General features: G+C 58.1%; 60 protein-coding genes and 4 pseudogenes (1 of these 64 running past the window's edge). 39 read left to right on the plus strand and 25 right to left on the minus strand.

Annotated features, from left to right (window positions below):
* Positions 1–432: 432 nt before the first annotated feature.
* The 3 genes from BLU48_RS31615 to BLU48_RS04800 all read right to left on the minus strand — a co-directional run bounded on the left by BLU48_RS31615 (position 433) and on the right by BLU48_RS04800 (position 2,265).
* Positions 433–783, minus strand: a complete 351-nt coding sequence (locus tag BLU48_RS31615; protein WP_124356220.1) for a hypothetical protein — start codon at positions 781–783, stop codon at positions 433–435.
* A 239-nt stretch (positions 784–1,022) separates the two neighbouring features.
* The gene (locus BLU48_RS32610) at positions 1,023–1,190 is read right to left on the minus strand and encodes a hypothetical protein (RefSeq protein ID WP_169718282.1); all 168 of its coding nucleotides are present in this window, start codon (positions 1,188–1,190) and stop codon (positions 1,023–1,025) included.
* Positions 1,191–1,752: 562 nt separating this feature from the next.
* Positions 1,753–2,265: a DUF6932 family protein gene (locus tag BLU48_RS04800; RefSeq protein WP_057024556.1), complete on the minus strand. Its 513-nt coding sequence runs from the start codon at positions 2,263–2,265 to the stop codon at positions 1,753–1,755.
* Positions 2,266–2,532: 267 nt separating this feature from the next.
* On the opposite strand from BLU48_RS04800, the gene BLU48_RS04805 reads away from it, so the two are divergent.
* The 7 genes and pseudogenes from BLU48_RS04805 to BLU48_RS32180 form a co-directional block, all read left to right on the plus strand.
* Complete coding sequence (locus BLU48_RS04805) at positions 2,533–3,315, plus strand: Fic family protein (RefSeq protein ID WP_057024557.1); 783 nt, start codon at positions 2,533–2,535, stop codon at positions 3,313–3,315.
* Between the two features lie 359 nt (positions 3,316–3,674).
* Entirely contained in the window at positions 3,675–4,067 is a 393-nt protein-coding gene (locus BLU48_RS04810) for a hypothetical protein (RefSeq protein ID WP_057024558.1), read from the plus strand.
* Positions 4,054–5,283 (plus strand): retropepsin-like aspartic protease, encoded by a 1,230-nt coding sequence (locus tag BLU48_RS04815; RefSeq protein WP_057024559.1) that lies wholly within the window; start codon positions 4,054–4,056, stop codon positions 5,281–5,283. The genes BLU48_RS04810 and BLU48_RS04815 overlap by 14 nt, the downstream gene beginning before the upstream one ends.
* Complete coding sequence (locus BLU48_RS04820; RefSeq protein ID WP_124356219.1) at positions 5,240–5,662, plus strand: SEL1-like repeat protein; 423 nt, start codon at positions 5,240–5,242, stop codon at positions 5,660–5,662. Before BLU48_RS04815 ends, BLU48_RS04820 begins: the two co-directional genes overlap by 44 nt.
* Positions 5,641–6,515, plus strand: a pseudogene (locus BLU48_RS04825) (ATP-binding cassette domain-containing protein); the annotation flags it as partial. The gene BLU48_RS04820 and the pseudogene BLU48_RS04825, both read left to right, overlap by 22 nt.
* Entirely contained in the window at positions 6,512–7,927 is a 1,416-nt protein-coding gene (locus BLU48_RS04830; RefSeq protein ID WP_057024561.1) for a TolC family protein, read from the plus strand. The pseudogene BLU48_RS04825 and the gene BLU48_RS04830, both read left to right, overlap by 4 nt.
* Positions 7,928–8,833: 906 nt before the next feature.
* Positions 8,834–9,006: pseudogene (locus BLU48_RS32180) on the plus strand (ParA family protein); the annotation flags it as partial.
* A gap of 13 nt (positions 9,007–9,019) precedes the next feature.
* Here the strand turns inward: BLU48_RS32180 and BLU48_RS04845 are convergent.
* A complete protein-coding gene (locus BLU48_RS04845) occupies positions 9,020–9,571 on the minus strand; it encodes a hypothetical protein (RefSeq protein WP_057024562.1) in 552 nt (183 codons plus the stop codon).
* Between the two features lie 90 nt (positions 9,572–9,661).
* Entirely contained in the window at positions 9,662–9,964 is a 303-nt protein-coding gene (locus BLU48_RS04850; protein ID WP_082636708.1) for a hypothetical protein, read from the minus strand.
* Positions 9,965–10,254: 290 nt separating this feature from the next.
* Here BLU48_RS04850 and BLU48_RS04855 point away from each other — a divergent pair, with 290 nt between their 5' ends.
* Positions 10,255–10,929: a response regulator transcription factor gene (locus BLU48_RS04855; protein WP_057024564.1), complete on the plus strand. Its 675-nt coding sequence runs from the start codon at positions 10,255–10,257 to the stop codon at positions 10,927–10,929.
* Positions 10,922–12,232 (plus strand): sensor histidine kinase, encoded by a 1,311-nt coding sequence (locus BLU48_RS04860; protein ID WP_057024565.1) that lies wholly within the window; start codon positions 10,922–10,924, stop codon positions 12,230–12,232. Before BLU48_RS04855 ends, BLU48_RS04860 begins: the two co-directional genes overlap by 8 nt.
* A gap of 17 nt (positions 12,233–12,249) precedes the next feature.
* Here BLU48_RS04860 and BLU48_RS04865 read toward each other — a convergent pair whose 3' ends face one another.
* Complete coding sequence (locus BLU48_RS04865; RefSeq protein ID WP_057024566.1) at positions 12,250–12,915, minus strand: TetR/AcrR family transcriptional regulator; 666 nt, start codon at positions 12,913–12,915, stop codon at positions 12,250–12,252.
* Between the two features lie 121 nt (positions 12,916–13,036).
* On the opposite strand from BLU48_RS04865, the gene BLU48_RS04870 reads away from it, so the two are divergent.
* Entirely contained in the window at positions 13,037–14,254 is a 1,218-nt protein-coding gene (locus BLU48_RS04870) for an MFS transporter (RefSeq protein ID WP_057024567.1), read from the plus strand.
* Between the two features lie 12 nt (positions 14,255–14,266).
* On the opposite strand, the gene BLU48_RS04875 is transcribed toward BLU48_RS04870, so the two are convergent.
* Positions 14,267–14,707 carry a hotdog fold domain-containing protein gene (locus tag BLU48_RS04875; RefSeq protein ID WP_057024568.1) on the minus strand — a complete coding sequence of 147 codons (441 nt, stop codon included), beginning with the start codon at positions 14,705–14,707 and terminating at the stop codon, positions 14,267–14,269.
* Between the two features lie 133 nt (positions 14,708–14,840).
* Here BLU48_RS04875 and BLU48_RS04880 point away from each other — a divergent pair, with 133 nt between their 5' ends.
* The 5 genes from BLU48_RS04880 to BLU48_RS04900 all read left to right on the plus strand — a co-directional run bounded on the left by BLU48_RS04880 (position 14,841) and on the right by BLU48_RS04900 (position 18,878).
* Positions 14,841–15,458 (plus strand): TetR/AcrR family transcriptional regulator, encoded by a 618-nt coding sequence (locus tag BLU48_RS04880; protein WP_057024569.1) that lies wholly within the window; start codon positions 14,841–14,843, stop codon positions 15,456–15,458.
* A 52-nt stretch (positions 15,459–15,510) separates the two neighbouring features.
* Complete coding sequence (locus tag BLU48_RS04885; RefSeq protein ID WP_057024570.1) at positions 15,511–16,722, plus strand: YeeE/YedE family protein; 1,212 nt, start codon at positions 15,511–15,513, stop codon at positions 16,720–16,722.
* A gap of 28 nt (positions 16,723–16,750) precedes the next feature.
* On the plus strand, positions 16,751–17,245 hold the full coding sequence (locus BLU48_RS04890; protein ID WP_057024681.1) for a GNAT family N-acetyltransferase: 495 nt from the start codon (positions 16,751–16,753) through the stop codon (positions 17,243–17,245).
* A gap of 90 nt (positions 17,246–17,335) precedes the next feature.
* Positions 17,336–17,878, plus strand: a complete 543-nt coding sequence (locus BLU48_RS04895; protein WP_057024571.1) for a cysteine hydrolase family protein — start codon at positions 17,336–17,338, stop codon at positions 17,876–17,878.
* Positions 17,879–17,882: 4 nt separating this feature from the next.
* Positions 17,883–18,878, plus strand: a complete 996-nt coding sequence (locus tag BLU48_RS04900) for a GlxA family transcriptional regulator (protein WP_057024572.1) — start codon at positions 17,883–17,885, stop codon at positions 18,876–18,878.
* Here the strand turns inward: BLU48_RS04900 and BLU48_RS04905 are convergent.
* Positions 18,850–19,020 carry a DUF2986 domain-containing protein gene (locus BLU48_RS04905; protein WP_068967515.1) on the minus strand — a complete coding sequence of 57 codons (171 nt, stop codon included), beginning with the start codon at positions 19,018–19,020 and terminating at the stop codon, positions 18,850–18,852. The genes BLU48_RS04900 and BLU48_RS04905 overlap by 29 nt on opposite strands.
* 153 nt (positions 19,021–19,173) lie before the next feature.
* Between BLU48_RS04905 and panB the strand changes: the two genes are divergently transcribed.
* Positions 19,174–19,989: a 3-methyl-2-oxobutanoate hydroxymethyltransferase gene (gene panB / locus BLU48_RS04910; protein WP_057024573.1), complete on the plus strand. Its 816-nt coding sequence runs from the start codon at positions 19,174–19,176 to the stop codon at positions 19,987–19,989.
* On the opposite strand, the gene BLU48_RS04915 is transcribed toward panB, so the two are convergent.
* The gene (locus BLU48_RS04915) at positions 19,977–21,371 is read right to left on the minus strand and encodes an aminotransferase-like domain-containing protein (RefSeq protein ID WP_057024574.1); all 1,395 of its coding nucleotides are present in this window, start codon (positions 21,369–21,371) and stop codon (positions 19,977–19,979) included. The genes panB and BLU48_RS04915 overlap by 13 nt on opposite strands.
* A 23-nt stretch (positions 21,372–21,394) precedes the next feature.
* Positions 21,395–22,423 (minus strand): alpha/beta hydrolase family protein, encoded by a 1,029-nt coding sequence (locus BLU48_RS04920; RefSeq protein WP_057024575.1) that lies wholly within the window; start codon positions 22,421–22,423, stop codon positions 21,395–21,397.
* Positions 22,424–22,655: 232 nt separating this feature from the next.
* On the opposite strand from BLU48_RS04920, the gene BLU48_RS04925 reads away from it, so the two are divergent.
* From BLU48_RS04925 to BLU48_RS32185, 3 genes and pseudogenes are all read left to right on the plus strand, one after another.
* Positions 22,656–23,168: a hypothetical protein gene (locus BLU48_RS04925; protein ID WP_124356216.1), complete on the plus strand. Its 513-nt coding sequence runs from the start codon at positions 22,656–22,658 to the stop codon at positions 23,166–23,168.
* Positions 23,169–23,247: 79 nt separating this feature from the next.
* A complete protein-coding gene (locus tag BLU48_RS04930) occupies positions 23,248–24,606 on the plus strand; it encodes a hypothetical protein (RefSeq protein WP_124356215.1) in 1,359 nt (452 codons plus the stop codon).
* A gap of 73 nt (positions 24,607–24,679) precedes the next feature.
* Positions 24,680–24,803: pseudogene (locus BLU48_RS32185) on the plus strand (MerR family transcriptional regulator); the annotation flags it as partial.
* Positions 24,804–24,877: 74 nt separating this feature from the next.
* Here the strand turns inward: BLU48_RS32185 and BLU48_RS04935 are convergent.
* From BLU48_RS04935 to BLU48_RS04945, 3 genes are all read right to left on the minus strand, one after another.
* Positions 24,878–25,183, minus strand: coding sequence for a DUF6124 family protein (locus BLU48_RS04935; RefSeq protein ID WP_057024577.1), 306 nt, complete (start codon positions 25,181–25,183; stop codon positions 24,878–24,880).
* Positions 25,184–25,521: 338 nt separating this feature from the next.
* On the minus strand, positions 25,522–26,133 hold the full coding sequence (locus BLU48_RS04940) for a DapH/DapD/GlmU-related protein (protein ID WP_057024578.1): 612 nt from the start codon (positions 26,131–26,133) through the stop codon (positions 25,522–25,524).
* 76 nt (positions 26,134–26,209) lie between these two features.
* The gene (locus BLU48_RS04945) at positions 26,210–27,220 is read right to left on the minus strand and encodes a GlxA family transcriptional regulator (RefSeq protein ID WP_057024579.1); all 1,011 of its coding nucleotides are present in this window, start codon (positions 27,218–27,220) and stop codon (positions 26,210–26,212) included.
* A gap of 122 nt (positions 27,221–27,342) precedes the next feature.
* Between BLU48_RS04945 and BLU48_RS04950 the strand changes: the two genes are divergently transcribed.
* The 5 genes and pseudogenes from BLU48_RS04950 to BLU48_RS04970 form a co-directional block, all read left to right on the plus strand.
* Positions 27,343–28,224 carry an MBL fold metallo-hydrolase gene (locus tag BLU48_RS04950; RefSeq protein ID WP_057024580.1) on the plus strand — a complete coding sequence of 294 codons (882 nt, stop codon included), beginning with the start codon at positions 27,343–27,345 and terminating at the stop codon, positions 28,222–28,224.
* 320 nt (positions 28,225–28,544) lie between these two features.
* On the plus strand, positions 28,545–28,847 hold the full coding sequence (locus tag BLU48_RS04955) for a type II toxin-antitoxin system RelE/ParE family toxin (protein WP_032896084.1): 303 nt from the start codon (positions 28,545–28,547) through the stop codon (positions 28,845–28,847).
* Between the two features lies 1 nt (position 28,848).
* Positions 28,849–29,223: an addiction module antidote protein gene (locus tag BLU48_RS04960; protein ID WP_057024581.1), complete on the plus strand. Its 375-nt coding sequence runs from the start codon at positions 28,849–28,851 to the stop codon at positions 29,221–29,223.
* 323 nt (positions 29,224–29,546) lie between these two features.
* Positions 29,547–30,182 carry a lytic polysaccharide monooxygenase auxiliary activity family 9 protein gene (locus tag BLU48_RS04965; RefSeq protein WP_057024582.1) on the plus strand — a complete coding sequence of 212 codons (636 nt, stop codon included), beginning with the start codon at positions 29,547–29,549 and terminating at the stop codon, positions 30,180–30,182.
* A gap of 40 nt (positions 30,183–30,222) precedes the next feature.
* A pseudogene (locus tag BLU48_RS04970) lies at positions 30,223–31,224 on the plus strand (chitinase); the annotation flags it as partial.
* Between the two features lie 196 nt (positions 31,225–31,420).
* On the opposite strand, the gene gudD reads toward BLU48_RS04970, so the two are convergent.
* From gudD to BLU48_RS31625, 3 genes are all read right to left on the minus strand, one after another.
* The gene (gudD, locus tag BLU48_RS04975; RefSeq protein ID WP_057024584.1) at positions 31,421–32,746 is read right to left on the minus strand and encodes a glucarate dehydratase; all 1,326 of its coding nucleotides are present in this window, start codon (positions 32,744–32,746) and stop codon (positions 31,421–31,423) included.
* 20 nt (positions 32,747–32,766) lie between these two features.
* Positions 32,767–34,125 (minus strand): MFS transporter, encoded by a 1,359-nt coding sequence (locus BLU48_RS04980; RefSeq protein WP_057024682.1) that lies wholly within the window; start codon positions 34,123–34,125, stop codon positions 32,767–32,769.
* A gap of 89 nt (positions 34,126–34,214) precedes the next feature.
* Positions 34,215–34,469 (minus strand): hypothetical protein, encoded by a 255-nt coding sequence (locus tag BLU48_RS31625; RefSeq protein WP_124356214.1) that lies wholly within the window; start codon positions 34,467–34,469, stop codon positions 34,215–34,217.
* Between BLU48_RS31625 and BLU48_RS04985 the strand changes: the two genes are divergently transcribed.
* The 7 genes from BLU48_RS04985 to gbdR all read left to right on the plus strand — a co-directional run bounded on the left by BLU48_RS04985 (position 34,462) and on the right by gbdR (position 42,003).
* The gene (locus BLU48_RS04985; RefSeq protein ID WP_057024585.1) at positions 34,462–35,175 is read left to right on the plus strand and encodes a FadR/GntR family transcriptional regulator; all 714 of its coding nucleotides are present in this window, start codon (positions 34,462–34,464) and stop codon (positions 35,173–35,175) included. The two genes, BLU48_RS31625 and BLU48_RS04985, sit on opposite strands and share 8 nt — an antisense overlap.
* Positions 35,176–35,185: 10 nt before the next feature.
* Positions 35,186–35,881, plus strand: a complete 696-nt coding sequence (locus BLU48_RS04990; protein ID WP_057024586.1) for a tRNA (adenine(22)-N(1))-methyltransferase — start codon at positions 35,186–35,188, stop codon at positions 35,879–35,881.
* A 67-nt stretch (positions 35,882–35,948) separates the two neighbouring features.
* Complete coding sequence (locus tag BLU48_RS04995) at positions 35,949–36,575, plus strand: glutathione S-transferase family protein (RefSeq protein WP_057024587.1); 627 nt, start codon at positions 35,949–35,951, stop codon at positions 36,573–36,575.
* Between the two features lie 186 nt (positions 36,576–36,761).
* Complete coding sequence (locus tag BLU48_RS05000) at positions 36,762–38,492, plus strand: OPT family oligopeptide transporter (RefSeq protein ID WP_057024588.1); 1,731 nt, start codon at positions 36,762–36,764, stop codon at positions 38,490–38,492.
* Between the two features lie 117 nt (positions 38,493–38,609).
* A complete protein-coding gene (locus tag BLU48_RS05005; protein WP_057024589.1) occupies positions 38,610–39,350 on the plus strand; it encodes a BPL-N domain-containing protein in 741 nt (246 codons plus the stop codon).
* A 138-nt stretch (positions 39,351–39,488) separates the two neighbouring features.
* On the plus strand, positions 39,489–40,895 hold the full coding sequence (locus tag BLU48_RS05010; RefSeq protein ID WP_057024590.1) for an amino acid permease: 1,407 nt from the start codon (positions 39,489–39,491) through the stop codon (positions 40,893–40,895).
* Between the two features lie 22 nt (positions 40,896–40,917).
* Positions 40,918–42,003, plus strand: a complete 1,086-nt coding sequence (gene gbdR, locus BLU48_RS05015; RefSeq protein ID WP_057024591.1) for a choline metabolism transcriptional regulator GbdR — start codon at positions 40,918–40,920, stop codon at positions 42,001–42,003.
* Between the two features lie 177 nt (positions 42,004–42,180).
* On the opposite strand, the gene BLU48_RS05020 is transcribed toward gbdR, so the two are convergent.
* A complete protein-coding gene (locus BLU48_RS05020) occupies positions 42,181–42,561 on the minus strand; it encodes a cupin domain-containing protein (protein ID WP_057024592.1) in 381 nt (126 codons plus the stop codon).
* A gap of 134 nt (positions 42,562–42,695) precedes the next feature.
* On the opposite strand from BLU48_RS05020, the gene BLU48_RS05025 reads away from it, so the two are divergent.
* Positions 42,696–43,178 carry a GNAT family N-acetyltransferase gene (locus BLU48_RS05025; protein WP_057024593.1) on the plus strand — a complete coding sequence of 161 codons (483 nt, stop codon included), beginning with the start codon at positions 42,696–42,698 and terminating at the stop codon, positions 43,176–43,178.
* A 19-nt stretch (positions 43,179–43,197) separates the two neighbouring features.
* Here the strand turns inward: BLU48_RS05025 and BLU48_RS05030 are convergent, their stop codons facing one another.
* Positions 43,198–44,958: a S8/S53 family peptidase gene (locus tag BLU48_RS05030; protein ID WP_057024594.1), complete on the minus strand. Its 1,761-nt coding sequence runs from the start codon at positions 44,956–44,958 to the stop codon at positions 43,198–43,200.
* Between the two features lie 134 nt (positions 44,959–45,092).
* Between BLU48_RS05030 and BLU48_RS05035 the strand changes: the two genes are divergently transcribed.
* Positions 45,093–46,553, plus strand: a complete 1,461-nt coding sequence (locus BLU48_RS05035; protein ID WP_057024683.1) for an MFS transporter — start codon at positions 45,093–45,095, stop codon at positions 46,551–46,553.
* 57 nt (positions 46,554–46,610) lie between these two features.
* Here the strand turns inward: BLU48_RS05035 and BLU48_RS05040 are convergent, their stop codons facing one another.
* The gene (locus BLU48_RS05040) at positions 46,611–47,096 is read right to left on the minus strand and encodes a hypothetical protein (protein ID WP_169718283.1); all 486 of its coding nucleotides are present in this window, start codon (positions 47,094–47,096) and stop codon (positions 46,611–46,613) included.
* Between the two features lie 163 nt (positions 47,097–47,259).
* Here BLU48_RS05040 and BLU48_RS05045 point away from each other — a divergent pair, with 163 nt between their 5' ends.
* Positions 47,260–47,979: a class I SAM-dependent methyltransferase gene (locus tag BLU48_RS05045; protein ID WP_057024596.1), complete on the plus strand. Its 720-nt coding sequence runs from the start codon at positions 47,260–47,262 to the stop codon at positions 47,977–47,979.
* 10 nt (positions 47,980–47,989) lie between these two features.
* On the opposite strand, the gene BLU48_RS05050 is transcribed toward BLU48_RS05045, so the two are convergent.
* The 4 genes from BLU48_RS05050 to BLU48_RS05065 are packed head-to-tail and all read right to left on the minus strand — an operon-like array spanning position 47,990 to position 49,550.
* A complete protein-coding gene (locus tag BLU48_RS05050; RefSeq protein ID WP_057024597.1) occupies positions 47,990–48,355 on the minus strand; it encodes a hypothetical protein in 366 nt (121 codons plus the stop codon).
* An 18-nt stretch (positions 48,356–48,373) separates the two neighbouring features.
* Complete coding sequence (locus tag BLU48_RS05055; RefSeq protein ID WP_043047549.1) at positions 48,374–48,673, minus strand: META domain-containing protein; 300 nt, start codon at positions 48,671–48,673, stop codon at positions 48,374–48,376.
* Positions 48,674–48,731: 58 nt separating this feature from the next.
* Complete coding sequence (locus BLU48_RS05060) at positions 48,732–48,974, minus strand: hypothetical protein (RefSeq protein WP_057024598.1); 243 nt, start codon at positions 48,972–48,974, stop codon at positions 48,732–48,734.
* A gap of 33 nt (positions 48,975–49,007) precedes the next feature.
* A complete protein-coding gene (locus BLU48_RS05065) occupies positions 49,008–49,550 on the minus strand; it encodes a GNAT family N-acetyltransferase (protein ID WP_057024599.1) in 543 nt (180 codons plus the stop codon).
* Between the two features lie 161 nt (positions 49,551–49,711).
* On the opposite strand from BLU48_RS05065, the gene BLU48_RS05070 reads away from it, so the two are divergent.
* From BLU48_RS05070 to BLU48_RS05085, 4 genes are all read left to right on the plus strand, one after another.
* Positions 49,712–49,945 (plus strand): hypothetical protein, encoded by a 234-nt coding sequence (locus BLU48_RS05070; RefSeq protein WP_020302473.1) that lies wholly within the window; start codon positions 49,712–49,714, stop codon positions 49,943–49,945.
* A 66-nt stretch (positions 49,946–50,011) separates the two neighbouring features.
* On the plus strand, positions 50,012–50,455 hold the full coding sequence (locus tag BLU48_RS05075) for a GNAT family N-acetyltransferase (protein ID WP_057024600.1): 444 nt from the start codon (positions 50,012–50,014) through the stop codon (positions 50,453–50,455).
* 336 nt (positions 50,456–50,791) lie between these two features.
* Positions 50,792–51,421, plus strand: coding sequence for a DUF3885 domain-containing protein (locus BLU48_RS05080; protein ID WP_057024601.1), 630 nt, complete (start codon positions 50,792–50,794; stop codon positions 51,419–51,421).
* Between the two features lie 183 nt (positions 51,422–51,604).
* Positions 51,605–52,213 carry a hypothetical protein gene (locus BLU48_RS05085; protein ID WP_231989012.1) on the plus strand — a complete coding sequence of 203 codons (609 nt, stop codon included), beginning with the start codon at positions 51,605–51,607 and terminating at the stop codon, positions 52,211–52,213.
* Positions 52,214–52,525: 312 nt separating this feature from the next.
* On the opposite strand, the gene BLU48_RS05090 is transcribed toward BLU48_RS05085, so the two are convergent.
* On the minus strand, positions 52,526–53,407 hold the full coding sequence (locus tag BLU48_RS05090) for a LysR family transcriptional regulator (RefSeq protein WP_082636710.1): 882 nt from the start codon (positions 53,405–53,407) through the stop codon (positions 52,526–52,528).
* 109 nt (positions 53,408–53,516) lie between these two features.
* Here BLU48_RS05090 and BLU48_RS05095 point away from each other — a divergent pair, with 109 nt between their 5' ends.
* Complete coding sequence (locus BLU48_RS05095) at positions 53,517–53,936, plus strand: tautomerase family protein (protein ID WP_046071936.1); 420 nt, start codon at positions 53,517–53,519, stop codon at positions 53,934–53,936.
* 170 nt (positions 53,937–54,106) lie between these two features.
* Here the strand turns inward: BLU48_RS05095 and BLU48_RS05100 are convergent, their stop codons facing one another.
* Positions 54,107–54,506 carry the 3' portion of a helix-turn-helix transcriptional regulator gene (locus BLU48_RS05100; RefSeq protein WP_057024603.1) on the minus strand. 548 nt of this gene lie beyond the right edge of the window, so the window shows 400 of its 948 coding nt (coding positions 549–948); its start codon lies off the right edge, out of view — the gene reads right to left on this strand; it ends in the stop codon at positions 54,107–54,109.

Raw genomic sequence — 54,506 nt, forward strand, 5'->3', positions numbered from 1 at the left:
TAACTGTTTTGACATGCTTGCATGGCTTAGATACTTCGGCATCTACGCACTTCGTTATTTGAAGTATCGAGAAATATTTTGCGGGCGACATCTCAGGCGCAAGGTATGCACACTTTAAAGATGTCACCAGAGGGGGGATGTGCAAAGAGGCTTAAACATTATCCATTATTAAATCAGGTGATTAAAGATGAGTACGTTAAGGGAATTGACCGCTGAAGAGCTGCTACTTGTTGCAGGTGGGGGGGATACATCACAGGATCCGATTTCCCATGATCCTGGGCCAGGTCTGGATGATGATATGAGTCATGACCCAGGGGACGTATCTCCTCCAGATACTATTTCAATGTGATTGGAAAGGACATGACTCACAGTGTGAGTCATGTCATTTATAGGGGTTGTGTATATCGATACATGTAGCCAATTTTTATTCATTTAGAGATTGCTAGGAGGTCTTATATAAGTGGGGAGACCTTTTGATCTTGCCAAAGCATCCCAATTGGCAAGGCGTGCCGTTTTTTCGTGTAAAGAATATAGGCATAATTCAGCACCTACTTGATTTTTCATGGACGGTGGAGGCTTTATACCCTGTATTAAAACGGCAACGATTCCATCTGGCTCAGGGAAAAACGCCGACGACCTCAGGACTGAAGGGTTTATCAAGCTGGTCAAGCCTTTACATTCCTTTATGGCCGCTTCAATAATCTGGGTTTTTCCTACAGGCGCTGCGTTTACGAAGTTGCAAGAAACCCCCAGCACTAAAAAAACAAATAACAGAGATTTCAATTTCAAGCTCCTCGTGCAGTAGTTAAAGCAAGCCTACTGTTGAATTTGTGCGATATCGTGACTGAACCGAAGGTATTTATTTAGCCGCCCGTGTGAATCGTAGATGGCAAATGGTCAGGCATCAATAGCAGCCCAGCGAATCGTGCTATGCGTTTGGAACGCCTGGGGCAAATGTTAGGCAAAAAACCTCTATCTGGACACCTTGTATCGAGGGTGACTTTCACAGACTGTCTATAATCTCATTTCAGCGTCCAGAATCCCAGGCGACCCAGATTGGCAGCCAGCCTCACGCGCGACCTGTTTTCGACCTCAGCCAACTGCGCTTGGATCGCCTCGACAAGGGTCTGTGCATTACGGATCTGGCAGGTACGCCCAAAACCTTCAAAGATCGGAATGCTCAATTGCAAGCCAACGCCGCGGTCGCGGCCGCGCTCACTGCCATTGAATATCTTTGATTGCAGGCTTTGCGCATAGGCCGGTCCGCCGTCAGTGCCAAGGTTGGATGGTCAGCAGCACGTTTCTCATCGACAGCGGTCTGTGCGGCGTTAAGTCTAGCGTGCTAAGGCCATCTGGCAAGGAGTTTTGAAGCGGGTAGCGGATCGAGCAATTCAGAAGTGGTTCAGTAAACGTTGTAGCCTGGCTCGCAACGTGAGCCAGGCTGCTTCAGTTAAAACGACATGCCTGTATCAAGGGCGCCATCGTCAGGATCAGGAGTCGTCGAATCAGTGGTGGTGCCACCGGAAACTAGCAATAGTTCTTCTGCCGTTAACGCTCTCATTATCAGTTCTCTTGTGTGGGTTCTATAATTGCCGAGTGAAGTTGGTTTTTTGTGTCAAGATCATTAAAGGGTATGTCACATCGAGTCAATTAATCCGCAGGGTCGTGCGGGCAGCTCATAGTTAAATATAAGAATGTTTCTGAATGACGCCGTATTCGTGACGGTTTCTTTGAGATGGCTCGAGTGCGCGTTCAGCGTTTGCAGTCAATTAATATCAAGCCGGTAGGGACACCCTCGGCGTTTTTTCTTTGCGTGTACAGTACGGCAAAAAATAACGCGGCTTTCCACATGATGAGCGGATTGGAGTCCATAGGAATTAGTCGGGCATCCAGGTCTTGCTTTTTCATCTGATATTGCCATTGCTGAAAGTCCAGTGTGCTCGTTTCGGTGCTCAATGAGTAGAAGAGCACGCAATCCAGATCGCCTGGGATGACCGTTGAGTCCAGAAAACTTCCACCTATCAGTATGATTTCAACGCCAATATCAGCCATCGCCAACTCTGCTATAGCGGTTTTAAGTCGTGCGCAGAGCAAGCTCCTTTTTGGATCTTTAGGTTCTTCAAAAAAGCTTGAAAGGGACGTTATATAAGGTGCTGAATTGATTGGGTTGCAAGTTGACTTGTTGTCAATGAAGGCTGGGAATTCCATGGTCTTGGCGTTGGAGTAATGCTGTGAAAAAAGCGAGTCTAAGTCGGTATTGGCCATTGTGAATTATCCAATTGTGTGAGGAGAGAGCTGGTTTATTATAATTTGGTGGGGCGGCGGGAGTAGACAATGTATTACGTGTCTGCTGAGGGGTGCAACTTGTTAAGTAGGGAGGGCTAATAAAATAACAAATCAATAAAAGTTTCACACGAATTTTGGAAAAGTGTCATGTTTCGTTGGTAGAGTGCTTTTTCTTGAGGGAATAGCTATTTTCAAATGTTGTCGTCGCAAGATTTATTTGTGCACGAGGCATAGGACCGGAATGAAATGGATTTTGTCGTGGCAAAAGTAAAAGCGCATTTTAGAAAATCCCTAACGTACCCGGTTGGATTGGTGCTGGCTGAGGGAACGGTTAAATCAGTGCTTAGCGCTCAGGCAAGACTTGAGACGTATAAAAATAAGCCGTGGCCTATTTCGCCCGAATCGGTATCGGCAGTGTTGGCGTGCGATGGCAAATCGCGGTGCTTCCGACATCCGCTGTTCGAGCATTATGCGACGAATAATGCGTTGGAGCCCTTGAAGAATAGAACGCCTACTGAACAACAGTATGTTGAGGTGTTTTCATCAGCACTTGAACAGTCTCTGTTCACCTTGAACTACTCGACGATTTGTGAACTGTTGGAAGCCGCCGCCTGCGCGCTCACAGGCACCGCTGTAACAATCAGGACGACGCGAGTAGGTGTCAGGCCTGATAAGCGTGGTTGCACAGTAGAGTTTGTTCAGGCGGCTGATATACCATCGGCACTTATGGCCCTTTGGAAGTATGTGGCCGATTTGCCGAGCAGTCGCCAAGACTTATTGGGTGCATCCGTTGCTTCCGTAGGGCTAATGAATTGTCATCCGTTCGTAGATGGTAATGGGCGATTGGCACGTGTGTTGTTCAATGCCCTGATGGGGCGTACATCGCAAAACTACATTCCCTTATATGACTTTTATAACTGTTCGCCCGGCGCTCATGTATTGCGCATCCGGCAGGCTGAGCTATTTGGTGAGTGGGATGATTGGGTGCGTTTCCATTGCGACATCATTGGCTTTATGGCCGGTCACTAGGTTTATTTTCTCAGAGGGAATTGAGGCGCCCATCAGGGCAAATAACCAACGGGCGGGCCATGGAAGGCTCTATCCGTCGCCAAGGAGTTATCAAATGCGTGTACTGACGGAAAGAGTTGGCGCTTGTTTCGGGCGGCCAGACGACGGTTGAGCCTGTCACTGATTGGGAACCCGGAGAGTTTGAGTGGTTGGGATCAAATGGCGGTTACACAGGACCGACCTGGACTTCGGGTAATACCAGCGTCACCGTAGGCGGCTCTGCTTCGGGAGGCGAGCTGTCGGGGGGAGTCGGTTTAACTATTACGTACTAAGTGAAAAAAGTGTGCCTTGATTGGCACACTTTCTATGAGTGACCGAATATGAGAAATACATTACTCGCCTTGGCGCCGGCGCTGTTTTACACCGTCGCTCATGCTGCTGACCCGGCCAGTGTGCTAGGCCACGCATTCGGTTCTTTGAGCTGTGTAGAGCAGGAGGATCCTGATGGTCGCAGTACCTGTGAAGCCAGGGCGCTGTCAAATGGAAAGGGTTGCTATGGCTTGTCCAGCCAAACAATGCGGGATAAGTGTTTGGATGAGGCCTTGTACCCCATGAGCAGCGGAGAAATTGCAACAAAAGTAAAAAAGACCACTATCGCCAATCCGCTGCCGTCGCCGGAAAAGGCGTTCACCGTGCCACCGAAGTCGCTGCTGTCGGAAGACGAAATTAAAAGGCTCGAGCGATCATTTGGACTAAATAATGGGCCGCAATAGCCTCACTCTATACGTGGTCGCATTCTTGCTGTCGAACCCAGTGAGTGCTGTCGAGTTGCAGGACATACAAGCTAAACTGTATGCCCCGAGTTCTATTCCATTACGCGGTTTGGAAGCATCAAGAATAGACGCTAATACGCTGCTTTCCGCCGTTCTGGCCAGGGCCCAGTCCAAGAAGCCCGCGACGCAAATCAACCTTAGTGATTGCGCAGTCCTCAATGTGGAAAACACGGCGACCGCCTGCAAACTCATACTGCTCGGTAATCACCTGAATGATGGGCACTTCGCGGCTTATGCGCAGGTCCTGGCGTCCATGACTGCAGAACAGCTTCGTCGAGCCGAACAGTTTATTGCTCAGTTGGATGTCGATACGCTCAAACGTGTGGGCGATCGGCAAACCGGCTTATTGAAGCGCACTCAAATAGTGTTAAGTAGTGAAGAAAATGATTATCTAAAAAGCGCCACAGAACCTTTGCTTGAAGTTGAAATAAATGGGCATGCGGCAAAGCTCTTGTTTGATACGGGCGCGAGCGTGACAGTTATCGGCGAGTCTGATGCCCTCCGATATGGCGTTGAATTGATTAAGTTGCCGGTGGGAATCAATAGTTATTACAGTCGGCAATCGGTGAATGCCCAGTACGGCTTGATCAGGGAGATGAACCTTTCGGGCATTGAACTCAGAAACGTTCTGGTTGTAGTGGGCGGGGCGCTCAGTTTGTTTGGTCTGGACCTGATGTCTAGTTTCGACAGTGTCATTGTTGGAAGTGAGCATATTGCACTGAACGTAACCTCCGCGGAAATAGAGGCGCTTGAACAGCAGTGCGTGGGCAGCGTCTTTCTAGGCAGCTCTTATTCACGACAAACTCAGTTTTTATATGTGCTCGCTAATGTGGATGGCCAACAAACCGCTGCTTCCCTTGATACCGGTAATCTTTACTACTTAAGTGGCGGCGAAACCAAGGTCGGTTCAGCGAGGAGTGATCAGCGAAGCAAAATAGTGACCGATGCGAATGGTACATTTCCCCGAGCAATTACCCATACCACCACCAATCTGAACATAGGGGGGAGTGCGAAAGATGTTTCCTATACGACACTGGCCGAACAAAAGTACCTGACGCCCTATGTCTTGGGATGGCCAGCGTTTCAAGACTATGAATTGATATGGAACACACATGAATCAAGAGCCTGCTACAAACAAAAAATTCCAGTTCAGTAAGGGGCTGATGGCTGCCTGCTATGCCCTATTTTTCTCGGTCGCGCACGCGGCAAACATAAACGACGCGCGGACGGCCTACAACCGAGATGACTATTCAAGTGCCTATTCCCTGGCTTCTACGCTAGCCAAGCAAGCTAACGATCCTGATGCCAGAAATATGCTAGCGGGATTGCTATTCACGGGAAAGGGGCACACCCGGGATGTCAACGCCGCACTAAACCTATGGACCGACTTGGCCCAACAAAACTATGCCGCTGCACAAGCGACCTTGGGTGCCTTGTATCTGGACGGACAGGCGATTGGCGCAGCTGACTATGTTAAGGCCAAACATTATCTGGAGCTTTCAGCAGCACATGAACGCAGTTTGATACCCGAGTAGGTAACTTGATAGACAAGTTTTTCGAGCTGCGTATGTTGCAACTGCAGGGCGAACGGCTGGCAGATATTGTTCTGCACCCACCGGAAACAACCGTTTCCAGTGTCGACCTGCAGACACTCATGGATTGTGATGCGAGCATTGAAATCCAGGGACTGCACTACCGCTATGCCGAGCAGGAGCCCTGGGTGCTGGACAACCTCGACCTGCACATTGCTGCGGGTGAGTCGGTGGCTATCGTTGGGCCGTCCGGTTGTGGCAAAAGCACGCTGATGAACGTCATGCTCGGTATCCTGCCGGCCACTCGGGGGCAGATTCGTATCGCCGGTATCGAAATGGCGCAACTGGGCCTGGATGGTTTGCGGCAACTGGTAGGTACTGTGACTCAGGACGATGTGCTGTTTGCGGGATCTTTGCGCGATAACATCAGTTTCTTCGACCTCAACGTGGATCAGTCCTGGTTGATCGAATGTGCCCGGATCGCGTCGATTCACAGTGATATCCAAGCCATGCCGATGGGTTACAACACTTTGGTGGGAACATGGGCACGGTGCTTTCCGGGGGGCAAAAGCAACGCGTGCTGCTGGCCAGGGCACTGTATAAGAAACCACGAATACTCTTCCTGGACGAGGCCACTAGTCACTTGGATGTCGCATGTGAACAGCGCGTGAATCAGGCCATTCAAGGGTTGCGAATTACGCGCATCATGGTTGCCCACCGCCCTGAAACCATTGCCTCTGCGGACCGTGTCATCCGGATTCTGGCCGGTAGGGTGGTGCATGACGATGCTGATGGACCAACGAATAGCGCACATACCGCGAACACTTCGCCAGAGATGAAACAGAGCCAGGTATGAAGCGATTATCCTCGGTTTTGATGATGGTTTTGCTGTGTTGTTCACGTTCTGCATGGGCCTTTGAGCCAGACGTTTTTGACACTGCACGCAACGTTTCCCTGCAAGCGGTGTATGACGATGCACGTGGCGAGCTGCCGTGTAGTTTTGGCCGGCTGCCTGAACGTTTGCCGTTAGCGCTAGTGGTCGAACTGATTCTGTGCCACGACCCACAGACGCGTCTCAGTTGGGCCAACGCCAAGGCTCAGGCTGCCCAGGTTGGGCTCAGCCAGGCGGCGTATCTGCCGCGCCTGGATGGGCGCGTTAGCAGTAGTCGCGGCAATGGTCGGGTTGACTACGATGAGCCGGCCTTGCGTTCTGGTGAAGGGCACCGGCGGCACGACAGCGCCAGTCTTGAGCTCAGTTGGGTGTTGGTGGACTTCGGTCGACGCGGGGCCGCCTTGCGCAATGCCCGCCAGTTGCTGGTGGCTGCCAACGCTACCCAGGACGCCATGTTGCAGCGTACTTTTGTTGAGGCAGCGCAGGCTTATTACGATGCCTTGTCAGCTCAGCGCAGCTTGGCCGCCTCGGTGCAGATCACCGAACTGGCGGCTCGCAATCTGGAAGCAGCGGATGCCAAATACAAAGCCGGTGCGGCCGCACTTTCTGATCGCTTACAGGCGCAAACAGCGTTTTCCCAGGCTAATTTGCGCCAGATCCGCGACCGTGGAGCATTGCATAACGCTTTGGGCGTGATTGCCTTGCGCATGGGGCTATCACCCCAAACGACTCTGCAGTTGGCGGGTGACCTCACTCCACTGCCGAACACTCAGTTCCTGCAGGCGGCCGATGAGTTGTTGACCCAGGCGCGTCAGGATCACCCGGCAGTACTCGCCGCACACGCTAGGCTCAGAGCCGCTCAGGCGGCCGTTGATGAGCGACGCGCTGCCAACCTTCCGAGCCTGGCACTGACCGCCGACCTGACGTACGCCCGTAGCCAGCAATCGAAGATATTCAATGGCGATGAGCGTGAGCGGGACCGCAGTATTGGTTTGCAGTTGAGCATCCCGATCTTTGACGGTTTTGGCCGGACCTACCAGATCCGCCAAGCACAAGCCCGTGTAGACGCGGGCCGAGCAGAACTGGCTGAGGTCGAGCAAGAGGTCGCGCTAGACCTGTGGGCCAGCTACCAGACGTTGAATGTTGAGACCCAAAGTCTGCAGCGCACCAGCGAGTTGGTCGATCAATCGCGCCAGTCGCTGGAGGTTGTCCAGGGCCGTTATCACTCCGGGGTGGGCAGCATGATCGAGTTGCTCAATGCCTTGACCGCGTATTCCGGTGCTGAGCAAGAGCATATTCAAACCCTCAGCCGCTGGCAGACATCACGCCTCAGGCTGGCGGCCAGCTTTGGTCGACTGGGATTCTGGGCGTTGTAATGCTCGCTGCCTGGGTCACTTCGGTGTTGGCGCCCACAACGAGTCGCACGCATCAAAGAGGGGATTGCCATCAAGAGGTAAGCGTCTGTGCAATACACCTTGCGGAATGAAACTGACCTTCACTGGGTTGAAATCGCAATCGCAATCGCAACGTCGGGGTTGCTGGAAGCGATGTTATCGCCAGCGCAGGATTGACCCAGTTACCGAAATTTTACTGACCTAGGCTCCTACGTTGTGAACCATTATCAGTGCTGGATTTTTGCCGATTGGGGTTAGGTCAGTGTGGCATCGGCCATTGGGTCGATTCGACATCAACGCCAAAAATTTGGGGCTTGGTCGTCCCCATATTTTTCTACATATCCATGAATGGGCTTATCGTCGCCAATTCCGTGGCGGGCGCGTTGGCCTTCTTTCCCCACAGAGCGGGTTCTGCTTCGTCACCCGTCGGGGCCATACACTATGGCAGCGGCATTTTCAGCTCAGCATTGTGGTCGAAGGGAACCCGCGGAAAGAGGTCCTGACCCAGTCGCCATGTCCGTCGATGCTGAAACCGAGCACAAATTGAACAATTGTTCTTATGGGGGTAAATCTCAACTGTTCTTCTGGCCGATTGGTTTCCTGTCACAACTCATCAGTTCGGATTGCCGTGCTCAGGGGGATCCAAAGAGGTTGTATAAAATCCGGGCTTAATTAGGATAATAGTAGGGATAAGTATTTTTGAGGTCAGCACAATGTCTTTATAAAACAGGTGCTTATTTGTCTATTCGAGTCCAGGTCGTGAGCCAGATAGAGAAAAGCCTGTAGAGATACAGGCTTTTTTTTGCCTGGGATTTGACTCAGCAATCCAAACGCTTAGCGCGATTCCCATGACGCCATCTCTAATCCTTCGATTCAGAGGTAAGGCCAATGAAAGTCGCTGCAGTCGTTTCAACCAAACGCGGGCCGGGTAAAACCACGGTTGGCGTTAATCCAGGCGCGTTCTGCGCCGACGCGGGTCTTCGTACTCGTTGATCTCGATACCCAGCCGTCACTGTCCTCGTTCTATACGCTAACGCATGAGGCTCCGGGAGGGACCTACCAACCTTTTTGGTTTCAAAGCGTACAAGGATTAACCAGATTTACGATAGCGGTCATCGTCATGCTTGCTCTCCCATGCCCCGTGGCCTTTACATAATCCTTTTCAGTGCCCACTAAGGTTCGCTTTCCTGGTTGGAGCATGGTGTCCACGATGAGTTTTTTCTTCGCTATATCCGGTTTAAAACTCGGCTCTACTGGCCAAATCTGCACGGCGTAGTGTTGCGCGAACAAAAACAGATTTGGAGTGGTGTCTACCGGCGTTTGTAGGTGCGCGCACATGACATCGCTGGCTTGTACTTCAACAATTTTTTTGTAGTGGGGCTTGTCGTAACTGGCCAATATCAATTTTGTCCGAGTCTGAACCCCCAGCGCTTCCTGAGGATGGCAAGGCGTCAGTTCACCATAGGCGTAGGCGCACCAATTCACCTGGGTCATTGTGACAATTTCTTCAGGTTTTAATGACAAGTCTTTCTGGATGCTCAACTGGTCTTGCGGCTTTTCGTAAGGGATTGCTGCACAACCAGTGAGCAATGTGAGCGTGAGCAGAGTGATGAAATTGAAATACATTGCTTTCCTATCCTTGGTGGAGCTCGATTCGCAGCGATTCTACCGTCAAAAGCCTGCGCGGATTCAACGCAGGGTCAGATGAATTCAACGCTATTGAGCCCCAAGCAAGCCAGGAAGATCCTGTGGCTCGTCGGCATCCGTCGATTTACCCCCTGTGGCGGTGTAGCAGTCGTCTGCGCTGCGCCTGCCATCAGGGTAGACGATAAAGCCCCCGCGCCCATTGTGACATTCGTGCAGGTATACCGACGCCAGCTCGCGTTGCTTATCAACATGGGCATTCAAGCGCGCGATATAGATACCCACCGCAACCGACACACAAACAATCAGCACTACACAGGCGACTAACTGGTTGGTATAGCTGGCACCGACGTCATCAGCATGCACGGGTGACATACCACGACCCTGAGTGCTCGATGTTGTGGCCAATCGGAAACCAGCTGCTGCCTCCCATACGCACCCGCTGAGCTTGCGGTGGCAGGCAACCGACCAGCAGTGTGAGGAAAATCAAGGCTAGCAGGACGCCTTTGATCATCGAAGACAGGTTCATGGCGATGACGAGCTCTGGACGAGAGGAACCTCAGCTTAATCAGCGCTGGGTTAACGTCAGGTAAACACCCGCAGGGAACCGCTCGACTTCCGTTATCCTTCAAACCTCTGCGCACTCCCTGTCCGAGGTTTTTTCCGTGCATATCCACTTGCTGTTGGTCGAGGACAACCTGGATCTGGCCACCACCGTCATCGAGTACCTGGAGATCAGCGGCATCGTCTGCGACCACGTCACTAATGGCCAGACCGGGCTCAACCTGGCGCTTAACCAGCATTACGACGTGATTCTCCTGGATATCATGCTGCCGCGACTGGACGGCCAGCAATTATGCGAGCGGTTGCGTCAGCAAGGCATTCAGACCCCCATCCTGATGCTGACCTCGCTGGACGCCTTGTCGGACAAGCTCGCCAGTTTTGCTGCGGGCGCCGACGACTACCTGGTCAAGCCGTTCGAACTGGCTGAACTGCTGGCCAGGATCCGCGCACTGAGCCTGCGCCGCAGCGGTCAGACCAGTCGCCTGCAAGTAGATGATCTGGTGATGGAACTAACTACCCGCAAAGTCAGCCGCGCGGGCCAGGAGCTGCATTTGTCACCCATTTGCTGGACCTTGTTGGAAAGCCTGATGCGCGCAAGTCCCCAACCCGTTTCCCGAGAACGCCTGGAAGCGAAGATCTGGGGCGATGAGCCACCCGACAGCAATACGCTCAAAGTACATATGCATCGGCTGCGCAAGGCGGTAGACAAACCCTTCGGCCGGCCGTTGATCCATACCCTGCCGGGTGTCGGCATTCAGGTGAAAGCCCATGCGTAACGGCCTGAGCTTGAAATGGGTGATCAGCGGGAGTTTCCTGTGTCTGATTGCGGTGGTGCTGGTGATCTACAGCAGGCTGCTGCCTGAATTCACCGTGCGCGGCTTGTTCTATACCGCCAGCGCGATGATGGAAGAGGAAGCCCAGTATTTTGTCAGGCACTACAAGCAGGACCCGACCACACCGACTCCGCACAATTATTTCTATACCAGCGTCATCGGCAAGGAGGCGTTGCCGCAGGACGTCCGTGAGTTGCTCAATACACCGCCGAATCTGTCCTTCGGTGCGGTGAATATCTTCGGCGATCTCTATTCCGATGACGACGACGAGCCATTCCAGATCATCCTTGAACAGCCTCTGGGTGACGGCAAAACTCTCTACATGTACGACATCGACCACGATAAAGAGGCCGGGGGGGAGGTCGAGACGCCATTGTCTGACGCCTATTTTGATCAGGTCATAGAGAGCGTTAAGTTCATCAGCCTGGCGGTATTCGTGCCGGCGCTGATCATCATCGCTTTGCTCGTGTGGTGGTTGGTCCGTCCGCTGGGACGTTTGGTCCAATGGTCCGGCACCTTGAAAAACCCTGATGCCCTGGCCAGCAGGCGGCCTGGTTTCAACTTCAAGGAGTTCAATATGTTGGCCGATGCCCTGGCCAAAAGTGTCGAGCAAGTGCAGGCCGCCAGCCAGCGTGAAGGCCGCCTGTTGCGCTACACCAGCCATGAACTGCGAACGCCATTGGCGGTGCTCAAGGCCAATATCGAACTGCTGGCCCTGCAATCCGGCGGTGTGCTGCCTCCCTCCTTGCAGCGTATAGAACGCTCCGTGCTGAATATGCAGCTTATCGCCGAGACCTTACTGTGGATGAGTCGCGAGCACGCCGAATCGCTGCCGGAGGAAGACGTTAACTTGAGCGAAGTGGTCGGCGAACTGATTGAGAAGCACCGCTACCTGATCGGTAACCGGGATATCGAGCTGAGCATCGACATCCACGACGAACCTTGCCGACTGCCCCCTACCGCGTGCCGCATCGTGATCGGCAACTTCCTGCGCAATGCACTGCAATACGCCGAAGAGGGCGCAGTAGATATCAGCTTCAAATACCCTCGGCTGGTGATTGCCAATCACATCAGGGAGGTCAAGCCGCGCCAGGAATCCGACGACTATGGCTATGGCCTTGGGTTGCAGTTGATGCGGCAATTGTGCGCAAAACTGAACTGGCAGATTGACGTGATCCGCGAGCAACAACGCTTCACGGTCATCCTCGATTTCACCAGCGTGATGCCGAGCGCTGCACATAGATAGTGCGACCGTGTTCTTCCTTACGACTGTGATGTTTTCAACAGCGCTGGCGTGCCGTGACGAATAGGCGCTGCCGTAGAGGCCGCGATGTCCCAGGTCAACAGCAGATGGTTGATCGCCGCATCGATCTGCTCATGGGGTGTGTTATCCCGTGCCTGGATCGACACGCCCTGCAAGAAGCAATCGAACAGGGTCGCCATCGCCTCAACATTCAGCGTGTCCGGCAACTGGCCGGCCTGGATCGCCCGCTGTACACACGCGACAATTCCCGCCCGGGTTCGCGCCCGGGATTGGGTCAGCGCGTTCACCACCCGCGCATGCTCCGGGCTCGGCGCGCTCATCACCCCCAGTGTCACCATGCAGCCCTTGGGGTGGGCGTCGTCGCATTGCATGCGCGCTGACTGGCGCAATGCGGTTTCGACGGCCCGGCGTGGCGGCAGACTTTCATCCCACAAGCATTCGGTGACCTGGGCGTAGGTTGCCAGGTAGCGCTGCACGCACTCATCGAACAGTGCTTCCTTGGAGCCGAACGCGGCGTAGAAACTCGGTGCGGAAATGCCGCCACCCAGGCCCGTCTTGAGTTGAGCAAGGGAGGTGGCGTCGTAGCCGTGCTGCCAGAACAGGTGCATGGCCTGTTCAACGGCCTCTTCTCGGTCGAAGCTGCGGGGGCGGCCCATTTGCGCCATGACGGCAATCCTCTTGGGGAGATGAGATAAATACTAGTCGATACATAAGTCGTTGACAATGCGACGCCAGGTCGCGCAACATTTGTATCGATCAGTACTTAAATCCGCCAAGGAGTTTCCCATGACACCCTCACTCAGCCTATCGGCGTCGTCTGAACGCTTGCCCATCGGCGCGCTGCTCGCTCTGGCCATGACCGGTTTCATCTGCATCGTCACCGAAACCCTGCCCGCCGGGCTGTTGCCGTTGATCAGCGCAGGCCTAGGCATTTCGCCGTCCATGGCCGGGCAGATGGTCACCGCGTATGCGCTGGGCTCGGTGCTGGCGGTGATCCCCATGACCATCGCTACTCGTGGCTGGCGCCGGCGTAATGTGCTGCTGCTGACCATCGTTGGTTTTTTGTTGTTTAACTCCATCACCGCGTGGTCGTCTCACTATGGCGTGACCCTGGTGGCGCGCTTCTTTGCCGGCGTTTCGGCAGGGTTGGCCTGGAGCCTGCTGGCCGGTTATGCGCGGCGCATGGTAGCGCCACAGCAACAAGGCAAGGCCCTGGCCTTGGCGATGGTCGGCACGCCGATTGCGCTGTCACTGGGTGTGCCGCTGGGCACCTGGCTCGGTGGCCTGGTGGGTTGGCGTACCACATTCGGCCTGATGTCGGTGCTGACGCTAGGGCTGATCGTGTGGGTGCTGGTGAAGGTCCCTGACTATCCGCCACAGCCTGCGCATCAGCGCGTGTCCCTTGGCAAAATGCTGACTACGCCCGGCGTACGCCCGGTGCTGGCGGTCGTCATCAGTTGGATGCTGGCCCACAACATTCTGTACACCTACATCGCGCCATTCGTGGCGCGGGCTGGCTTGGCGAGCAGGGTCGACCTGGTGCTGCTGGTGTTCGGTGTTGCCGCATTGGCGGGTATATGGCTGACGGCGCGTTTGGTCGAGCCGATGCTGCGCAAAACCGTGCTGGCGAGCCTGGGAGTATTCGCGGCGATCTGTGTGGCGTTCGGCCTGCTGGGCAGCCAGCCGGCAGTGGTCTACCTCGGCGTGGCGATATGGGGCCTGAGCTTTGGCGGCGCCGCCACCTTGCTGCAAACCGCCCTGGCCGATGCCGCCGGTGACGGCGCGGATGTAGCGCTGTCACTGAACGTAGTAGCGTGGAACAGTGCGATTGCCGGCAGTGGCGTGATCGGCGGGGTGCTGCTGGAACGCTGGGGCGTGGCCGCGTTTCCCTGGGCGATGCTGGTATTGATCATCCTCGCACTGCTGATCGCCTGGACGGCGCATGCCCATGGTTTCAAGCCGGGACGGCGGTCTGCCAATGGGCCTGCGGCGGCGGGGCACTGAATGGCCGAGTGCCTAAGCGAGTTTCACATTCATGGTGATGTGGGCGGTGAACACCTTGATGTCGCTCGCATCGAAGATCTCTACCGGCACGATCTTGTCCCCCGCGGTTTGCCAATCGATAGCGCTGCCGTCGGCGACGGCGCGGATATCGGTTTTTGCCTTGGCCAAGTATTCCACGCTCATGCCCTTGGGGATCCAGCGCGCGCCAGGGGGGATCGACGCGTCCGTCATCATGCCGCCGGCCAGTTCAGCGGCGTTGCACAGCGCGATGGCGTGCACCGAAGCCAGGTGATTGGTGATTTCCTTGCGAAACGGCACGGTGACCACCGCGTGGTTGGGCTTCAGCTCGGCGATTTGCGGCGTGATCGTGCTGAAGTAAGGGGCCATTTGGCAGGCCAGGTTGCTGAATGCGGCGGGGCCGACGCTATTGAACATGCTCAGGGCTTGGCTCATAGGAATATCCTCAGAAGTGGTTTACAGAATAATATTCTGTAACAGAACAATATTCCGTTATTTCCCTGTCTGTCAACCAAGCTTTCTCTGGCGGTCGCTCAACCTATAAACTGTTTTTATTTGGCGTCCCCCCATGCACTCCATCGATCTTATCGAGCGCACCTTTCCCGGTCGGCGCAGCGACCTCAAGCGCACCATCCTGCGTGAAGCGCTGGCGTGCTTTAACGAGGCGGGTATCGAAGCGACCAATATCGAAACCATCCGTGCGCGCTGTGATACCAGCGTCGGCGCTATCTATCACCACTTCGGCAATAAAGAGGGCTTGGTGGCGGCGCTGTTCTTCGCTGCGCTGCAAGACCAGGCCAGTTTGCGTGATCGCTACCTGCAAACGGCGGACACCGCCCACGCCGGCGTGGTCGGCCTGGTGTACAGCTACGTTGAATGGGTCAGCGCACAGCCGGAGTGGGCGCGGTTTGTGTTCCAAAGCCGTTTTGCCGTGTCCAACGGCCCGTTCAAGGACGAGCTGATTGCACGCAACCAGCAGCGCAACCAGCAGTTGAAAGCCTGGATGAGTGGGGAAGGGCGCAAGGAGCACTTCAACCATTTGCCGGCAGAACTTATCCCTTCCTTGATCATTGGCGCGGCGGAAAGCTACTCCCGCGCGTGGTTGTCGGCGAAGGTCAAGAAGAGCCCCTTCGAGTACCGTGAGCTGCTGGCCGAAGCAGCGTGGAATTCCTTGAGTCTCAAATAGGACCGCACCTGAAGGGTCTATACTGGCCTTCTTCAAATACATCGAGATCCCCATGAGCACCTCTGTTTCCCTGACGCCTGCGCGCAAGCCTGCCGCGCCACTGATCGCCTTTATCATCCTGGTGGCGGGCGCCCTGTTCCTGCAAAACACGGTGGGTGCGCGCCAAGTGCTGTTGCTGGTGGTCGGTGCCGCCCTGGGCCTGACCCTCTACCACGCCGCCTTCGGTTTCACCTCGGCCTGGCGCGTGTTTATCAATGATCGGCGTGGCGCCGGCTTGCGTGCGCAGATGGTGATGCTGGCGGTAGCGGTGCTGCTGTTTTTCCCGGCGCTGGGCGCGGGCAGCCTGTTCGGTCAGCCGGTGGCCGGGTTGGTGGCGCCGGCCGGGGTGTCGGTGGTGTTCGGCGCGTTTATCTTCGGGATCGGTATGCAACTGGGCGGCGGCTGTGCATCGGGTACCTTGTTTACCGTGGGCGGCGGTAATGCGCGCATGCTGGTGACGCTGTTGTTCTTTATCTGTGGTTCGTTGATCGCCACCCATCATGTCGATTGGTGGTTTGCGTTGCCGTCGTTCCCCGCGGTGTCCATCGTCAAGAGTTTCGGTGTACTGCCGGCGTTGGTCCTGAGCCTGGCGCTGTTTGCGTTGATTGCGCTAGTCACGGTGCGCCTGGAAAAACGCCGCCATGGCCAGCTTGAACAAGGCCTGCACAGCGAGCACCAAGGCCTGCGCCGCTTCCTGCGTGGGCCTTGGCCGTTAGTGTGGGGCGCGATTGGCCTGGCGTTGCTCAACTACGCCACCCTGGCCCTGGCCGGGCGGCCGTGGGGCATTACTTCGGCGTTCGCGCTGTGGGGCGCCAAGGTGGCGAGTGGGCTGGGCGTGGACGTGACGAGTTGGGCGTTCTGGCAGATGCCGGGCAATGCCAAGGCGCTGGCCGCGCCGGTATGGGAAGACATCACCAGCGTCATGGATATCGGCATTGTCCTCGGCGCGCTGCTGGCGGCGGGCCTGGCCGGGCGTTTCGCGCCCAGCCTGAATATTCCGGCGCGCTCGTTGATTGCGGCTGTGATCGGCGGCCTGATGCTCGGTTATGGTTCGCGCCTGGCCTACGGCTGCAACATCGGCGCCTATTTCAGCGGCATCGCTTCGGGCAGCCTGCACGGTTGGGTGTGGCTGGTGGCGGCGTTTATCGGCAACAGCGTGGGCGTGCGTCTGCGGCCGTTTTTCTTCGCGGGCGAACGGCCCCAGGTGGCTTTGAGTGGGTGCTGAGCGGCCCGCCCACATTCGCTTGGCGCGCATGGAGGATGCCGGACTATTGCCCGCCATCGAGCGCTCTGCCGCCCAAGCGTTCCGGGCAATCGAGGGGCTGGGCTGGCTGGCGGATGCCGCGCCGATCAGCGTCGAGCGCCATCGGCAGTGGATCGCCTTGATGACCTGTTGGGTAGTGGTTGATGAGCGCGGCCAGCCCCAGGGTTTCCTCAGCGCAGAGTCTGTCGGTGACGACCTGCATATCCATGAAGTGTCGGTGGCCCAGCCGCTGCAAGGCCAAGGCTGGGGCCGCAAGTTGGTGGAAACGGCGATGGGCCATGCACGTGCTCGGCACCTGCGTGCGGTGACGCTGACCACTTTCCTGCAGGTGCCGTGGAATGCCCCGTTCTATCGGCGCCTGGGGTTTGTAGCGCATACCGATCAGCGTTTGGAAAATCTCCTGGCGGATGAGTATGCCCATGGCTTCGAACCTGGCAGCCGATGCGCCATGGCCTGGTCGGTGGGAAGTCCGAATCCGTCCTGAAGTAGTCCGTCGCGCGTCTGTCGTGCGAAGTGTGTTGCCCATACCATGGCTGCATCGTTCAGCCACTGATACAAGCCACAAGGACAATCCATGAGCCGTAAAGCCCTGATCGTGATCGACGCCCAGCATTCGTTCCGGCATTCAACCTACTGGTCCGAAAATGACCTGCCCGATTACCTGGAAAAACAACAGGCCCTCATCGATGGTTGTGTTCAGCAAGGCATCCCGGTGGTACAAGTCTTCCATGTTGAAGACCAGGGGCATTTCTCCATGCAATCGGGCAACGTCAGGGCATTGAGCGAGTTGTCGATCGATCCGCAGTTGGTAATCCACAAGCGCTACCACAGTGCCTTTGCCGGTACGCCACTGGCTGCTCGCCTGACGGAGATGGGCGTCACCACGCTGATCATCAGCGGCATTCGCACCGAGCAATGCTGCGAGACCACCACACGGCAGGCTTCGGACAGCGGCTTTGCGGTGGATTTTGTCAGCGAGGCGACGCTGACCTTCCCGATGACTCATGTGTACAGCGGCCGGGTCTACACGCCGGCTGAGATTCGCCAGCGCACGGAGCTGGTCCTGGATGACCGATTTGCGCGCATTGTGACGGTCGCCCAGGCCCTGGCGGGATGAGTCAATGAGCGTGCCGGTGCTGTTCGTGTTGCTGCCCAATGTGCTGATGCTCGACCTGGCGGGGCCTGCCGAAGTGCTGCGCCTGGCCGCGCAAGTCGACGACCCGACGGCTGTGGATTTCGACTTGCAATACGTCAGCCCGGTGGCGTCACTGCACACGTCCATCGGCTTGCCGCTGACAGGGTTGGCGCCACTGCCACCGGCCCTGGCCCCCGGTACCCTGGTAGTGTTGGTGGGTTCCACGATGAAGGTCGACAAGGTGCACCAACAGGCTTTCGAGTCGGCCAGCAACCACCTGACCCACTGGCTGCAAAGCGTCTTCGCGCCCTCCGCGGAACGCCTTGTGTGCGTATGCGCCGGTGCATTGAGTGCCGCCAGGGCCGGATTGCTCGATGGGCGCCAATGCACCACGCACCACTCGTTGTGCGCCACCTTGCAAGCCATGGCGCCCAAGGCCCGGGTCCTGGAAAACCGCCTGTACGTGACCGATGGCCCGGTCAGTTGCAGCGCCGGTGTCACGGCCGGTATCGACCTGATGCTGCACCTCGTCGCCGAACTGGCCGGGCCACGGCTGGCGTGTGCGGTAGCGCGGGACATGGTGGTGTACCTGCGCCGCAGTGGCAGCGACCCGCAGCTGTCGCCCTGGATAGCCGGGCGTAATCACCTGCATCCCGCGGTGCATCGGGTGCAGGACGCTATCGCAGCGGCCCCCTGTGAAGCCTGGACGGTGACACGCATGGCTGCCCTGGCCTGCACCGGCAGCCGCCACCTCGGGCGCTTGTTCCAGGAGCACGTAGGAATCAGCCCGCTGGATTACCTGAACCGCCTGCGTCTGGCCGTGGCTCGTGAACTGCTGAGCGAGTCTGACCTGGCCATTGAAACTGTTGCCGAGCGCGCAGGCTTTGGTTCGGCGCGGCATCTGCGGCGTATCTGGGGCAAATATGAAGCGGCCACCCCTTCAGCGGTGCGCCTTATTCAGCAGGCGTCTCGGGGGATGTGACAGGGCTTTCACCGGCCTCGGTCTCCAGCTTCAAACGGTCGGCCTTGCTGATGTATTTATCTTTGCTTTTTGGCGCCAGCTTGGCACTGGCCTTCTTGGCTTTGGCCTTGAAGAGCTGCTGGAGTTTTTTCTGGCGGTTCATGTCTTGCTGCCTGGGGAGGAAAGGAGTGGATGATACCAGCTTGAAAAAACATGGCCGGGCCTGGGTCGCTTTTTCGCGGCAATCTGTGCATTGAACGGGGCTGGGTTTTACCAATAATCAGGTCGGGTATCCAGCGCAAACGGAAGCCCCCCAATGAGTATCCATACCCGCACTAAACGCACCACCGTTCCCCAATTGGTTGCCATGAAGGGCCAGCAGAAGATCGTCTCCCTCACCGCGTATTCCAGCGCTATCGCCAAGCTGATCGACCCGATTGTCGACTTCATCCTGATCGGTGACTCCACCGCCATGGTCGGCTATGGCCGCGCCTCGACCTTGAGCATGCAGCTCGAAGAAATCATCGGCCACACTCGGGCGGTGGTCGACAGTACCCGCTTGGCCTGTGTGATCGCCGATATGCCGTTTGGCAGTTACCAGGAATCCCATGAGCAGGCGTTTCGCAATTGTGCCCAGGTGCTGGCGCGTACCGGTTGCGATGCGGTCAAGTTGGAGGCCAATCAGGCCCTGGCCGGTACCGTGGAGTTTCTGGTTGCACGGGGTGTACCGGTGATGGCCCACGTGGGGCTGATGCCGCAGTTCGTCAATGTGATGGGCGGGTTCAAGGCCCAGGGGCTTACGCCTGAAACAGCTGCAATGATTGCGGCAGATGCCCGCGCCAATCTGGAGGCCGGTGCTTTCAGCCTGCTGCTGGAGGGCGTGGCCGAAGGCGTGGCTCGCCAGATCACCCTGGACTCAAGCAAACCCACGATCGGTATCGGTGCATCGCCGGCATGCGACGGTCAGGTGCTGGTCACCGAGGACGTGCTGGGCCTGGGCGGTGGGGCGATGCCGCGCTTCGTCAAGCAATACGCTGACGTGGGGGCGGTGATTCGTGACGCGTGCGAACGTTTTGCCGACGATGTGCGCCAGGGTCGTTTTCCCGAAGACCGGCACTGCTACGGGCTTTGACGCAACGCCTGGGCCAGTAGCTGGACGGCCTGGGTAATGTCCTTGCTCCAGTCGAGTGTGTAGCTCAGGCGCAGGTGATGAGACCAGGCGCCTTGCTGGCTGAACAGTTCGCCGGGGGCGATGACGATACGCTGGCTTAGCAAGTGCGCGAACACCTGGCGCATCTGCACGGGGCGCGTGGCCTCCAGCCAAAAGCTTGCGCCACCGAGGGGGGCGACCACGCGCCATAGGTCATCGCCATGGGTGTGCAGCAAGGCCTTGAGCTGGGTCATGCGCTCCAGCAGCAGTGGCCGCAACGCCTTCAGGTGAGCGTCGAGACGTTGGGTCGTGAACAGCCTGGCAATGGCTTTCTGGCGGATCGGCGAGAGGCGAAAACCGCGCTCCAGAAACAGCCGCTGCAACGGCGCCCCGGCACCGCGACACAGCACATAGCCGTAGGGCGCCTCCGAGCCGATGACTTTGTCGAAGGTCGAAAACACCAGCAGTTTGTGCGGGGCGGCATAGTCGCGATAGCGCGCCGGTTGCGGGCCAAAGTACAGCTCGCCGTAGGTATCGTTTTCGAACAGCCAGATATCGCGCTCGGCTAACCACTGGCAGATCTGCTGTTTGTCCTGTGGCGGCACCACGCCTCCCTGGGGCATATTCACCGTCGACGACAGCACCGCCAGTCGGATCGGCTCACGCTTGAGCAGCGCACCCAAAGCGTCCAGGTCGAAACGTCCATCCGGGCCGAGCGGCATCTCGATCACGCGGATCTTCGCCGCCTGCAATTGCCGCAGTATCGCCCACGAACAGGGTGACTCCACCAGCGCGAGCGTGCCGGCCAGCTCCAGGGCGTTGAGCGAGACCTCCAACACACTGTGCAGGTCCGAGCCGATATACATCTGGTCGGCCTGCCAGTAGTGCGCCGTGGAGCGGCTGTAACGTTCGGCCAGGGCGGTGCGCAACTCGGGTTCCCCCATTGGCAGATACAGCGGCGCCAGCGAGCGCGGGTACTGCCGGGTCAGTTCCCGCTCCAGCATCAACAAAGGCTGCTCCAGCGACAGCAACATCGCTGGCGCGTCGCTGCTCAGGGCCAGCATGCCGGGTTGGCGTGCGTTGGCGAAGACCTGGTCGAGCAAAGAGGATGAATTTTGGGAGAGTGCGGGAGCCGGGCTCGGCTTGATGAAATACCCGAGCTTGGGCCTGGCCTGGATCCGCCCTTCGTCTTCGAGTAAGGCATAGGCGTACTTGGTGGTCGACACCGACACGCCCAGGCGCTGGGCCAGTTCGCGCAGGGACGGCAATTTGCGTTCGCCGTCGGCAGGGCAAGCCTCGATCAGCTCGATGAGGTAGCGGTACACCGCCTGATAGGCGAAGGTGGATGATTTGCCGCTATTCATCGCCGTGGTCCTGAATTAATGGTTCAGCGTGCCAGGAACTCGCTGATCAACGTGATCACCTGCTGCTGGATCACCGGGCGTGGCCGCGCATCCTCCCCGTCCTGGCAAATAATGCCATCGCCGGGCACATCGGCGTCGAGTATCGCCGCCGCGCCCGGTTTGCATTGGGACATAAAACTAAAATGGCTGGCGTCGCGGATCTCCACGTACTGCGTCGAGGCTTTTGGCAACCGCTTGGCCATGTCGGCCGATTCCATCTGCGCCGGCAAATCCGCCGACGGCGCACCGGCGGCTATCACCAAGGCCCGCACTGGTAGCACCGCCAGGCTCGCATCGGTAAACCCGCGCGACAGGCCCAGGTCCAGAGACACCACGGCGCTGACACGTTTGTCGCTCAAGTCCGCAGCCAATTGCTCCTTACCGTTCGGAGTGCCTTCAGGGTTCATCTCGCGGTAGGCGGTACAGGCGACCAGCGTCGGGTGGGCGCTGCAGTCTCGGGCAAACAGCGCCGGATCAAAACGTGCACCGGCCATCTCCATCACCGTCCAGCCCCCCAGGGAATGCCCCACCACGGCGATCCGGCCGTTATCCACCGCACCGAATGACGCCGGCTGCGCCAGCAACGCATCAATGGCCCGGCTCAAATCCTGCGGCCGTTGCCATAACTGCGCAGCGGCGTGGGCGCTGCGGTCCTGGCTGGTAGTGCCCGGGTGGTTGACCGCCGCCACGATATAACCCTGCTGCGCCAACGCACTGGCCAGCCACGCCTGTTTGCCCCAATTGCCACCGTAGCCGTGGGAGAGCACCACCAAAGGATGCTTGCCCGGCGTCGGCGCTGCATCCGCAACCGCCAGCACGCCGATGAACACCACATTGTCGGCGATCAGCTTGGGGTTGGCATTGGTGGTGGCGGGGTACCACACGGCCATTTCCAGCGGGCGGTTGTTAAGGGTGTCGGGCAGGGTGGTGGTTTGGAAGCCGATGGGGTTTTCAGCGGCGAATGCGGGAGCGGTCAGGCACATCAGCAGCAGAGCAGCGAGGCGGGCTTTCATGTTTTATTCGTCCTTGAAAGGGAGGGCGCAGCATGACCTGAAACGGTCGGTTCAGGTAGAGGGGAGGCGGGACTACGAAGTGGCTGACAGAGTCCTACTGCTTGGTATTACAGATGGGGACTTCACGTTTTTAGGAAGTAGCTGGCTTACCTGAAGCTGTAAATCATGCAGTGTTGGAGCGTGAATCCTACTGGATGTGTCGACACTGACCTTTAATTAAAGGGTGATGATTATGGAGCTTATAAGTGCATCACTTGGTTCGAAGCCGAGGTATGACCTGTCTGGCCGTAGTTATTTAGTCTTTTTGCTGATCGGAATAACTTTTTCCCCCTCCGGTGTAGTTAATGCCGAGGAAAAAATGATCAGTAAAACGGTCACGCCCACTGTTATCAACGTCATTTCTATTGGTGGGACTGGACTGGCCATTTTTAGCTTGTCCCCCAGCGATTTTCCAGCCGGTTCCTTCGGCGTTCCCAAACAGTTGCTAGGGATTGATTGGAATACGACCTCCTATCCCGAAAACATAAAGGAAAGCGTTGAGTTGTGCTATTCGCGTCCTTATAACACCGCCCAGCGAACGTGTGTGCCGATTTGGCCTGGATCTTCCGGAACGTCGACCGACTTCAATGATCAGCCCTTCGGCCAAGGTGCGGGCGTGACCATCAAGCATCATGTTTTGGGCGGCGGTGCACGACTGGGTTATCCCGCTGGCAGCGACACCGTGACAGTTCGGTATAGGGACTAAGTTGCGAGCCCCGCTCGCGATCAGCCTGCGGGGCTTACTTGCAGCTCAAAAGCGTTGTTAATCGATCGCGAGGCCATTTATGGTAACTATCAACGTTGATACGTCGTTAGCCAATAATCGCCTGGGTAGTACTGTTGTCCGTGACTTGAGCCCAGCCTCGGTGTTGCCTCTTCGAGACCCTATCGGCGCGCCTGCCGTTGTTGAAGCCGATGCTGACAACACCTTATCGATCCTGGCGAGGCAACTAAGTGACGCTGCCAACCATGACGCCGGCATGCGTCAAGCAGACCCAGGCAACAACCTCTCCAACCCGCTCGATGCGATCAGCGACGAAAGATATTTCGCTGACAAAGCTCAGCATGATGCTGAGGTTCCCGATACTCACGTTCTGGAATTGCTTGAGCGCGCCAAGCAAGCCACCGCCTTTGCCAACGGTTTGGCCAGTAACCCTTTCAAAGGACTCGCGGTCGATCAATTGACGCTGATTGCTCGCGACGAAAGCGGTACGTTCACCGTCAACGAACGGCGCGCAGCCTGGCAGGAGGTTCGCCTGAATGAACAGCGGGTCAGCGCCTCTTCAGGTTCCGCCATTGGGCGTGAACTCATGATTTCTCGGCTCTTCCTGGGGCATGAACCTGCGGTGGCCGAAGGCACCCTGACCTCTAGCAATATGGCCCAAAGCAGTTACGACTTCCTGACTCGTGATGATCGCAGCCTGTTGTCAGACATGTACGCCTATGCGCAGGAGCAAGGAGCCGACTTGGCATATGTCGACATGCTGGCCTACGACCTCGGCAACTACCGCCATCACGACAATGGTCGCCAGCTCTTGAGCGGTAATAATGGCTACAACCAGGAGGGGCGCCGGGTGACGTTCAACTTCAAGGAGCATGATGTAGCTGCGGCATCACGCATTCTGAACGGCTCGGCCATTGACTCTACCCGCTTCGAACAAGGTTTTTTGCGTCATGTCCTGAACCCGGACTTCGGCGCGCTGAGCAATATGGGCAGCATTGCCTTCCTTGAGCAGATGGTGCTGAAGTTTTCCAGTGCAGGTGCCACGCAAGCTTCGTTGGGCAGGGAGTTCGCGACTTACACACCGATAAGTATCAACGACAATATGGTGGTCACAGTAGCCGAAGAGGTAACGCTCACATTTGATGAGCCCGTGCTTATCAACACCGATGGCATCTGGACCATCACCGAAAAAGGTAAGGCCGCGGGTTACACCATGGACCCGGCCACCGGAAAACCGCGTCGGGCGGCTGCGCCTTCAGTCGACGACAGGCAGCCGCACAGCGTCGTCGATGAGGCCGTAGCCGACCCTTTGAAGACGCGCTCTCTGGTAGACACCCTTGCAGGCACCCCCGATCAGTCCACCCCGCGATGGCGCTGGCCTGGGTATTTATTAAAATTGATGAAAAATCCAAAACCATGAGGAGGGGTGCAATCACACGCCTTGGCCACCCATTGACTTAGGTTTAAAGCCAACTTTAAGGTCAATGGTTTTCGAAGGTAAACCCGAGGGTGTGGCATGTGCAGAATGCGCAGCTGCTGATTAATCGTCTGCGCGAGGAAGGGGTGGCTCCAGCGTCTTCCAAGAGAAAGGGCGCCCGCCAGGCCCCGAAGGCCTGACCGGCGCCTAGGCGCTGCCGAGTCGTCGTGAAGTCGATCATGACGACGCGGCGGTCTATCGGGTGGCTGCAAGACTAGCTAACCGTTGAAGCACTTTCCCTCGCCATCAATTTGTCCACCAACAAAACCCCCAATTCACTCAGCTGATGAATCGCCAGCGCGACATCGCGCTGTTTGCCTGACAGTTCATCCGACAGGTCAAGCAATAACGCTGTCACCGAGGAAAAGGTTTCGTAGCTGTTGGCGATGAGCATTTCGTTGCTGGCGTCGTCGGCAACGCTGAACAGCGGTGAGGGGGGTGGTTCGGCGTGGGTGTTAAGGGATGCCTGATCAAGCTTGAGGTTTGGATCGTTTGGAGGGTTAGGCGTGATTTTGTACATATGCGTAATTCCTGAGTGGCGCCGACACCGTTTCGCTACTAAACGAAAGGGTGGCAGCTGTACGCAGGTTAGTAGACCGGGGAATTACACAAAGCCGGCGCACCCGAAGGTGCCCTACGCACAGCCACCATCAGGCACAGACAGGAACGTCTGATAGATGAAGCTCATGCACTAAGTGTAATTGACCCTCGGGCTACTAAACCCGATCACTGAGTTGTCAGCGACCGAGCCACCTTAGAGACGCCCATCCAAGCGCACAAGCCGGCGGATTCTGACGCAACTGTAGGCAATGGAGCAAGGTGGTGCAGCGCGCTGTAGGACATGTCTACGGGCTATCGCTACTCGTAGGCGAACTGGTCAATCAACCCCAAACGCGGAACACGACTGTTTGGCTCTAATATTGCGCCTGGAGCAATGACGGCATTCGCGCCGATTTTGCAGCCGTCGCCTACCAGGGCACCAAATTTGTTCACCCCTGTGTCGATCACATTGTCTGCGTAGCGGATCTGGATATCCGCCCCATCCAACTCATTCCGGTAATTGGCGATGATTGCACCGGCTTCAATATTTACCCCTTCGCCAATCAATGAATCGCCGACAAAGTTGAAGTGTGCCAGCTTGCTTGCGGCCAGCATGAAGGTGCTTTTCAGTTCGCAGCTTGGGCCCACAATGCAATGGCTGCCCAGATAAACGCCGCCACGCAGGTAGGCTCCCGCTGCTACGAATGAGCCTTCGCCGATGATGATCGGGCCTTTCAACACAGCGCCTTCTTCGACAATGGCGCTTTCGTGGATGGCACAGTCTCCGTGGCGCCGGTAGCCCGTGCCGAGGCGTGACAGCAAGGCCAGAACCTGGTTTTCGCAGTCTTGAGACACCCGCCAAGCGGCAGGCTGCGTCACGCCAAGGGCGGGCCATTGAGCAATGAATGTACTGATCTCAGGTAGCTTCATGCAGAGCGCTTCCGATGTCGGGGTGGGAAGATAGAGCCGCGCTGTTAATGGTAGGGCAGGGGGCTCAGGCCACATCTTACAATGGGCTGCCACCGATCTGCGTCACCCCGAAGAAAGCCGCCGACTCGCCCACCCCCAGGCAAAACATCTTCCGATACTCCGAAGGCGACGTCCCCAGCTGCGCTGCAAAATGCTGCCTCAACGACAGCGCGGTGCCAAACCCCACTTCGCCTGCAATGCATTCAACCGGCAGTTCCGTGGTTTCCAGCAGCGCCTGCGCCCTGGCTACGCGCTCAGCGTTCAGCCATTTGAACACGGTGGTGCCGGTGGCTTCCTTGAAACGGCGGGTAAAGGTGCGCCGGCTCATCTTTGCCCGGTCGGCCAGCACATCGAGCGACAGGTCGCTGGCCAGATGGACGCGCGCCCATGCCAGCACCTCCGACAGGTGTGTCTCGCTTAAGAGTTGCGGCACGGAGTGTTCAACGTATTGCGCCTGGCCACCCTGGCGGTGGGGCGGGGTCACCAGCATTTTTGCGGTGCGGTTCGCCACATCGGCGCCGAGCCGCTGGCGTATCAAGTGCAGGCAGCAATCGATGGCCGCGACGGTGCCGGCGGAGGTGATGATGTTATCGGCACACACATAAAGCGCCTCTGGCCTGAATCGCGCACTGGGAAAGCGTCGCGCAAACTCGTCGCGGGCGGCCCAGTGGGTGGTGGCTTCCTTTTCGTCCAGCAGGCCAGCATCGCCCAGCACGAATGCGCCCAGGCACAAGCCGACGATCAGCTTGCCCTGTGCGTCGGCCAGTTGCAGCGCTTGGACGAGCGTGGGAGAGGCCACGATCGATTGATCGCCCCAGGCGGGGATGATGATGACGTCGGCGGTGTGCATCAGTTCCAGGCCCAGGCTTACCGACAAACCCAGGCCCTGGTCACTGCTGATCGTGCCAGGCACTTCTGCGCAGTAGCTGATCTGGTAATGAGGCTCGTGGGTTGTGGATTGGGCGGTTCCCAGCACCATCCCCGGCACGGAAAGATGGAAGAGGCTTACGCCATCAAAGGCGAGAACGGCTACGCGGATGGGAGGCATGAGGCCACCTTGGGGGCGGGATCGAATGGCCCGATTATATCGCTATCTGTCATTCAGGCCACTGTTGGCCGTTACGGGGTTCGGCAAGAATAAACGCCTCGATACATAACAGGACTCAACTCATGAAACTTACCACGCTCCCTCTGGTTTTCAGCATCGCTTGCGGCGCAGCTGCCACGCCTGCATTGGCAGGCTCGACCGCCCCTGATGCAGCCAACAAATTAGACCTTCAGCAAGTACGTAACGCGACGGTGAAAATCACCTATGGTGGTATCACCTTTCTGATTGACCCGATGCTGGCCAAAAAGGGCACTTACCCAGGTTTCGAAAATACCTACCGTAGCGAGCTGCGCAATCCGCTGGTGGACTTGACCGAGTCGCCGGCACAGGTCATCGCCGGTGTCGACGCTGTGATCGTCACCCACACGCACCTTGACCACTGGGACGACGCAGCACAAAAAGCGCTGCCCAAAGACATCCCGTTGTTTGCCCAGCATGAAGAAGACGCGCAGTTGATCCGTTCCCAAGGTTTCAAGAATGTGCGTGTGTTGACCGACGAAGCGGAATTTGGCGGCGTCAAAATCACCAAGACCGGCGGCCAGCATGGCACCGATGAGATGTATGCCGTGCCGGCGCTGGCAAAGCCATTAGGCGAAGCCATGGGCGTGGTTTTTCAAGCACCCGGTTACAAAACCCTATACCTGGCGGGTGACACGGTGTGGCGTAAAGAGGTCGACCAGACCATCGAGAAGTTCCACCCCGAGGTGATCGTGCTCAATGCCGGGAAGGCCATGATGGCGGGGTATGAGGGCTCGATCATCATGGGTGAGGAAGACGTGCTGCGCGCTGCACAGGTGGCGAAAAACGCGAAGATTGTGGCTGTGCATATGGATGCCATCAATCACATGTCCTTAACCCGCGAGGCGTTGCGTAGCTACGTCAAGCAGCACGGCATCGAGGGGCGTGTGGATATTCCTGAGGATGGCACTTCATTGGCTTTCTGAGGCCAGGCGCAGGGCAAAATGTGGGAGGGGGCTTGCTCCCGATTGCGGCAGGTCAGCCAACCTCTTAGTGGCAGATACACCGCTATCGGGAGCAAGCCCCCTCCCACATTGATAGGCGTTGATTGGCCCTCCCTTTTCGGCTGGCGCTGCCCTCGGCTCAATGCCTGATCAACTGCTCTGGATGCAAGGTACACAAGTGCTAATAGTATTGCTCGGCTGCCTGCGCGGCGGCTGGACTAGGATTTTTTCTTGCGGTGCTCACCGACATTAAAAATTCACTGGCATCTACAAGGAGTAGCCAGTAGGCTACAAGTGACTCTGTGATCAATACGATTGGCAGGACGCCCGAGTTCGATACATGGCTCGACGGTATGAGGGATGTATGGGGAAAAACGGCTGTGCTGATCCGCCTGGATCGAGCCGAAGAAAACAATTTTGGCGATTGCCAGCCTGTAGGCGATGGCATGAGTGAAATGCGTGTGTTTGTCGGGCCCGGCTACAGGATTTACTTTGTGCGCACAGGCATCACCGCTTACCTGATGCTGTGGGGGAGCGATAAAACCGACCAGAAACGAGGAATCAAGCGGGCAAAAGAGATTCTCGATGCCCTGAGAGGTCAATGACATGAGTAAGTCGACATTCAAACCAGAGGACATGCCGATCCTCGAGCTGGATACATCCGGCACCAGCGCCTATGAGGCTTCACGTTTCCTTGATAGCCCGGAAACCATCAGTGCCTATCTTGCGCAAAGCATGGCGTGCCATGACCCGCAAGTCCTTATGAAGGCGCTGGCCGAGGTTGCCAAGGCCCAGGGTGTGAACAAGGTTGCCGAAGCGGCGGGGGTGAATCGGGAGAGCCTGTATAAAACCCTGAAAGGCGGCTCAAAGACGCGTTATGAGACGGTCCAGAAGCTGATGATGGCATTAGGGGTGGAACTGACGGTGCAACCGATTGCCGCGACCGCAATTAAAAAAACGGCCGTCATCGGCAAAACCTGATGGACCCAAAAGAGGACGGTTTATTTGATTGAAAATAGAGACGTCCCTTTTTGTCCACAGAGGGCCATTCCCTTACGAACGGGATCAAACGATTTAAGAGAGAAGCTGAGTTGATGTGCGCTTGGTCTTGTAGGAAATCGACCTCTGATAGCGTAAGGCTATTCCTATTATACTGGTTATATATCCAGTGTTTTCGGGGCGGCGAGCTCATGAAACGAAAATGATTGAAAAATGGGCCTATGGCAAAAAAAAGCGACTCCGTTAGTTTGAGGTCCTCTCCTTCAAGAAAGGAGAGTTCTTAATCAAGTGAATGGAGTCACAAAATGAACAAACCACAAACCCAGACACCGCTTCGCCATGGTCGTGTCACATCCCCTTCCAGCCGCGGTGCAGTCGCCGTGGATCTCGGCCTGCTGGAGACCTGGCAGGTCAATGAAATGGAAGGCGGCAAGAACTTCCCGGCACTGATGGCCGGTCCGTTCCCGGCGCCTTATCAAACCGACAGTGACAGCGTCACCCCACCAGCCGACGGCTTCATCCTCAGCGGTGGCAAGACCGATGCCCGTGACTGCATCAACTTAACCAGCGAGGAAATGGCCAAGAAACTCAACCGCGCCTTCACCTGGCCGTTGCTCAATGTCGAGCCGGGTCAGACCTTCAAGGTCACCTGGGCATACACCGCGGCGCACACCACCCGTGGCTATCGCTGGCTGATCACCAAGGATGGCTGGGATCCGAAACAGCGCATCACCCGCGCACAACTGGAAACCCAGCCGTTCGCTGAAGATTTCTATGCCCAGGTGCCGTACTACAGCCATGCAGGCGAACTGAAGGCCAAGGTCAATCATGAAGTGAAACTGCCGGCCAACAAAAAGGGCCAGCATGTGATCGTATTGATGTGGATCGTCGCCAACACCGGCAACGCCTTCTATCAAGCCTTCGACGTGGACTTCAAATAAGCCCGCACCATTAAACCCACAGGTTCTGAAGGATTAGAACATGTCAAATATCGACTTTACCTCACTGCAATCGCCACTGAACGATGCCGCTTCGCTGATGCCCAGCATCGCCGGCAAAAAGATCCTCATGGGCTTCTGGCACAACTGGCCTGCCGGCCCGAGCGACGGCTACCAGCGTGGCCAGTTCGCCAATATGAGCCTGGCGGATGTACCAAAGGATTACAACGTGGTGGCCGTGGCCTTCATGAAGGGCAACGGTATCCCAACCTTCAAGCCGTACAACCTGTCCGACGCCGAGTTCCGTCGTCAGGTGGGCGTGCTGAACAGCCAGGGCAGGGCGGTGCTGATTTCCCTTGGCGGCGCCGATGCACACATCGAACTGCATAAAGGCAACGAACAGCCACTGGCCAACGAAATTATCCGCCTGGTGGAAACTTATGGCTTTGATGGCCTGGATATCGATCTTGAACAGAGCGCGATTGATTTCGCCGACAACAAGACTGTCCTGCCCGCCGCGTTGAAATTGGTCAAGGACCACTACGCAGGTCAAGGCAAACACTTCATCATCAGCATGGCGCCGGAGTTTCCCTACCTCACCACCGCCGGCAAATACGTCGGTTACATCCAGGCGCTGGAAGGCTATTACGACTTCATCGCCCCGCAGTATTACAACCAGGGTGGCGACGGGATCTGGGTGCAAGAGGTCAACAACGGCAACGGCGCCTGGATTGCCCAGAACAACGACGCGATGAAAGAGGACTTCCTGTTTTACCTGACCGAAAGCCTGGTGAGCGGAACGCGCGGGTTTACCAAAATCCCGGCAGACAAGTTCGTCATTGGCCTGCCCGCGAACGTCGATGCGGCTGCCACCGGTTATGTGATCAACCCAGCAGCCGTGACCCGTGCATTCAAGCGTTTGTACGACAAAGGATTGTCGATCAAGGGCCTGATGACCTGGTCGGTGAATTGGGACAACGGGGTCAGCAAAGACCACGTGCCCTACAACTGGGAATTCAGCCGCCGTTATGGGCCGTTGATCAATGGCACTGCTCTCTCTGGCCTTGAGGAGGATACGGCGGATCTCGAGGTCGCCAATCGGCAGTAGCGCAAAGAGACCTCTGGCAGACGTGCCAGAGGTCAAACAGCTAAGCTTCTGATCTGACTAAAATCCGATGCCTGTTTGGGCATCGGATTTTTTGCGTCACGCTCAAATTGCGCTGAGCGTTCATAAAGCCGATTTACCGCACCAAACAAGGCCGCTTGTTATCAAAGCCCCAACCCGGAATCAAGAACTGCATCGCCACACTGTCATCCCGCGCCCCTAGGCCCATACCTTTGTACAGCTCATGGGCCTTGGCTACGGCGTCCATATCGATATCCACACCCAGGCCCGGCTTGGCCGGCACCTTTACGTAACCGCCTTCAATCTTCAACGGCTCGTGCGTCAGGCGCTGGCCGTCCTGCCAGATCCAGTGGGTATCGATGGCGGTGATTTCGCCCGGTGCGGCCGCGGCCACCTGGGTAAACATCGCCAGGGAAATATCGAAGTGGTTGTTGGAGTGTGAACCCCAGGTCAGGCCCCAGTCGTTGCACATTTGCGCGACGCGCACCGAGCCCTGCATTGTCCAGAAGTGCGGGTCGGCGAGGGGGATGTCCACCGATTGCAGCTGGATGGCGTGGCCCATTTCGCGCCAGTCGGTGGCGATCATGTTGGTAGCGGTTTTGAGGCCCGTGGCGCGGCGGAATTCGGCCATGACTTCGCGGCCCGAGTAGCCGTTTTCTGCACCGCACGGGTCTTCGGCGTAGGCCAGCACATGATGCTGGTCACGGCACAGGCGGATGGCTTCTTTGAGCGACCAGGCCCCGTTTGGGTCAAGGGTGATGCGCGCATCCGGGAAGCGTTCGGCCAGGGCGGTGACGGCTTCGATTTCTGCATCGCCACTCAACACGCCGCCCTTGAGCTTGAAATCGTTGAAGCCATATCTAGCTTTGGCCGCTTCGGCCAGGCGTACCACGGCGTCAGCGGTCAGGGCTTTTTCGTGACGCAGGCGGAACCACTCATCATCGGCGTCGGCCTCGTTGCGGTAGGCCAGGTCGGTAGCGTTGCGATCCCCCACATAAAACAGGTAGCCAAGCATTTTCACCGCGTCGCGTTGCTGGCCTTCGCCAAGCAAGGCCGCTACCGGCACTTCGAGAAACTGACCCATCAGGTCGAGCAGCGCGGCTTCCATGGCGGTGACGGCATGAATAGTGATGCGCAGGTCAAAGGTTTGCAGGCCGCGGCCGGCACTATCCCTGGATGCAAAGGTACTGCGCATCTGGTTGAGGACGCGCTGATACTGGCCAATCGGCTGGCCGATCACCAGGCTGCGGGCGTCTTCCAGGGTTTCGCGGATGCGCTCGCCACCGGGCACTTCGCCGACGCCGGTGTGGCCGCTGCTGTCCTTGAGGATAACGATATTGCGCGTGAAATAAGGGCCGTGGGCGCCGCTGAGGTTGAGCAGCATGCTGTCGTGGCCGGCGACCGGGATGACCTGGAAATGGGTGACTACAGGGGTATTCATGGCAAGGTCCTTATATACGCTCAAAGGGGTTTGCTGATGGCGGCGCCAGGTGCAGCGCTATGTGAGGTCTGCACGACAGAGGGCGACGTCTTGGCGAAAAACACCAGGATGGCCGCGAGCACCGAGGTGCCGGCCAGGCCATACAGCCCGCCCTGGATCGAGCCGGTGGTCTGCTCCAGAAAGCCAAAGGTGGTCGGTGCCACAAAGCCGCCCAGGTTGCCGATGGAGTTGATCAGTGCGATCACGGCAGCGGCGATGCGCACATCCAGGTAGCCCTGGGGGATGGGCCAGAACAGCGACGACGCGGATTTGAAGCCGATGGCCGCAAAGCAGATCGCCACGAAGGCGAAGATCGGTCCGCCGGTGGTGGACATGAACATCCCGGCCGCTGCGATCAGCAACGCCGCGGCGACCCAGGCCTGCTGGAACTTGAACTTGCCGGACAGCGTCGCGAACGCATACATGGCGATGATCGAGATCAGCCAGGGAATCGAGTTGAAGAACCCGACCTGCACATCGCTCAGGTCACCCATTTTCTTGATGATGCTCGGCAACCAGAAAGTCGCGGCGTAGATCGTCAGTTGAATGCAGAAGTACAGGGCGCAGAACAGCAGGATCTGGCGGTCCTTGAGCAGCTTGCCGATGGTCGGTTTCACCGTGGTCAGGGCTTCACGTTCGCGCTGTTCCTGGTCAATGGCGTCAACCAGAGCGTCCTGTTCTTCGCGGGTCATCCACTTGGCATCATGGGGCTTGGAGTCCAGCCAGAACCACACAAAGAACCCCAGCGCCACCGAAGCCAGGCCCTCGATGGCGAACATCCATTGCCAGCCGTGCAGGCCCAGCCCTTCGATCTGCAGTAACGCCCCCGACAAAGGCCCGGAGATCAACGACGCCACCGCCGAACCACTGAGGAAGATGGCGATGGCTTTACCACGCTCCACACCGGGCAACCAACGGGTGAAGTAGTAGATCACCCCCGGGAAAAAGCCCGCTTCGGCCACGCCCAGCAAGAAACGCAGGATGTAGAAGTGGGTTTCGTTCTGGATAAACGCCATCAGCGTGGCGACGATGCCCCAGGTGAACATGATGCGGGTCAGCCAGATACGTGCACCGACTTTTTGCAGCAGCATGTTGGACGGCACTTCGAACAGCGCGTAGCCGATGAAGAACAACCCGGCACCGAAGCCGTAGGCCGCCGCGCCGATGCCCAGGTCATGCTCCATGTGCGTACGCACGAAGCCGATATTGACCCGGTCGATGTAGTTGAGGATGAACATGATGACGAACAGTGGCAGCACATGGCGCTTCACTTTGCTTACGGCGCGGGCGAGTACCGAATCACGTTCGGGTGCGGCGGATGCTGGGCTTGAATGGCTCACCATTTGAAAACGTCCCCTGATTGTTTTTATGCGGGTTAGGTGTTTTGTTGCCAGACATCATACAAGTGCTTTTCTGAGTATCGCAATGCTCAGCTCAGTGATTTTGTGTTTATAAGGGCCAGGTCTGGCGGCGTATTTTGGTTATTTGTGAGTCTTTGCTGGGTTTTATCGCTGGGATGAGGGCGTAGTGGTGGGGTGGCGCTTTCAGCGCGAAACAGCTGATAAAAAGGACGTGTGGTGTTGTTGTCATACAAGTTGGGTGTTTTTTCAGCAATGAGGTGTCCTTTGCATTCAGAGTGATAAGCTCCCTCCAGCCCAAGCCCGTGGACCGTGACAATGCCCATTGAAAGCACAACACCTGTGCGTAGACGTTCAACCAACCTGGCCCAAGGCGTGGTCGAGTCGCTGACCCAGCGCATCCTGCTCGGGCAACTCAAGCCGGGTGAAAAGCTGCCGTCTGAATCCACCATCGTGCGCGAACACGGGGTGAGCCGTACCGTGGTGCGCGAAGCGCTGTCCAAGCTGCAGGCATCCGGGCTGGTGGAGACGCGTCATGGCATCGGCACCTTCGTGCTGGAGCAGCACACGCAGCCAGGCTTGCGCCTGCATGTGGACACGGTCGCGAGCGTGCGCAACATGCTCGAATTGCGCCTGGGCCTGGAAGTGCAGGCCGTGGCCCTGGCCGCGCTGCGCAGGAGCGACGCGCAACTGGCCCACATGCGCCAGGCCCTGGATGACTATCAAGCCTCGTTGGCCAACAACGACAGTTGCGTAGAGGAAGACAAGCGCTTTCACCAACTGATCGCCGAGGCCACCGGCAATCGGTTTTTTACCGACATCATGTTGCACTTGGGCAGCGGGATGATCCCGCGCACCCAGGTCAAGGCCGCCGAACGTGGCGGCGCGGATTTTGCCAAGCTGGGGCAACTGGCAAACCTTGAGCATGAGGCGATCTACAATGCGATCAAGCGCCAGGACCCGGACGCCGCACGGGCGGCCATGGTGTTGCACTTGACCAACAGCCGGGATCGATTTTCCGGGCAATCATAAGGAACCACCGTTGAACCAACACACCTTGTCCATGCGCCTTGAGCGTGTGGCGGCGCATGTGCCGACCGGCGCACGCCTGGCCGATATCGGCTCGGACCACGCCTACCTGCCGGTGGCCTTGATGCGTCGTGGCGCCATTGCGGCGGCTGTGGCGGGGGAAGTGGCTGCTACGCCATTTCACGCAGCCAACCGTACCGTGAACGATAACGGCCTGGCGCAGCACATCACGGTGCGCCTGGCCGATGGCCTGGCGGCCATCGAGCCGGCCGACGCAATCACCGCCATCAGCCTGTGCGGCATGGGCGGTGAGACCATCCGCGACATCCTCGACAGCGGCAAGGCTCACCTCAATGGCCGCGAACGCCTGATCCTGCAACCCAACGGCGGCGAGCAACCGCTGCGCCAATGGTTGATGGACAACGGCTACCAGATCCTCCATGAAGAGTTGCTGCGGGAAAACCGCTTCTACTACGAAATCATCGTCGCCGAACCCACCGAGACGGTGACCTATACTGCCGAGCAGCTGTACTTCGGCCCGTTGCAAATGCAGGCGCGCAGCCCGGATTTCCTGGCGAAGTGGCAACGTATAGTGCGCGAGAAACGCAAGACACTGGCCAGCCTCGAACAAGCGCGGCAGGCCGTGCCCGAGCAGAAAGTGCAGGAGATCGTGCAGCAGGTGCAGTGGATCGATCAGTTGCTCGCCTGAGCCACATTCACGGCACTTCACCGCTACCCTGTAGTCTTCTCCTAAATCCCCCAAGGTGTTGCCCGCTATGATCACTGTTCACCACCTCAACAATTCCCGCTCACAACGTATCCTGTGGGTGCTTGAAGAACTGGGCCTGCCCTACGACATCAAACGCTACCAGCGCGACGCCAAGACCAACCTGGCACCACCTGAACTCAAGGCCGTTCACCCCCTGGGCAAATCCCCGGTGATCGAAGACGGTTCCCGCGTGCTGATCGAATCCGCCGCAATCATCGACTACCTGATCCGCCGCCACGGCAACGGCCAACTGCAACCCGACCCGGCCACCGACGCCTACGACAGCTATGTGCAATGGCTGCATTTTGCCGAAGGCTCGGCCATGCTGCCGTTGATGCTCAACCTCTATGTGGGGCGGCTGGGTGAAGCGGGCGCACCGCTGCATCCGCGGATTGAATCGGAGTTGGCCAACTACCTGGGCTACTTGAATGATGTGCTGGGGCGCACGCCGTACCTGGTGGGCGACGAACTCAGCGGCGCGGATATTCAGATGAGCTTTATCGGCGAAGTCGCCCAGGCCCAGGGCAAATTGCAGGCGTACCCGAACCTGGCGGCGTGGGTCAAAAAGCTCCAGGTGCGCCCGGCTTACCGCAAGGCGGTGGAGCGGGGCGGGGAATATGCGTTCGCCAAATAGCCAGAGGTGAAGAGGACCAATGTGGGAGGGGGCTTGCTCCCGATAGCGGTGGGTCAGCTACAAAAATGCTGACTGACAGACTGCTATCGGGAGCAAGCCCCCTCCCACATTTGGAACCAGGTGAACCTTCGAGTCCTCCAGCGCTCACTTAAGAGGCGGCACTGGTTTTTCTCGAAAGGAATCTGCATGTACTCCACCTCGGCAACCGTCCCCGTAGAACGCGAACTGAGCCTGCGGGCAGTCATCACCGGCATCGTACTGGGGATACTGCTGACTCCCTCCAACGTCTACGCAGGCTTGAAGATCGGCTGGTCATTCAATATGTCGATCATCGCCCTGTTGATCGGCTATGGCATCTGGCAAGGCCTGGCCCGGCGTTCCGGCGAGCACCTGCCGTGGACCTTGCACGAGAGCAATATCAACCAGACCGTGGCCTCGGCCGCCGCTTCGATCATCTCCGGCGGGCTGGTCGCACCCATCCCGGCTTATACCTTGCTCACCGGCAACCAACTGGCCGCGCTGCCAATGATCGCCTGGGTGTTTTCGGTGAGCTTCCTGGGGATCTGGATCGCGTGGTACCTGCGGCCTTCATTGCTCAATGACAAGGCGCTGAAGTTTCCCGAAGGCATGGCCACCCTGGAGACCCTGCTGCACATCTACAACCACGGGCGCGAAGCCGCAACGCGCTTGAAAGTGCTGCTCGGCGCGGCGTTGTTGTCGGGGCTGGTCAAGTGGGTGGATACCTTTATGTGGGCCTTCCCGCGCTGGTCGCCAAGTGCCCAGTTGGAGCGCTTGACCTTCACCGCAGACCCTTCGCTGCTGTTGCTGGGGTTCGGCGGCATTATCGGCATTCGCGTGGGCCTGACCCTGCTGCTCGGCGCTCTGCTGGCATGGGGTGGGCTGGGCCCGTGGCTGTTGGCGAACGGGCTGGTGAGCCTGCCCGCCGGCAGCAGCGGCCCGCAGTTTGCGGTGTTGGTGGAATGGCTGTTGTGGCCGGGGGTGAGCCTGATGGTGTGTTCCACCCTGGCGTCCCTGGCGATTCGCCTGTGGGCATTGCACCGCTCAACCCAGGCCGCTGGCGGTACGCCATGGGCGGTTCCCAAGCTCGGACCTGCCGCCGGTTTTGCCCTGGCGATCGTGCTGGTGGTAAGCCTGCAGGCGCTGCTGTTCGGCATCAACCTGGGCATGGCGCTGCTGACCATTCCCCTGGCGATCTGCCTGGCCGCTGTGGCGGCGCGGGTAGTGGGGGCCACTGGCATTCCACCGATTGGCGCCATCGGGCAACTGTCCCAGCTCAGTTTTGGCATTGTTGCGCCGGGCCAGGTGCCGATCAACCTGATGAGCGCCAATACCGCCGGCGGTTCGGCGGGGCAATGCACCGACTTGATGAATGACTTCAAGGTGGGCAAGGCGATTGGTGCTACGCCGCACAAGCAAGTGATCGCCCAGATCCTGGGGATTTTCGTCGGCAGCATCGTCGGCGTGTTCGCTTACCTGGCGTTGATTCCCGACCCTCAGACCATGCTGCTCACTGAAGAATGGCCGGCCCCGGCGGTGGCCACCTGGAAAGCCGTGGCCCAGACCCTGACCCATGGCCTGGATTCACTATCGCCGAGCATCCGCTGGGCCATCGGCATTGCCAGCCTGTTCGGCGTACTGCTGGGCCTGCTCGACAGCACGCTGCCGGCCCATCGCGCTCGCTATCTGCCGAGTGCGGCAGCCTTGGGACTGGCCTTCGTCTTGCCCGCCTCGGTGTCGCTGATGATGGCCCTGGGCGCGGTGATCACCTGGGCGGTGAGTTGTCGCTGGCCGAGCGTGACGCAACGTTTTGCGATCACGGCAGCGGCAGGGTTGATCGCTGGGGAGAGTATTACCGGCGTGGGTGCGTCGTTGTGGCAGATGCTGGGGAATGGCTAGCGGTCCAAGTCCAACAGCTGATTTACAACTCTTCACGACTTCAAAAAGCTCATCGTTATAGGCTTGGCGCTGCGACGTCTGGATCAAACCCATTCAACTGACCGTTGAGCCTACCCCATGAAACTGCCCGCCATCGCTGCCACGTTGCTCGCCTTCGCTACGCTGCATCCGTTACCCGTACATGGCGCAACGCCCATCACCCATGTCGCCATCTACCGTGGCCCGGCAGGTTGCGCGGACTGCTCGGAAAACGTGAAAACCGCCTTGCAGCGTCTTAACCCGAATTACCAGATCGACTTCGTCGGCGCCGGCGAACCCATCGACATCACCCCACACACCCTGGCCCGCTACGACCTCTACGTACAACCCGGCGGCGGCCAGGACATCCCCGGTGCCCTCGACAGTCTCGGTGATGAGCGTGCCGAGGCCATCCGCGACTACGTCGCCAAGGGTGGCCGCTACCTGGGCTTGTGCATGGGCGCCTACCTCGCGGACGACAACAACCTCGGGCTGATCCCCCAGGCGCTGGACACCGAAGCCGGCCGCCCCGGTTTTGAAGTGACCGGTATCGACGACGCTGCTGTGCGGGTGACGTGGGCTGGCCAGGCTGATCATGTGTTCTATCAGGATGGCCCGTACTTTCCCAAGGCCAGTGCCGCCGCGCCCTACAAGACCCTCGCCACCTACCACAACGGCGATGTGGCAGCGGCGCGCTACGCCTACAAGAAAGGCGTTGTGGTGCTGAGCGGGCCGCATCCTGAAGCCGGCCGGGAGTGGTTTGAGAATGCCGATATCCCACTGGACAAGATGCCGCGTGGGGAGTTGTTTGGCGCGCTGATTCGCAGCGTTCAAGAGTAAGGCGCGACGCTCGCTAAACCCGTGCATCGCCATCACCAATGTCGATATCAGACTCGATGATGGCGTAACCAGGCTACTTGTACCGGGCCCCGCGCACTTAAGGTGAGGGTCATTGGCCGCCTGAGCACAACAAAAACAATGATTAGCCTGACTCCCAACGATTCCAACGGTCAGCTGGCGCAGGGCTTCAAGCCCCGCCACGTGACCATGTTGTCCATCGCCGGCATTATCGGCGCGGGGCTGTTTGTAGGCTCCGGACACGCTATCGCCGCCGCCGGGCCGGCGGTGTTGCTGGCCTATCTGTTCTCCGGCCTGCTGGTGGTGCTGGTGATGCGCATGCTCGGGGAGATGGCGGTGGCGCGCCCCGACACCGGTTCGTTTTCCACCTACGCCGACCAGGCCATCGGCCGTTGGGCGGGGTTCACCATCGGCTGGTTGTACTGGTGGTTCTGGGTGCTGGTGATCCCCATCGAGGCGCTGGCCGCCGGGCATGTGCTCAACCAGTGGTTCCCCCAGGTCGATGCCTGGCTGTTCGCCTTGCTCTCGATCATCCTGCTGGTGATCACCAACCTGTTCAGCGTCGCCAAATACGGCGAGTTCGAGTTCTGGTTCGCGATGGCCAAGGTGATTGCCATCGTTGGCTTTATTGGCCTGGGTTTCAGCGTGCTGATGGGCTGGATCCCGGATCGTGAAGCCAGCGGCTTGAGCCGCTTGATGGAGGAGCACGGTGGCTTTGCCCCCAACGGCCTGTCGGCGGTGGTGGGCGCGTTCATCACCATCATGTTCAGTTTCATCGGCACCGAAGCGGTGACCATCGCCGCAGCCGAATCGAGCAACCCGGCGCAGAACATCGCCAAGGCCACACGCTCGGTGATCTGGCGCATCGGTATTTTCTACCTGTTGTCGATCTCCATCGTTATTTCCGTGGTGCCCTGGAACGACCCGCTGCTGGCATCCGTGGGCTCCTATCAGCGCGCACTGGAGCTGATGAATATCCCCAATGCCAAGTTCATGGTCGACGTGGTGGTCTTGATTGCGGTGGCCAGCTGCATGAACTCCTCGATCTACATTTCCTCGCGCATGCTGTTCTCCCTGGGCAAACGCGGCGATGCGCCACGCGCACTGAAAATCACCTCGGCGGCGGGCGTGCCCAGGGCTGCGGTGATCGCCAGCACCATCATCGGCGCGGGCATCACGCTGCTGAGCTATTTCATGCCGGCGGGGTTGTTCCAATTCTTGCTCGCCAGCTCCGGGGCCATTGCGTTGTTGGTGTACCTGGTGATCGCGATCTCGCAACTGCGCATGCGTCGGCTCCTGCTTCGACAGAACATCGAGCTGACCTTTCGCATGTGGCTGTTTCCCTGGCTGACTTACCTGGTGATCGTGTTCATCTGCCTGGCGCTGGGGGTGATGATGGTGACGCCGGAACATCGCACCGAAGTGTCTTCGACCATTGGCCTGGCGTTGGTGATTTCCTTCATCGGCCTGGTCACGGCGCGCCAGCACAATCGGGCAACCAAGCCGGTTGCGCTGGAACAGTCCTGATCCCGCGTGGAGAATCGCCCTGATGGACGCTGACGCGCCGGTTTGCCAGACCATCGGCTTTTTGCTGCTGGACCAATTCACGCTGATATCACTGTCGTGTGCGGTCGAGCCGTTGCGCATGGCCAACCAGTTGGCCGGCGAAGAACTCTACCGTTGGCAGACCCTGAGCCTCGACGGCCGGCCGGTGTGGGCCAGTGATGGTGTATCGGTTACGCCGGATGCCTGCGCGCTGGATCAGCGTGGCTTCGACGCGGTAATCGTGTGCGGCGGCATTGGCATTCAGCAGGCCATCAGCTCTGCCCACATTGCCTGGTTGCGCAGCCAGGCACGCTTGTATTGCAAGCGCCTCGGTGCGGTGTGCACCGGCAGTTGGGCGCTGGCCCAGGCGGGTTTGCTCGACGGTTTCCAGTGCAGCGTGCATTGGGAGCTGATGGCGTCGATGCAGGAGGCGTTCAGCCGCGTGCGGGTCAGCTCCAGCGTCTTCACCCTCGATGGCAACCGCTTCACCAGCTCCGGCGGCACCGCCCCGCTGGACATGATGCTGCACCTGATAGGCCGCGACCACGGGCATGAGCTATCGGCGGCGATTTCGCAGATGTTCGTGTACGAGCGCATTCGCAATGAACGCGACCACCAACGCGTACCGCTCAAACACCTGCTCGGCACCCAACAGCCGAAGCTGCAGGAAGTGGTGGCCTTGATGGAAGCCAACCTGGAAGAGCCCATCGACCTCGACGACTTGGCGGCTTATGTGCAAGTGTCCCGCCGCCAGTTGGAGCGCATGTTCCAGAAGTACCTGTACTGCACACCGTCGCGCTACTACCTCAAGCTGCGCCTGACCCGTGCGCGCCAATTGCTGATGCAGACGCCGATTTCGATCGTCGAGCTGGCGGTGATCTGTGGCTTCGTGTCTACGCCGCACTTCTCCAAGTGCTATCGGGATTTTTTCGGCGTGGCCCCCAGTGACGAACGCTTGGACATGCGCCTGCACCCGCCCGCCGCAGTGCGACCGGTGACGCCAGCCCCAGTATCGGAAAGGCCCAAGGACACATTGGAGCAGGCGCGCGACGAGCCGACGTTTGCGAGTGTGCAGGTTCAAAGACGATAAGGCCGCGGTGTTAGGTATCAACACAACTTTGCGTACCCCGCTGGCCCCTGTGGGAGGGGGCTTGCTCCCGATGGCAGTGGTTCAGCCAACACATGCAGTGACTGACAATCCGCCATCGGGGGCAAGCCCCCTCCCACAGGGTTCAGCGGACGTACCTGAAGTCGTGCGCCTCAGCGCTCAAATCCACTGGTCATTCAAAGCCGTACGCTCTCCACCCTCATGCCCCGTATTCAGGATCCCTCGCGGCTCGATCATCATCAGCTTGGCTTCTCCCTCGGCCGCCGTCCTGTGCTCAATGCCACGCGGCACCACATACAACTCACCCGGCGCCACGTACACAGGGCCGTCCGGCAGGTCGATGCGCAGCGTGCCTTCGAGCACCAGGAAGGCCTCGTCGGTTTCCGGGTGCGAGTGCCAGATGAATTCGCCTTCGATGCGCACCACCTTGAACTGGTAGTCGTTCATTTCGGCGACCACCCTTGGGCTCCATTGCTGGTCGATGAGCGAGGCTTTTTGCGTGAGATTTACAGGCTGGGTGGGATGCTGTAGTTGAGTCATGCTGGATCACTCTTTTCGGTCAGAGAAGCTAGAGTATCCAAGCCGCCGGTCAATGGGCTTGTACGATCCTGCAAGGGCACTGTTGAAATGCACGTGCCTTCGACTCATCTTCTGTACCAGGAGAACGATGCACCATGGAAGATCTTGTAACCTATCGTCACGCTACTGCGTCCGACGCACTGAGCATCTGCGAACTGGGGCAGTTGCTCAACGAATTGCACCACGCTGCGCGACCGGATATCTACGCGGCAGCCACCCAGGACTTTGCCCGAGACCTGCCGCACTGGCTTGGCCTGTTCGAGAAACCCGAGCATGTAGTGTTCATTGCCCATGTCGGCCACCAAACCGTCGCATTTATTACCGCCAGCCTCTCAGCAAGCGCCGGGCCACTGATGCAGCCATTGAACGTGGTACGTATTGGTTCAGTGTGCGTCGCCGAGCGATTTTGGGGCAAAGGCATTGGGCGCGGGCTGATTGAGCGCATCAAGCAGTGGGCCATTGAAAACCATGCCCAGGACCTGAGATTGGCGGTCTGGCCGTTTAATGAGCGGGCGATGCGCATGTACACCGAATTCGGATTCGAGTCCCGTGCGGTTGAGATGGGCCTGCGCCTGTAACGGCCAGCAACCCTTGAGCTCAGCGCACCCGCGTACGACTCTGCACCGCCAGGTCCAACGCCTTTTGCATATCCAGCCGTGCCGAACGGCCCACGTCCTTGTCATTGAGTTGGTAGTTGCGCTCCGATGGCAGGATGGGCGCCGTGAGGTCCTGGGCATCGCTGCGTTCGAAATCATGGTTGTCGCCAATGGTCATGGCGCTGCGGCGCAGCAGCATGCGCAGTTGTTCGGGTTCCAGTTGCGGGTTGATCGACAGCATCGCTGCCAGCAGGCCTGCGACCATCGGCGTGGCGTAGGAGGTGCCGCAATGCACCGCGCCTTCCTCGCCGGCAGTGGCGGTGGAGGCATGGGTGCAGGCGGCGGCGGTGATGTCTACGCGCATGTCGACATTCGAAGAGCTGCGTGTGACGGCGTAAGCCGGGTCTTCAACGGCAATGTCGGTGCGCTGGTTGCGCTGGTGTGCGCCGACCACCAGCAATTGTTCGGTGATGAAGGAGGAGGGCAGGCGGTAGTCATCACTGCCCGAAAACGCCGAGCCATTGCCGGCGGAGTTCACCACGATCACGTCGGGATGTTCCTTGCGCAGCCACAGGAAAAACTCTTCCAGCAGTTCTTCATAGCCACTCATGGCGATGCCCGAGCGCACCAGGGAATCGACGTCGTTGCCATTGACGTCCTTGGTCCCGACACGATGAATGCCCCAACTCCAATTGAGCACGCGCACGCCGTCTTCCACCAGGTTGACTGACGCGGCGATGTTGGCGGTAATGCCGGCATCAGAGTTGCGGTCCACAATCACCTCAAAGCCATCGCTGGCCTTGTCCAGCCCGCGCAGAAAGCCGCTGTTGCCGCCATTATCCCAGCCTGCCGCGAGTATGCCGGTGACCGTGGTGCCGTGGCTGTCCGGCGCCTGCGTATCGCGGGCATACACGCAGGTGCGTTTGGGTGAGCAGGGGCCGAGGTAGTCGGCAAAATCCGCAGTGTCGAAATCCACCCCGCGCTCGATCACGCCGATGCGTACCGGCTTGGGCGCTATAGGCGTGTGCTGCCCGGGGATGCGCCGCTGGTAGTAAGCCACGGCGTCAAGAAAGCGGTTGGCGGCCCATTCATCAGAATCTGGCGCCGGCTTGCTTGGCTTTTCAGGCCGGGCCTGTTCGGCCTCTTCGGCTGCGGACTCTTCGATGACCACCGCATCCACGCTGGTCTCGCTGCCCAGGCGCAGCACCAGTGCATCGCGTTGCACCAGGTCCTTGGCCGGCAGGCGCAGCTGGTAGACGTTCAGTGGCGCAATGCTGCCCACCACGGTTGCGCCGTACTTGCGCGCCAGGCGCTCGGCTTCCTGGCGACCCTCGTGGTCTTCTTCAATCAATACGCTGACCAGATCGACATAGGTGGTCAACCCATCCATGTTCTTGGCGACTTCACTTGGCCCGGCGGCCACCACCTGGCTGTGGCGCAGGCTCAGCCAGGCCGCGTTGCTGGTGCGCGGGCCGTCTTCCAGCCACAGCGGGCCGCTCTGGTAGGTGGCGCTGTCCAGGTGCAGGCGCAACTGGTTGCCGTCGTGCTGGACGGCCTTCGTCGGCAATGCCTGGCCTGCCAGTTTCAACTGCGGGGTGCCAGCGCCGAGGCCGCGCACGGTCAGGCACCACTCCTGCTGACGGTTGCCCAGCAGGTCGCCACAGCGCTTGAGGTTTTCCAGGCGCAATGGCTCCTGGGCTGTGGCATACGAGCTGGCAGTAACGGTGAACAAGCTGAGGAGGGCGGCGCAGCGTAACGACATGAGCAGGGTTCCTTGCCTTTATGGCCTGCTGTTCCGACTGCACCAGGGCCTGCTTCGTTCAGCCTGCGCAACTGAACTCCCGCTGTGTGGGCTGACTCATAACGAAGGAGCAAGTGCACAGGATGGATGTGGCAATGACCCGACAACAGGCACTCAAAAGCGAAATGGGCACGGTCTTCGAAACCGACCTGCCCGCACGTCTCGACCGCCTGCCCTGGGGCCGCTTCCACACCCTGCTGGTGTTTGCCCTGGGCATCACCTGGCTGCTCGACGGCCTGGAAGTGACCCTGGCCGGCTCGGTCTCCGGCGCCTTGAAGAACAGCCCCGAGCTGCGCATGAGCAACTTCGACATCGGCCTGGCCGGCGGCGTCTACATCGCCGGCGCTGTGCTTGGGGCCCTGCTGTTTGGCTGGCTCACCGACCGCCTGGGCCGGCGCAAGCTGTTTTTCATCACCCTGTGGCTGTACATCGGCGCCACCGCCGCCACGGCGTTTTCTTTCAGCCTGGAAACCTTCCTGCTGTTCCGCTTCCTGACCGGCATGGGCATCGGTGGCGAGTACACCGCGATCAACTCGACCATCCAGGAGTTCACCCCGGCGCGCTTTCGTGGCTGGGTCGACCTCACCATCAATGGCACCTTCTGGCTCGGCGCGGCCCTCGGTGCCGGCGGCGCAATTGTGCTGCTTGACCCTCAAGTGGTCGGCGGTGACCTTGGCTGGCGCCTGTGTTTCGGCATCGGCGCCGCCCTGGGCTTGATCATCCTGGTGATGCGCCTGTGGCTGCCCGAGAGCCCGCGCTGGCTGATGATCCACGGCCGGCACGACGAAGCCCGGCGCATCGTCGAAGGCATCGAAGCGCGCCTGCGCGACACCGGCCACGAGCTGCCTGCCGTCACTGGTCCAGCGCTGCGCCTGCATGCCCGCGACTACACGCCCCTGGGCGAGATCTTCCACACCCTGTTCGTCAGCTATCGTCGCCGCGCTTTGGTCGGCATGACCTTGCTCACCGCCCAGGCGTTCTTCTACAACGCAATCTTCTTCACTTACGCCCTGGTGCTCACGGACTTCTACCAAGTCCCTGCCGAAAAAGTCGGCTGGTACGTGCTGCCACTGGCCCTAGGCAACTTCTGCGGCCCGCTGCTGCTGGGGCGCTTGTTCGACGTGATCGGCCGCCGGGTGATGATCAGCGCGACCTACGCGATCTCCGGCGTGCTGCTGGCGCTGAGTGGCTACGCGTTCCAACAGGGCTGGTTCGATGTGACCCAGCAGGCACTGGCGTGGATGGTGATCTTCTTCTTCGCCTCGGCGGCGGCGAGCTCGGCGTATTTGACCGTGGCGGAAACCTTCCCGCTGGAGATACGCGCACTGGCGATTGCGGTGTTTTATGCCTTCGGCACCGGGCTGGGCGGGATTATCGGCCCGACGTTGTTCGGGCAACTTATACAGACCCAGCAGCGCGGGAGTTTGCTGATTGGGTATTTGATCGGCGCAGGGTTGATGTGCGCGGCGGCGCTGGTGCAGGCGGTGTGGGGCGTGGCGGCGGAGCGCCAGGCGCTGGAGGCGGTGGCGCGGCCGTTGTCACAAGCTGAGGATTGAGGGGCGCATCACTCACCTCAGCCCGCAACGCAGGCATGTGGGCTGCGCGTTAAAACATCACTGCATGCTGATGTACTGGAAATGCGCCTGCGCTTTTTCGACCGCGCTGCGCACTGCGTCTTTTTGCGCTTCATTACCGGCGTAATAGATACGCATGCCACTCAAATCGACCGAATCAAACGCGTTCTTGATAATCGCCACGTCGAGCGCGGTACCCGCACCCATAATTAAAAAGCCGCTGTCGCCCGCGCTTTTTGCCTGCAGCAGGGCTTGCTTGAGAGCCGTTGCATTGGCGCCACCGCCCGCAGCAATCGCCATGCTGTCACCGATCAGGCCATGACTTGGTATTTTTACACTGGGCAGGCTCACGGTGGTCTGGCCAGCAGTAAGTGTCATGACGTGGGCGTCAGCGGCTTCCTGGTAAATCTGCTGGTCACTTTTACCCGATGATGCACAACCTGCCAGGGTGACCAGTAAGGCCGCGGCTATTAACGCTTTCATTGCATTCTCCTTGAAGGGGCGGGGGGCTCCGTGCGTAGGCATGATAGGGATCGGGTGAGGCAATTGCTATAGAGTCTTCCGAGTGTTGAGCATGCGAGCGACGGCCTCGGCGCGTATTCCCTATAGGAATGCAGCAGATAAAATTAATGAATTTTTCTTATCTCTGTGGGTGACGTAAGTTGCTTCAAGGCCACGGAGAACCGCCTTGAACTCGACCCCATCCAACCCTGCTGAAAAATTCGATACCTCAAGAGCCAGTGAATACGCACGCCAGAGCCGTATTGCCCTGGCGGGATATGATGCCTGCCAGGATCTGGCCGCCTGCATGCTGGCGGCAAGCCTTGGCGATGCGCCCTCGGCCAACATACTCGTGGTCGGCGCGGGCGGTACGGCGCAGGAGATCATAGCCATGGCCGGGCTCGAGCCGGGCTGGCGCTTCATGGCCGTTGATCCTTCCCAGCCGATGCTGGAAGCAGCAAGGCAGCAGTTGCAAGCCAACCACTTGCTTGAAAGAACCACCCTGCATCTTGGGCACCTCGAAGACCTGCCAGCAGATGCGTCATACGACGCCGCCACCTTGATCGGTGTACTCCACCATCTGGAGGGAGATGAGGCCAAGCGCCAGATTCTGCAATCGATCCGGGCGCATCTCAAACCGGGTGCACCGCTGATTGTCGCGGGCAATCACTATGCTTACGCCAGCCAGCCGTTACTGCTGGCGGCCTGGGGGCAACGGTGGCGCCAGCATGGAGCCAGCGCGGACGAAGTAAAGGCCAAGCTCGGGAAAATCCTCCAAGGCGCCGACCCTCCACATTCCGAAGCAGCGGTTCAGAAACTGTTGCACGACGGCGGGTTTGGCGACGCGACGCGTTTCTTCAGCAGCCTTTTCTGGGGGGCCTGGTTGACGTGTAAAGCGGGGGAGTGAAAGGTCGATTTCAGATCGCCCGCACATTGGCCAATCGCCGATGCCAATCGCCGCCATGCTGGTGATGGCATTCCTCTTCGGAGTCGAAACTGACGCAACGGGCCATGTGCGTAACCTGCACGCCAGCGTCATCCAGCGCCGCGGCGGTCAGCTCGCGCATGCGTGCGTCGGCCCCGGTGGAGAAGGCGTGCTCCTTGCTCGCACGGCTGTCGAACACCCAGGTCACGCGCAGGCTTTGGGGGAAGGCGCGGTAGTCGACGGTGTGGGTCAACCAGTCGAAGCCCGGTATTTCAGCTTTCGCGATTTCGCAGGCTTCGGTCAGGGTTGCGATGAGACGACGTTCAATACGTGCATGATCGCGTGAGGCAGGCGGCATAAAGGCGCTCCAACGGGCTTATGGCTTGTCGCCCTCGCAAATGGCTTTCAGACCCAGCACGGTAGTAGGCGTCGGGCCCAGATGGGAGGTCGTGCTCACCAGCATATTGGCGCCGGTGTCACCTTCCAAGCGATAAGGCTTGCCGTTACAGACCTTTGCGGCTTTCTGGTTGATATTTTCCAGCAAGCCCTCCCTGGAGTTGAAGATGCTGCCATGGCTGCTGATCATGTATTCACCCGGGGCAACTTCATTGGCGCCGGTGAATGTGCAGCCGCTCAAAGCCAGGGTGATGCATCCAAGCGAGAGTAATTTTTTCAAGTCCGTGAATCCTGGGAGTGGGTTGGGGCGTCAGGCGATAGGCTGATCAGCGCGAGGGTTATTGCAGCGAGGGGCGCAAGCGTTGCCACTCATTCCAGCAATCCTCGGCAATGATATCCGGGTAACCCCGCTCTTGTTCCATCGCCAGCGCGGTGGAGAAGGTTACCGCAATGCAAGTGGCTTGGTCGCGGATATTGCAGACTTCGACTTCGCTGAGGGGGGCGCCTTTTTTCGATTCGGCGGCTGTCAGCACGGCGGCGAGGGCGGGGACGAAAACCAGGCAGAGGGGCTCGGTGGGCATCGGCTTTATTCCTGAGTGGGGTGGGTGGCGCGCTTATTGTTCAGGGTTGATCAGTGATCTCAGCGTATGGTCCTCCCAGACGCCGGCAATTTTCAAATAGGCTCGCGCATAACCTTCCTTCTCAAACCCCAGCGATTCCAGAAGACGTTCACTTCGCACATTGCGGGGTAAATGATTGGCCATGATCCGGTGAAGGCCCAGTTGCTCAAAACAGTGACGGTTGGTGACCTGAAGTGTCTTTTTCATCAGGCCGCGACCTTGGGCCGATTCCGCCAGCGAGAAGCCGAGATGACAGGCCTGAAAAACCCCCTTCACAATGTTCGCGTAGTTACACCGCGCTAGAACCTCTCCGTTCTCGGGCTCAAGCAAGAGGAAAAACAGAGCATTGCCAGCTTGCATACTCTTTACCTGCTGCTCGACCCTGGCCTTGGCGCTGCCCGTTGTGAAATATTCCTCATCCCTGAGCGGCTCCCAGGGTTGCAGATGCCTGCGGTTAACGCGTTCGTAACGGCTGATCCGCTCGAAATCGTCACGCGACAATGGCCGAAGGCAGTAGCCCTCAACGCAATACTCCATAAACCCCTCCAGATTTATCAATGCCCCGACGCTGACTGCGTAACCGCGAAGAATAGCGCCGCTGCGCGTAAAGCGACCCCTTTCACGGCAAACAGGTCTACCATACCTGCCCCGGCAGTGGTTCCACTCGCTCCCGAACTCAATTTTTCAAGGTAGCGATAATGTCCATCGACCAGATCTCCCTCCCCAAAGGCGTAGGCCCCCACGCCGCCAAGCTTCTTGACGCTATTACTGGCGCCTCCACCCATGAAGAACTTAACCGTGCTGGCGGTAAAGCCGAGGGTTTTGTGTTGGGTTTGGAGGCTACCAAGGCGATCAAAAGCCAAATTGCAGAGTCGCTGTATGTGGCTTATGACGACGCCGCGAGCAATCGGGCGAGTGAGTTGAAGGGCTAATGTGAGTCAGTCCATGGCTGCGGGATGAGGCCATACCATCCCTTCAACTCATCAAGGGCTAATGGAATGGCACTACGACTCAGACAAGCACGTGTGACCGATCTTCCGGCCATCTACCGCGGCGAGGAGAGCTATATCCGCTGTTGGGAGCCCGAGCATGAAGCATCCTGGCGCGCCCAACTGGAACGGCACCTGACGCGTTGGGTAGATAATTTTGATCGTCTGAATGTCGCGCTTATGGGTAATACCTTCGCGGGTTACTCACTCTGGACGCCAGAGCAGAATTACGCAGAACTTTGCACTATCCATGTCATGCCAGAACATCGGCGTAGCGGGGTAGGCATAGCGCTGTTGGAAGCCTATGCCCTGGACGCGGTACAGCACGGATTCACGCAATTGCGGCTGAGTGTGCGACCTGATAACCCCGCGAAGAGGATGTACGAGAAGGCAGGGTTTGTGTGCAGCGGTACCGGGGCACATGATTACTTGACGTATAAGCGACACGCGTGAAGCGAACCGCTTGGTATTTTCACGGCATAAATGGATTAATGGCCCCCAGGAAGGAAAACGCCATGCCAGTAGACACCCACCCAATCCGCATTCTCTCGCAACGCCTTAGCATTGAGCCCTTCTGCGAGCAGAATGCTGTCGGAAAAATATGATTCGGTGTGTACCAGATAGCGGTGGTTTAACCCTGGATATTACGTTGGCCGATTGCTGTCCTTCACGAACGGCAGAAATCGGCCAACAGCGGACGCTCGCGGCTTAGCTCAGATCTTACGTATACAGTAATATCCGTCTGCACCGCCCAAGCTATGGAGTCGGGCTATTAGCCATGAGGATCAAGTGAATCTACAACTTGAAATTGAGAGGATCTTTGGGGGTAAAGCATTTGCCAGGCCACTTTTCTATTCCTATCCAGGAGGTCTGCGTTTTGAGCTCTCTGAAACTGGCGGAGTGATTGAGCAATTTCTAACAGCACTACGAAAATCAACAAAGATCTGCAGCGATATCTTCCTTGATGACGCGACGCTTGTTGCTTGTCTGCGCATTCATTCTGGCAGCAACCGATTTGCTCATCGGCCCCTGATTCACGCTCTTCGATCTGCCGGCATTAACATACCCACGGAATTCTCAGTCTGGAGTGAGGAGATAGATCCGGAGGAATGGTTTTGCGAAAGGGAGCCGGAGTATTGGATCAACATCGCATTTGAAGCGCCTGCGACTCTGCTTCAAGCATTTCTTTGGTGTGCTTTGGCTAGGGACTTTGCCGCAATTCAGCCTAAACCCAACTGCGTTTTATACCTCTTCAATTTGAAGAAGCACGTCATGGTTTTTCCCTACGACGATAGAGGTATGGATGTGGTCGGCCCCAACAAAGATCTGCTTTCACAGCTGTATCGTCTGCATCATACATACCTGCTGGATTACGACCGACACACGATGGACACCACATTTGCAGGGCCTGCGCGCTAGCCTCATTGCTTACATTGGAGCTGAAATCGTGCCCACAGCCCACATGGCCACCGTCTCCTTTGGGTCGGAAGGGGTCGATCGCGAGCAGCGATGTCAGCCGTCCGCAGCTTCCTGCCAATCGTCGAGGCCGGATGCCGCAAGGCCGTCTCACAGGTATCACGATGAGTCAGAAAGCTCGCTTATGTGACCTTTTCAACAAAGTTGCTCGATGCGGCCTTTAACCCTATTGTTCTCTGCAATCCGGTCGATACAAAACCAGCTCGTCTCCCTTCCAGTCTTTTTGCCGTCGGTGTGAAGTTGATTAAATCCTCTGTAATCTCATGCCTAGCATTGCTGACCGGTTGCGTTGGTCACTACCAGCAGCCAGCGCCGGACGCAGCGCATGCAACACTGGAGGCCAAGTGGGGCAGTAACAATTTAGTATCTGGGGGCTCTCAAGCGTTTTACGCGTTTTATGATAACAACTGCAATGACACGGAAGAGACCGGCGTACTGGGTGGAATTTCAGCGTCGAACCCCGAAATTAATCGTTTTTTGATCAAACCTGAGAGACGTATTTACCTGAACGCTCTCAGTACGGGCGTAAAAAATCGCAAGACCACTGATGAGTCACTTATTCACAAAAGTTGTTTGACCATCCGCAGCTTCATCCCCCACACGGGAGCGACCTATCGGATAACCTTGTCGACTCCTGACTCCGGCTGTTCATTAGAAGTGATAGATGTACAAACAGGAAAAGTGCCAGACACCCTCATGGTCGAACCAGTTTCAAAGGAATGTGGTTTGAACTAGTCCCGCGTTGTAAGGGTGCCAGACCGCGAACAACCGACTCAGGCAGGTATTAACCGGTAGCTGAGGGATTTGCTTCTCAACCCGTAGCAACCGCAGAGACGTTGAGCCGTTACTTTCCGAACTGTTTCGTTCTGTGCAGAGCCTTTTTTCGGCCTGAAGCCCATTGACCTAAACCAGTGGGAAAAGTGAGCGGCTGTGCACTCAGCAACGGTTGGACCGCCTGCAATTGGCCGACTGCGTCCCTTCACGACAGGCACCAACCGGCCAGAAGCGGACCTTCATCGTCCGAATTGAAAGCCCACGTTTTTTACCTCAGGGATTTGTAACTCCTCTGCCAAATTTGCTGGCAAGCATTTCCCGTACAGCACCGACCAAATGAGACTCGCCAGCACGCGCAGGTAACAGGCTGAACTCAACATCGGGTAAAGTCGGCAAGCGGAGGGCCGGCCGGCAAACCTCTGCCCCCAGCGGAACCGCGGAGGCATTCAGACAAGCGACGCCCAGCCCTGCCATCAGTGCTGATTGCAGCCCTGCCACTCCGGACGCGGAATGGGCAATCACATAAGGCACTTTGTGTGCGTCCAGCGTCTCTCGGGTTAGGCGTTGGAGGCTGCATCCCTCCGGCAGCACCAAAAGTGGCAACACGCTATCTTCTTCACCCTTCGGCTCTAACCCCGAGGCTGATACCCAATGCAATGCTTCCCGACGCACCGGAATACCCTCGGGAAAGCTGCGGCCGTCGAGTATGCGCATTGAAAGGCCGATATCAAAGTCTCCAACATCTGCCCCGCCCTCTATTTGCAGGCTCTTTCGCACCGACACATGCACTCGAAGGCGTGGGTAGCTCAGGCGCAGTTGTTTCAATAACTCAGCAATCGAGCCAGGTAAGAAGTAGTCGGTGATTGCCAATCTTAATTCGCCGGCGAACGTCACTCCACGTACGTCTTCAAGAGCGCGATCACTCAAGGCCAATAGTTCTCGTGCATGCGCCATCAATCGCTGCCCCGCCGGCGTAGGCCGAACCCCCTTTTTGCCCCGTTCCAGCAGCGTTACCCCGGTGAATGCTTCGAGCTTACGTAATTGTTCGCTCAACGCCGATTGCGACCGGCATAAGTGCGGCGCTGCTTTCGAAAGGCTGCCTGAATCGATGGCAACGGTGAAAGATCGCAAGAGATCCAAGTCAAGGGGGCGCATGTTCATCCTGCTGTTTTTCCGATAGATAGATGCATATCTTCCGGCTTTTCAGCGGCATCGCAACTTCTTACTCTGCGCTGGACATTCATTACCCGCAAAGGAGTTCAACATGCCCGGCATTACACTCAAGATTTCTGGCGAGCCAAACCTTGACCTGATCCATAGCATCGTCCCCAAACTCACCACTCTGACCTGTGAACTACTGGAAAAACGACCGGATCAGACATTGGTAATGGTGCAGTTCCTTCCTCATGCGCAGTGGTTCATCGACAGTCGTTCGCTGGCCCAACAAGGGCTTAACTCCTTCCGTCTGGAGGTCACCATCACAGATGAAACCAATACCAAGGCCCAGAAGGCACGCTTTCTGCGCGAGGCTTTCGAACTGTTGGCAACAGAAATAGGAAATGTACATGCGCACTCAAACATCCATGTGATCGACTGCCGTGCCAGTGCCTACGGCTATGGTGGGTTGAGCCAGGAGTACAAGCTCCATCACCCTTACTCCCCAGATTCACCTCGTCCGGCATAAAGGAGTTCACATAGGTACTGACTTCGGTGGGATGACCGCTTTGGGTCGGTAGTAGCCTGTGGCTACCGGACAGACGCAGCTCTGTCAGCTCGCTTAGCCTCTAAAGCCCGGCGAGCGTTGAGCTTTTAGGCGTGCTGATGCGTAAGGCGGCAGAGTAGTCGTAGCGAACGTCAGGATTCTGCCCCTGGCGTATGGCCGAAATACGCCTTATAGGCATGGTTGAAGTTGGCAGGGTTGGCGTAGCCCATACGGTGGGCAATCTGTGCCACGTGCCATTTGCCCTGGCGCAGCAGATTGCGCGCCAGTTCCAGGCGCTGTTGGCGTACGTAATCGAGCATCGACTGGCCGTATACCCGGCTGAACGCACGTCTCAAAGTGGTTTCACCCACGCCCAGTTCCCGTGCCAGCGCCAGAGTGCCGGGTGGGTTCATCAGGTCGGCGTCGAGCTTGAAGCGCGCTTCGTGTGCCAGGTCCGCATGGCTGCGCAACGCGGCCACAGGTTTGGCCGGCTGTGGCGCCAGATGCGTCGCCAGCTCGACCAGCACGGCCAGGCTCAGGCTTTCCTGATTC

The sequence above is a fragment of the Pseudomonas synxantha genome (genome assembly GCF_900105675.1).
GTDB lineage: Bacteria > Pseudomonadota > Gammaproteobacteria > Pseudomonadales > Pseudomonadaceae > Aquipseudomonas > Aquipseudomonas synxantha.

Coding starts and splice junctions, on each gene's coding strand:
- BLU48_RS04925 (WP_124356216.1), top strand. CDS start 22,656: ATGGAGCTTATAAGTGCATCACTTGGTTCGAAGCCGAGGTATGACCTG.
- BLU48_RS05090 (WP_082636710.1), bottom strand. CDS start 53,407: ATGCGCCCCCTTGACTTGGATCTCTTGCGATCTTTCACCGTTGCCATC.
- BLU48_RS04930 (WP_124356215.1), top strand. CDS start 23,248: ATGGTAACTATCAACGTTGATACGTCGTTAGCCAATAATCGCCTGGGT.
- BLU48_RS05040 (WP_169718283.1), bottom strand. CDS start 47,096: ATGCCTACGCACGGAGCCCCCCGCCCCTTCAAGGAGAATGCAATGAAA.
- BLU48_RS04940 (WP_057024578.1), bottom strand. CDS start 26,133: ATGAAGCTACCTGAGATCAGTACATTCATTGCTCAATGGCCCGCCCTT.
- BLU48_RS04985 (WP_057024585.1), top strand. CDS start 34,462: ATGCCCATTGAAAGCACAACACCTGTGCGTAGACGTTCAACCAACCTG.
- BLU48_RS04845 (WP_057024562.1), bottom strand. CDS start 9,571: ATGTATTTCAATTTCATCACTCTGCTCACGCTCACATTGCTCACTGGT.
- BLU48_RS05050 (WP_057024597.1), bottom strand. CDS start 48,355: ATGCCGCCTGCCTCACGCGATCATGCACGTATTGAACGTCGTCTCATC.
- BLU48_RS04950 (WP_057024580.1), top strand. CDS start 27,343: ATGAAACTTACCACGCTCCCTCTGGTTTTCAGCATCGCTTGCGGCGCA.
- BLU48_RS05075 (WP_057024600.1), top strand. CDS start 50,012: ATGGCACTACGACTCAGACAAGCACGTGTGACCGATCTTCCGGCCATC.
- BLU48_RS04945 (WP_057024579.1), bottom strand. CDS start 27,220: ATGCCTCCCATCCGCGTAGCCGTTCTCGCCTTTGATGGCGTAAGCCTC.
- BLU48_RS05060 (WP_057024598.1), bottom strand. CDS start 48,974: ATGCCCACCGAGCCCCTCTGCCTGGTTTTCGTCCCCGCCCTCGCCGCC.
- BLU48_RS04815 (WP_057024559.1), top strand. CDS start 4,054: ATGGGCCGCAATAGCCTCACTCTATACGTGGTCGCATTCTTGCTGTCG.
- BLU48_RS04870 (WP_057024567.1), top strand. CDS start 13,037: ATGACACCCTCACTCAGCCTATCGGCGTCGTCTGAACGCTTGCCCATC.
- BLU48_RS05025 (WP_057024593.1), top strand. CDS start 42,696: ATGGAAGATCTTGTAACCTATCGTCACGCTACTGCGTCCGACGCACTG.
- BLU48_RS04915 (WP_057024574.1), bottom strand. CDS start 21,371: ATGAATAGCGGCAAATCATCCACCTTCGCCTATCAGGCGGTGTACCGC.
- BLU48_RS04865 (WP_057024566.1), bottom strand. CDS start 12,915: ATGGCGCAAATGGGCCGCCCCCGCAGCTTCGACCGAGAAGAGGCCGTT.
- BLU48_RS05030 (WP_057024594.1), bottom strand. CDS start 44,958: ATGTCGTTACGCTGCGCCGCCCTCCTCAGCTTGTTCACCGTTACTGCC.
- BLU48_RS04935 (WP_057024577.1), bottom strand. CDS start 25,183: ATGTACAAAATCACGCCTAACCCTCCAAACGATCCAAACCTCAAGCTT.
- BLU48_RS04800 (WP_057024556.1), bottom strand. CDS start 2,265: ATGGCCAATACCGACTTAGACTCGCTTTTTTCACAGCATTACTCCAAC.
- panB (WP_057024573.1), top strand. CDS start 19,174: ATGAGTATCCATACCCGCACTAAACGCACCACCGTTCCCCAATTGGTT.
- BLU48_RS04965 (WP_057024582.1), top strand. CDS start 29,547: ATGAACAAACCACAAACCCAGACACCGCTTCGCCATGGTCGTGTCACA.
- BLU48_RS05065 (WP_057024599.1), bottom strand. CDS start 49,550: ATGGAGTATTGCGTTGAGGGCTACTGCCTTCGGCCATTGTCGCGTGAC.
- BLU48_RS04960 (WP_057024581.1), top strand. CDS start 28,849: ATGAGTAAGTCGACATTCAAACCAGAGGACATGCCGATCCTCGAGCTG.
- BLU48_RS05095 (WP_046071936.1), top strand. CDS start 53,517: ATGCCCGGCATTACACTCAAGATTTCTGGCGAGCCAAACCTTGACCTG.
- BLU48_RS04810 (WP_057024558.1), top strand. CDS start 3,675: ATGAGAAATACATTACTCGCCTTGGCGCCGGCGCTGTTTTACACCGTC.
- BLU48_RS04895 (WP_057024571.1), top strand. CDS start 17,336: ATGAGCCGTAAAGCCCTGATCGTGATCGACGCCCAGCATTCGTTCCGG.
- BLU48_RS31625 (WP_124356214.1), bottom strand. CDS start 34,469: ATGGGCATTGTCACGGTCCACGGGCTTGGGCTGGAGGGAGCTTATCAC.
- BLU48_RS04905 (WP_068967515.1), bottom strand. CDS start 19,020: ATGAACCGCCAGAAAAAACTCCAGCAGCTCTTCAAGGCCAAAGCCAAG.
- BLU48_RS04880 (WP_057024569.1), top strand. CDS start 14,841: ATGCACTCCATCGATCTTATCGAGCGCACCTTTCCCGGTCGGCGCAGC.
- gbdR (WP_057024591.1), top strand. CDS start 40,918: ATGGACGCTGACGCGCCGGTTTGCCAGACCATCGGCTTTTTGCTGCTG.
- BLU48_RS04820 (WP_124356219.1), top strand. CDS start 5,240: ATGAATCAAGAGCCTGCTACAAACAAAAAATTCCAGTTCAGTAAGGGG.
- gudD (WP_057024584.1), bottom strand. CDS start 32,746: ATGAATACCCCTGTAGTCACCCATTTCCAGGTCATCCCGGTCGCCGGC.
- BLU48_RS04830 (WP_057024561.1), top strand. CDS start 6,512: ATGAAGCGATTATCCTCGGTTTTGATGATGGTTTTGCTGTGTTGTTCA.
- BLU48_RS05035 (WP_057024683.1), top strand. CDS start 45,093: ATGACCCGACAACAGGCACTCAAAAGCGAAATGGGCACGGTCTTCGAA.
- BLU48_RS05000 (WP_057024588.1), top strand. CDS start 36,762: ATGTACTCCACCTCGGCAACCGTCCCCGTAGAACGCGAACTGAGCCTG.
- BLU48_RS05020 (WP_057024592.1), bottom strand. CDS start 42,561: ATGACTCAACTACAGCATCCCACCCAGCCTGTAAATCTCACGCAAAAA.
- BLU48_RS05005 (WP_057024589.1), top strand. CDS start 38,610: ATGAAACTGCCCGCCATCGCTGCCACGTTGCTCGCCTTCGCTACGCTG.
- BLU48_RS04860 (WP_057024565.1), top strand. CDS start 10,922: ATGCGTAACGGCCTGAGCTTGAAATGGGTGATCAGCGGGAGTTTCCTG.
- BLU48_RS04920 (WP_057024575.1), bottom strand. CDS start 22,423: ATGAAAGCCCGCCTCGCTGCTCTGCTGCTGATGTGCCTGACCGCTCCC.
- BLU48_RS04900 (WP_057024572.1), top strand. CDS start 17,883: ATGAGCGTGCCGGTGCTGTTCGTGTTGCTGCCCAATGTGCTGATGCTC.
- BLU48_RS04875 (WP_057024568.1), bottom strand. CDS start 14,707: ATGAGCCAAGCCCTGAGCATGTTCAATAGCGTCGGCCCCGCCGCATTC.
- BLU48_RS04805 (WP_057024557.1), top strand. CDS start 2,533: ATGGATTTTGTCGTGGCAAAAGTAAAAGCGCATTTTAGAAAATCCCTA.
- BLU48_RS04995 (WP_057024587.1), top strand. CDS start 35,949: ATGATCACTGTTCACCACCTCAACAATTCCCGCTCACAACGTATCCTG.
- BLU48_RS04850 (WP_082636708.1), bottom strand. CDS start 9,964: ATGTCACCCGTGCATGCTGATGACGTCGGTGCCAGCTATACCAACCAG.
- BLU48_RS04885 (WP_057024570.1), top strand. CDS start 15,511: ATGAGCACCTCTGTTTCCCTGACGCCTGCGCGCAAGCCTGCCGCGCCA.
- BLU48_RS05010 (WP_057024590.1), top strand. CDS start 39,489: ATGATTAGCCTGACTCCCAACGATTCCAACGGTCAGCTGGCGCAGGGC.
- BLU48_RS04890 (WP_057024681.1), top strand. CDS start 16,751: ATGGAGGATGCCGGACTATTGCCCGCCATCGAGCGCTCTGCCGCCCAA.
- BLU48_RS05070 (WP_020302473.1), top strand. CDS start 49,712: ATGTCCATCGACCAGATCTCCCTCCCCAAAGGCGTAGGCCCCCACGCC.